This is a genomic window from Arthrobacter vasquezii (assembly GCF_029455255.1).
GTDB lineage: Bacteria > Actinomycetota > Actinomycetes > Actinomycetales > Micrococcaceae > Arthrobacter_D > Arthrobacter_D parietis.
Genome location: NZ_JAROKN010000020.1, coordinates 1 through 52,017 on the forward strand (window position 1 = coordinate 1; position 52,017 = coordinate 52,017).

General features: G+C 63.0%; 48 protein-coding genes, 2 tRNA genes and 1 pseudogene. 27 read left to right on the forward strand and 24 right to left on the reverse strand.

The window, feature by feature from the left end; all coding sequences use genetic code 11:
* The 5 genes from P4U43_RS09125 to P4U43_RS09145 form a co-directional block, all read right to left on the reverse strand.
* Positions 1 to 1,135: ABC transporter permease (locus P4U43_RS09125; protein WP_277358459.1), on the reverse strand; the 1,135-nt coding region annotated here is incomplete at its 3' end.
* Positions 1,136 to 1,137: 2 nt separating this feature from the next.
* Positions 1,138 to 1,905, reverse strand: a complete 768-nt coding sequence (locus tag P4U43_RS09130) for an ABC transporter ATP-binding protein (protein ID WP_277358460.1) — start codon at positions 1,903 to 1,905, stop codon at positions 1,138 to 1,140.
* Positions 1,906 to 2,016: 111 nt separating this feature from the next.
* Positions 2,017 to 2,709, reverse strand: coding sequence for a response regulator (locus P4U43_RS09135; protein WP_277358461.1), 693 nt, complete (start codon positions 2,707 to 2,709; stop codon positions 2,017 to 2,019).
* Positions 2,710 to 3,909 carry a sensor histidine kinase gene (locus P4U43_RS09140; RefSeq protein ID WP_277358462.1) on the reverse strand — a complete coding sequence of 400 codons (1,200 nt, stop codon included), beginning with the start codon at positions 3,907 to 3,909 and terminating at the stop codon, positions 2,710 to 2,712.
* Positions 3,910 to 3,962: 53 nt separating this feature from the next.
* Complete coding sequence (locus P4U43_RS09145) at positions 3,963 to 5,066, reverse strand: hypothetical protein (protein ID WP_277358463.1); 1,104 nt, start codon at positions 5,064 to 5,066, stop codon at positions 3,963 to 3,965.
* 195 nt (positions 5,067 to 5,261) lie between these two features.
* On the opposite strand from P4U43_RS09145, the gene P4U43_RS09150 reads away from it, so the two are divergent.
* Together P4U43_RS09150 and P4U43_RS09155 are read left to right on the forward strand one after the other, a co-directional pair.
* Positions 5,262 to 6,317, forward strand: a complete 1,056-nt coding sequence (locus tag P4U43_RS09150) for a 3-isopropylmalate dehydrogenase (RefSeq protein ID WP_056548199.1) — start codon at positions 5,262 to 5,264, stop codon at positions 6,315 to 6,317.
* Positions 6,318 to 6,434: 117 nt separating this feature from the next.
* Positions 6,435 to 7,541, forward strand: a complete 1,107-nt coding sequence (locus P4U43_RS09155; RefSeq protein ID WP_277358464.1) for a branched-chain amino acid aminotransferase — start codon at positions 6,435 to 6,437, stop codon at positions 7,539 to 7,541.
* Positions 7,542 to 7,601: 60 nt separating this feature from the next.
* Here the strand turns inward: P4U43_RS09155 and P4U43_RS09160 are convergent, their stop codons facing one another.
* From P4U43_RS09160 to P4U43_RS09170, 3 genes are read right to left on the reverse strand one after another with little or no spacing between them, the layout of a single operon-like run.
* Entirely contained in the window at positions 7,602 to 9,155 is a 1,554-nt protein-coding gene (locus P4U43_RS09160) for a putative bifunctional diguanylate cyclase/phosphodiesterase (RefSeq protein ID WP_277358465.1), read from the reverse strand.
* Positions 9,145 to 9,528: a DUF7793 family protein gene (locus P4U43_RS09165; RefSeq protein WP_277358466.1), complete on the reverse strand. Its 384-nt coding sequence runs from the start codon at positions 9,526 to 9,528 to the stop codon at positions 9,145 to 9,147. The genes P4U43_RS09160 and P4U43_RS09165 overlap by 11 nt, the downstream gene beginning before the upstream one ends.
* A 60-nt stretch (positions 9,529 to 9,588) precedes the next feature.
* Positions 9,589 to 11,913 carry a glycosyltransferase family 2 protein gene (locus P4U43_RS09170; protein ID WP_277358467.1) on the reverse strand — a complete coding sequence of 775 codons (2,325 nt, stop codon included), beginning with the start codon at positions 11,911 to 11,913 and terminating at the stop codon, positions 9,589 to 9,591.
* Positions 11,914 to 12,150: 237 nt separating this feature from the next.
* Here P4U43_RS09170 and P4U43_RS09175 point away from each other — a divergent pair, with 237 nt between their 5' ends.
* Complete coding sequence (locus tag P4U43_RS09175; RefSeq protein ID WP_277358468.1) at positions 12,151 to 13,710, forward strand: chitinase; 1,560 nt, start codon at positions 12,151 to 12,153, stop codon at positions 13,708 to 13,710.
* A gap of 64 nt (positions 13,711 to 13,774) precedes the next feature.
* Here P4U43_RS09175 and P4U43_RS09180 read toward each other — a convergent pair whose 3' ends face one another.
* On the reverse strand, positions 13,775 to 14,818 hold the full coding sequence (locus P4U43_RS09180) for a hypothetical protein (protein WP_277358469.1): 1,044 nt from the start codon (positions 14,816 to 14,818) through the stop codon (positions 13,775 to 13,777).
* 238 nt (positions 14,819 to 15,056) lie between these two features.
* On the opposite strand from P4U43_RS09180, the gene P4U43_RS09185 reads away from it, so the two are divergent.
* Positions 15,057 to 15,209, forward strand: coding sequence for a hypothetical protein (locus P4U43_RS09185; protein WP_277358470.1), 153 nt, complete (start codon positions 15,057 to 15,059; stop codon positions 15,207 to 15,209).
* Between the two features lie 79 nt (positions 15,210 to 15,288).
* Here the strand turns inward: P4U43_RS09185 and P4U43_RS09190 are convergent, their stop codons facing one another.
* On the reverse strand, positions 15,289 to 16,317 hold the full coding sequence (locus P4U43_RS09190; RefSeq protein WP_277358471.1) for a hypothetical protein: 1,029 nt from the start codon (positions 16,315 to 16,317) through the stop codon (positions 15,289 to 15,291).
* A gap of 457 nt (positions 16,318 to 16,774) precedes the next feature.
* Here P4U43_RS09190 and P4U43_RS09195 point away from each other — a divergent pair, with 457 nt between their 5' ends.
* The 7 genes from P4U43_RS09195 (at position 16,775) to P4U43_RS09225 (ending at position 23,719) form a co-directional block, all read left to right on the forward strand.
* The gene (locus tag P4U43_RS09195) at positions 16,775 to 17,548 is read left to right on the forward strand and encodes a fumarylacetoacetate hydrolase family protein (protein ID WP_277358472.1); all 774 of its coding nucleotides are present in this window, start codon (positions 16,775 to 16,777) and stop codon (positions 17,546 to 17,548) included.
* A gap of 47 nt (positions 17,549 to 17,595) precedes the next feature.
* Entirely contained in the window at positions 17,596 to 19,095 is a 1,500-nt protein-coding gene (gene gltX / locus P4U43_RS09200; RefSeq protein ID WP_277358473.1) for a glutamate--tRNA ligase, read from the forward strand.
* Complete coding sequence (locus tag P4U43_RS09205; protein ID WP_277358474.1) at positions 19,085 to 19,813, forward strand: HAD family hydrolase; 729 nt, start codon at positions 19,085 to 19,087, stop codon at positions 19,811 to 19,813. Before gltX ends, P4U43_RS09205 begins: the two co-directional genes overlap by 11 nt.
* A gap of 68 nt (positions 19,814 to 19,881) precedes the next feature.
* A tRNA-Gln gene (locus tag P4U43_RS09210) sits at positions 19,882 to 19,953 on the forward strand.
* Between the two features lie 130 nt (positions 19,954 to 20,083).
* Positions 20,084 to 20,156 (forward strand) — tRNA-Glu (locus tag P4U43_RS09215).
* A gap of 102 nt (positions 20,157 to 20,258) precedes the next feature.
* Complete coding sequence (locus tag P4U43_RS09220) at positions 20,259 to 22,064, forward strand: dynamin family protein (protein ID WP_277358475.1); 1,806 nt, start codon at positions 20,259 to 20,261, stop codon at positions 22,062 to 22,064.
* On the forward strand, positions 22,061 to 23,719 hold the full coding sequence (locus P4U43_RS09225) for a GTPase family protein (RefSeq protein ID WP_277358476.1): 1,659 nt from the start codon (positions 22,061 to 22,063) through the stop codon (positions 23,717 to 23,719). The genes P4U43_RS09220 and P4U43_RS09225 overlap by 4 nt, the downstream gene beginning before the upstream one ends.
* A gap of 1 nt (position 23,720) precedes the next feature.
* Here the strand turns inward: P4U43_RS09225 and P4U43_RS09230 are convergent, their stop codons facing one another.
* Together P4U43_RS09230 and P4U43_RS09235 are read right to left on the reverse strand one after the other, a co-directional pair.
* The gene (locus tag P4U43_RS09230) at positions 23,721 to 24,251 is read right to left on the reverse strand and encodes a DUF1697 domain-containing protein (protein ID WP_277358477.1); all 531 of its coding nucleotides are present in this window, start codon (positions 24,249 to 24,251) and stop codon (positions 23,721 to 23,723) included.
* 96 nt (positions 24,252 to 24,347) lie between these two features.
* Positions 24,348 to 25,067, reverse strand: a complete 720-nt coding sequence (locus tag P4U43_RS09235; RefSeq protein WP_056548220.1) for an IclR family transcriptional regulator — start codon at positions 25,065 to 25,067, stop codon at positions 24,348 to 24,350.
* Positions 25,068 to 25,181: 114 nt separating this feature from the next.
* Between P4U43_RS09235 and leuC the strand changes: the two genes are divergently transcribed.
* The 7 genes from leuC to P4U43_RS09270 all read left to right on the forward strand — a co-directional run bounded on the left by leuC (position 25,182) and on the right by P4U43_RS09270 (position 32,760).
* A complete protein-coding gene (gene leuC, locus P4U43_RS09240; RefSeq protein WP_277358478.1) occupies positions 25,182 to 26,654 on the forward strand; it encodes a 3-isopropylmalate dehydratase large subunit in 1,473 nt (490 codons plus the stop codon).
* A 23-nt stretch (positions 26,655 to 26,677) separates the two neighbouring features.
* A complete protein-coding gene (gene leuD, locus P4U43_RS09245) occupies positions 26,678 to 27,277 on the forward strand; it encodes a 3-isopropylmalate dehydratase small subunit (RefSeq protein ID WP_277358479.1) in 600 nt (199 codons plus the stop codon).
* Between the two features lie 196 nt (positions 27,278 to 27,473).
* Positions 27,474 to 28,817 carry a UDP-N-acetylglucosamine 1-carboxyvinyltransferase gene (murA, locus tag P4U43_RS09250; RefSeq protein ID WP_056548381.1) on the forward strand — a complete coding sequence of 448 codons (1,344 nt, stop codon included), beginning with the start codon at positions 27,474 to 27,476 and terminating at the stop codon, positions 28,815 to 28,817.
* 17 nt (positions 28,818 to 28,834) lie between these two features.
* Entirely contained in the window at positions 28,835 to 29,593 is a 759-nt protein-coding gene (locus P4U43_RS09255; protein WP_277358480.1) for a lysophospholipid acyltransferase family protein, read from the forward strand.
* Positions 29,590 to 30,615 carry an NAD(P)H-dependent glycerol-3-phosphate dehydrogenase gene (locus P4U43_RS09260; RefSeq protein ID WP_277358481.1) on the forward strand — a complete coding sequence of 342 codons (1,026 nt, stop codon included), beginning with the start codon at positions 29,590 to 29,592 and terminating at the stop codon, positions 30,613 to 30,615. Before P4U43_RS09255 ends, P4U43_RS09260 begins: the two co-directional genes overlap by 4 nt.
* Entirely contained in the window at positions 30,612 to 31,745 is a 1,134-nt protein-coding gene (locus P4U43_RS09265; protein WP_404800718.1) for a D-alanine--D-alanine ligase family protein, read from the forward strand. Before P4U43_RS09260 ends, P4U43_RS09265 begins: the two co-directional genes overlap by 4 nt.
* A 19-nt stretch (positions 31,746 to 31,764) precedes the next feature.
* Positions 31,765 to 32,760, forward strand: a complete 996-nt coding sequence (locus P4U43_RS09270) for a LacI family DNA-binding transcriptional regulator (protein WP_277358483.1) — start codon at positions 31,765 to 31,767, stop codon at positions 32,758 to 32,760.
* A gap of 11 nt (positions 32,761 to 32,771) precedes the next feature.
* Here the strand turns inward: P4U43_RS09270 and P4U43_RS09275 are convergent, their stop codons facing one another.
* The 8 genes and pseudogenes from P4U43_RS09275 to P4U43_RS09310 all read right to left on the reverse strand — a co-directional run bounded on the left by P4U43_RS09275 (position 32,772) and on the right by P4U43_RS09310 (position 39,926).
* Positions 32,772 to 33,698 carry an aldose 1-epimerase family protein gene (locus tag P4U43_RS09275; RefSeq protein WP_277358484.1) on the reverse strand — a complete coding sequence of 309 codons (927 nt, stop codon included), beginning with the start codon at positions 33,696 to 33,698 and terminating at the stop codon, positions 32,772 to 32,774.
* Between the two features lie 53 nt (positions 33,699 to 33,751).
* Positions 33,752 to 33,979, reverse strand: a pseudogene (locus P4U43_RS09280) (sortase domain-containing protein); the annotation flags it as partial.
* Positions 33,980 to 34,075: 96 nt separating this feature from the next.
* Complete coding sequence (locus P4U43_RS09285; protein WP_277358485.1) at positions 34,076 to 34,483, reverse strand: hypothetical protein; 408 nt, start codon at positions 34,481 to 34,483, stop codon at positions 34,076 to 34,078.
* Positions 34,484 to 34,505: 22 nt separating this feature from the next.
* A complete protein-coding gene (locus P4U43_RS09290) occupies positions 34,506 to 34,997 on the reverse strand; it encodes a DUF3515 domain-containing protein (RefSeq protein WP_277358486.1) in 492 nt (163 codons plus the stop codon).
* Positions 34,998 to 35,049: 52 nt separating this feature from the next.
* Entirely contained in the window at positions 35,050 to 35,274 is a 225-nt protein-coding gene (locus tag P4U43_RS09295; protein WP_277358487.1) for a hypothetical protein, read from the reverse strand.
* Positions 35,275 to 35,323: 49 nt separating this feature from the next.
* Entirely contained in the window at positions 35,324 to 37,666 is a 2,343-nt protein-coding gene (locus P4U43_RS09300; protein WP_277358488.1) for a glycoside hydrolase family 65 protein, read from the reverse strand.
* Positions 37,667 to 37,709: 43 nt separating this feature from the next.
* Positions 37,710 to 38,642, reverse strand: coding sequence for a PfkB family carbohydrate kinase (locus P4U43_RS09305; protein WP_277358489.1), 933 nt, complete (start codon positions 38,640 to 38,642; stop codon positions 37,710 to 37,712).
* A gap of 33 nt (positions 38,643 to 38,675) precedes the next feature.
* Entirely contained in the window at positions 38,676 to 39,926 is a 1,251-nt protein-coding gene (locus tag P4U43_RS09310) for an MFS transporter (protein WP_277358490.1), read from the reverse strand.
* A 118-nt stretch (positions 39,927 to 40,044) separates the two neighbouring features.
* Between P4U43_RS09310 and P4U43_RS09315 the strand changes: the two genes are divergently transcribed.
* The 5 genes from P4U43_RS09315 (at position 40,045) to P4U43_RS09335 (ending at position 45,098) form a co-directional block, all read left to right on the forward strand.
* Positions 40,045 to 41,073: an LCP family protein gene (locus tag P4U43_RS09315; protein WP_277358491.1), complete on the forward strand. Its 1,029-nt coding sequence runs from the start codon at positions 40,045 to 40,047 to the stop codon at positions 41,071 to 41,073.
* A complete protein-coding gene (locus tag P4U43_RS09320; RefSeq protein ID WP_277358492.1) occupies positions 41,048 to 41,701 on the forward strand; it encodes a DedA family protein in 654 nt (217 codons plus the stop codon). Before P4U43_RS09315 ends, P4U43_RS09320 begins: the two co-directional genes overlap by 26 nt.
* A gap of 85 nt (positions 41,702 to 41,786) precedes the next feature.
* Positions 41,787 to 42,791, forward strand: coding sequence for a thiamine-phosphate kinase (locus P4U43_RS09325; RefSeq protein WP_277358493.1), 1,005 nt, complete (start codon positions 41,787 to 41,789; stop codon positions 42,789 to 42,791).
* Positions 42,792 to 42,813: 22 nt separating this feature from the next.
* Positions 42,814 to 43,788, forward strand: coding sequence for a DAK2 domain-containing protein (locus tag P4U43_RS09330; RefSeq protein ID WP_277358503.1), 975 nt, complete (start codon positions 42,814 to 42,816; stop codon positions 43,786 to 43,788).
* A 107-nt stretch (positions 43,789 to 43,895) separates the two neighbouring features.
* Positions 43,896 to 45,098, forward strand: coding sequence for an MFS transporter (locus P4U43_RS09335; protein WP_277358494.1), 1,203 nt, complete (start codon positions 43,896 to 43,898; stop codon positions 45,096 to 45,098).
* 21 nt (positions 45,099 to 45,119) lie between these two features.
* Here the strand turns inward: P4U43_RS09335 and P4U43_RS09340 are convergent, their stop codons facing one another.
* Positions 45,120 to 45,581 carry a MarR family winged helix-turn-helix transcriptional regulator gene (locus tag P4U43_RS09340; protein WP_277358495.1) on the reverse strand — a complete coding sequence of 154 codons (462 nt, stop codon included), beginning with the start codon at positions 45,579 to 45,581 and terminating at the stop codon, positions 45,120 to 45,122.
* Between the two features lie 188 nt (positions 45,582 to 45,769).
* Here P4U43_RS09340 and P4U43_RS09345 point away from each other — a divergent pair, with 188 nt between their 5' ends.
* A complete protein-coding gene (locus P4U43_RS09345) occupies positions 45,770 to 46,567 on the forward strand; it encodes a GAF and ANTAR domain-containing protein (RefSeq protein ID WP_277358496.1) in 798 nt (265 codons plus the stop codon).
* An 84-nt stretch (positions 46,568 to 46,651) separates the two neighbouring features.
* Positions 46,652 to 48,865: an ATP-dependent DNA helicase RecG gene (locus tag P4U43_RS09350; protein ID WP_277358497.1), complete on the forward strand. Its 2,214-nt coding sequence runs from the start codon at positions 46,652 to 46,654 to the stop codon at positions 48,863 to 48,865.
* 14 nt (positions 48,866 to 48,879) lie between these two features.
* Here the strand turns inward: P4U43_RS09350 and P4U43_RS09355 are convergent, their stop codons facing one another.
* Both P4U43_RS09355 and P4U43_RS09360 read right to left on the reverse strand, forming a co-directional pair.
* On the reverse strand, positions 48,880 to 49,260 hold the full coding sequence (locus tag P4U43_RS09355) for a GNAT family N-acetyltransferase (protein ID WP_277358498.1): 381 nt from the start codon (positions 49,258 to 49,260) through the stop codon (positions 48,880 to 48,882).
* A 112-nt stretch (positions 49,261 to 49,372) separates the two neighbouring features.
* Positions 49,373 to 49,633, reverse strand: coding sequence for a hypothetical protein (locus P4U43_RS09360; protein WP_277358499.1), 261 nt, complete (start codon positions 49,631 to 49,633; stop codon positions 49,373 to 49,375).
* Between the two features lie 270 nt (positions 49,634 to 49,903).
* Between P4U43_RS09360 and P4U43_RS09365 the strand changes: the two genes are divergently transcribed.
* Both P4U43_RS09365 and P4U43_RS09370 read left to right on the forward strand, forming a co-directional pair.
* Complete coding sequence (locus P4U43_RS09365) at positions 49,904 to 50,770, forward strand: YsnF/AvaK domain-containing protein (RefSeq protein WP_277358500.1); 867 nt, start codon at positions 49,904 to 49,906, stop codon at positions 50,768 to 50,770.
* Positions 50,771 to 50,788: 18 nt separating this feature from the next.
* Complete coding sequence (locus P4U43_RS09370; protein ID WP_277358501.1) at positions 50,789 to 51,148, forward strand: hypothetical protein; 360 nt, start codon at positions 50,789 to 50,791, stop codon at positions 51,146 to 51,148.
* Here the strand turns inward: P4U43_RS09370 and P4U43_RS09375 are convergent.
* The gene (locus P4U43_RS09375; protein ID WP_277358502.1) at positions 51,145 to 51,846 is read right to left on the reverse strand and encodes a class F sortase; all 702 of its coding nucleotides are present in this window, start codon (positions 51,844 to 51,846) and stop codon (positions 51,145 to 51,147) included. The genes P4U43_RS09370 and P4U43_RS09375 overlap by 4 nt on opposite strands.
* Between the last annotated feature and the right edge of the window lie 171 nt (positions 51,847 to 52,017).

Genomic DNA, 52,017 nt, shown 5'->3' on the forward strand with positions numbered 1-52,017 from the left:
CTGCCCGTGCCGGCACGAGGGCGGCTGCGATGGTCATGAGGATTCCAACCACCATGCCGCCCACGACAGCCGATGCCGGCACGGCGAGGGTGGCGAATTCACTGCCTGGAACAGTGCGTGCAAGGGACACGAGCACCCACATCACACCTGCGGCGAGCAGTACCCCGAGCGCGGAGGACACCGTGCCGACCACCGCGGCTTCCAGGAGGACCGAGCGGCGGATCTGCCCGCGGCCCGCCCCGATACAGCGCAGCAGCGCGAGTTCCCGCGTGCGCTGGGCGACGAGCACCGAGAACGTGTTGGCGATCACGAGAGCCGTGACGATCACCGCGACAACGGCGAACGCCAGCAGCACGATGGTCAGTTGGTCCTGTCCGCCGGACAGGGCAGCGACGTCCTCGGTCGTCTGTTCGACTGCGGTGAGCACGCTGGCGTCAGCACCGGCGTCCGCCAACACCTGGCCGACGGCGGTTCCCACCTGTGCCGCCTCGGCTGAATCCGTGAGAGTGAGCTGCAATTGTGTCGTTACACCCTCCGGAACCAGTTCATCGACCTGGGACGGGACGGCATGGAGCGCGATGGCCCCGGAGAGGAAAGGGTGGGCGGACGGTTCGCTGAACCCGGTTACCGTCAGCCCGGTACCCGATGCTGCGAGGTTTTCCTCGAGGGTGCCCTCGCGAAGAGCCGCGCCCTGCACTGTGTCGCCGATTTCCACACCGAGTTGTTGAGCCGACGCAGCGTCAATCACTACCTGGCCGTCGGATTCGGGCAGGTTGCCTTCCTGCAGGACGAGGCCTTCCAGTACGGGCGGTGCCAGCGCGGAAAGATTCGCCATGTTTGTTGCGGTGCCGGCCCGGAGCACAAAATACCCCTGCTGTTCCGCATGCACCACATCGACTCCGGCTACTGAACGAACAGCGTCGGCCGTTGCCGGCGGCAAGGAGCCGTCAGCCGAGGTCACTACGAGGTCGGCTTTGGAGTACTCCGCACCGATGCTGTTCTGAAGAGTTGCAGTAGTGGTGGCGCCGACCATCAGGGTGGCGGCAAGGAAGCCGACGCCGAGCATGACAGCAAGCCCGACGGCGATGTAGCGGCGGGCATGCCGCGAAACCTGCGACAGGGCAACAGTCAGCACGGTCAGGCTCCCAGCTGTGAGAGGGCGGAGAGGATGGTGTCGGGGGTGCTTCGTTCCAGTTCCCCCACCAGGGCGCCGTCCTGCATCAGGATGACGCGGTCGGCGTAGGAAGCCGCAACCGGGTCGTGGGTCACCATGATGATGGTTTGTCCCATCTCCTGGCTACTGCGCCGCAGGAGGGCCAGCACCTCCGCTCCCGAACGGGAATCGAGGTTGCCGGTCGGCTCATCGCCGAAAATGACATCCGGGCGGGTGAGCAGCGCGCGTGCCACCGCCACCCGCTGCTGCTGCCCACCGGACAGTTCATGTGGACGGTGGCTGAGCCGGTCGGCCAGACCGAGGATGGTGCAGATCTGCTGCAGCCATTCGCGCTCCACCTGCCCGCCGGCCAACGCGACGGGAAGAGTGATGTTCTGTTCCGCAGTAAGGGTGGGGATCAGGTTGAAGGACTGGAACACGAATCCCACGCGATCGCGTCGCAGCCGCGTCAGCTCGGCGTCGTTCAGTCCGGTGATGTCCGTGCCGCCCAGCAGGATCCGGCCGGAATCGGCAGTGTCGAGGCCGGCGAGGCAGTGCATGAGCGTGGACTTCCCGGAGCCTGAGGGGCCCATGATGGCGGTGAATCGTCCGCTCGGAAAACTGACGGAGACATCGCGCAGAGCGTGCACTGTGGTGTTGTCCCGGCCGTAGGACTTGTTGATGGATTCGGCAGCAACCGCTGCAGCGGAAACGGAGGACGGCGCGGCGGCCGTCGAAAGATTCGGTGTCATGCCTCCACGCTATGAAATGCGTGGGTTACCGCGGATCGAACGGCGGGAGGTTCTTCGCCGCGCCGTTCTCCTACTGGAGGATGAGACCGGCGACGGTTCGGGATGAGTGGGTCAGGGCTGTACGACGCCGGCCTCATAGGCCAGCACCACTGCCTGCACGCGGTCCCTCGCGCCCAACTTGGCGAGAATGTGTCCCACGTGTGTTTTCACTGTCGCCTCCGAAAGGAACAGATCCGAGGCGATCTCGGTGTTCGACCTGCCCTGCGCTATCAGCGTGAACACTTCGCGCTCGCGGACCGTGAGGCTCCCCACCAGGGACTTCGCCCGTTCGTTGGCTCCGGACGGCGCCCTCAGCAGCGGTGCCACGTGTTCCAGCAGCCTGCGCGTGGTTGACGGAGCGATGACGGCATCCCCCCGGTGAACCGTCCGCACCGCCTCGAGCAGCTCTTCGGGCGGCGCGTCCTTCAGCAGGAAGCCGCTGGCCCCGGCCTGGATGGCTGCGAGTGCGTATTCGTCCAGGTCGAACGTGGTCAGGACGATGATGCGCGGCCCGGATCCCTGTGCCTGCGCGAGAATGCGCCTGGTTGCCTCAATTCCGTCCATGCCGGGCATGCGGACATCCATCAGCACGACGTCGGCTGCCGTGGACGCGAGCACGGAGACCGCCTCGGTGCCGGTGCCTGCCTGGCACACGACGTCGAGATCCGGTTGTGAGTTGATCAGCATCGAAAAACCGCTGCGGACCAGTTGCTGGTCATCGACCAGCCCAACGCGGATGGTTGCGGTGGAGGACGGGGTGCTCATTCAGGCCTCCGTATAGGGAATCAGTGCATGGACTTCGAAACCGCCGCCGTCACGCGGACCGGTTTCCACAGTCCCATCGTAGAGTTTCAGCCGCTCGGCCATGCCACGGATGCCCTGGCCGGGGTGAGCGTTGTTCCCGTCAAGGAACCCGCCGTCGGATGCTGCGCCGCGCCCGTCGTCGTCGACTGCCACTTCCAGGCCCCTTCCGGTCCAGGACAGCGAAACGGACGCTGATGCGCGCGGGCCGGCGTGCTTGAGGACGTTTGTCAGTGCTTCCTGAATCACCCGGTAGACAGTGAGTTCTGCGCCCGTTGCCAACTGCCGGCGAGGAGTACCCTGCCAGGTCAGCGCGACGTCAAGGCCCGCCTGCCGCACCGTTCCGATCAGATCAGGAACATCGGCAAGGGACGGCAGGGGGCGGGTGGGGGCGTCGTCGTCGTTTCTCAAGACACCGAGCAGCCTGCGCATCTCCCGCAGCGATGCCCTGCCGGTCTCCGCAATGGTGCCCAAAGTAGAGGTAGCGACGGCGGGGTCCGCGGCACCGGCGTAGCGCGCGCCGTCGGCCTGGGCGATCATGACCGAGAGCGAATGGGCAACGATGTCATGCATCTCACGGGCGATGTGACTGCGTTCATCTGCGGCCGCGAGGTCGCGTTCCTGTTGGCGCTCAATTTCCAGCCGGCGGGCGCGGTCCTGCAGCGCCTGCAGCGCGAGCCTGCGGTTCCGGGCAAGGTCACCGAAGGCCCAGCACAACAGCACCACGGCCACGGCGAAGAAGATGTACAGCGCGTACAGGGGAAGAGCAGCGATGCCGGTCTGGTACTGGTTCAGTCCAAACTGCGCAACGCCGGCCACCATCCCGAAGGCTGCAACACCCACACCGCCAAGGCTTGCCCATCGTGGGGCATAGGCAGCGAGCGCGTACACCATGACGAGGACGCTGAGCTGGGCCGCAACAGGCGGCTGGTTGATCAGGAGTTGGCCGATGGACACTGCCGCGACCGTCGAAGCAGCCGCGACGGTCCTACTGCGCCGCCAGGCCAGGGGGATGACCAGCGCCGCCGATACCATGAACTCGACGGGTGAACCCAGGAGCACGTACGGCAGCGCCAGGAGGACGAAGGCCGCTGCCGCCACAAGGCGGTCGACTTTCTCCTGGTTCTCCCGTAGCCAGCGGGCTAACCGGTGGTGCGCATCCATAACGTCCCACTCTAGGGCGGCTTACTGCAGTGAACATCGCCCCAGGGGTGGAGTTACCGTACGCGCGCCGTAGGAGCAGAGACGCGGGTAGCGGATGCGTAGCCTGCTTTCGAGCCGGTGACCGCCACCGTGAGCGCGCTGTGCCGGTCCGCCTTGAGGACCGTGTAGGTCTTGGCGGTTGCGCCCCGGATCGGGGTGCCGGCGCGGTACCACTGGTAGGTCAGTGCGGTGCCGGTGCTCCAGGAGCCCGGGTTCGCGGTCAGCCTCTGGCCTACTTTTGCGGTGCCCGTGATGGTCGGCGCCGGCGCAAGGGGAATGGCCGGCAGCGTCGGTTCGGCAGCCCGGGGTGTGAAGGAGAAGTCGCGGACCGTGACCTGCTCGGGCCGGACCTGGTTCGGATACCCGCCCCCGCCTCCGGTGACCCACAGGTTGAAGTGGACCGCCTCCCGTGCGGGAACGGGAACGGTGGCACCCTCCAGGACAGTGCGTTTGAGCAGGGTGCCGGAGTAGCCCTCGCCGGCGAAGGTCTCATAAGTCAGCCTGCCGGGTTCCCAGACCAGCCGGTGAGTGAGCACGGGGTCCGGCGTGACATCGAAATTCACAACGGTGCTGCCGGTTCCGGCCGGCTTGGTGGCGTCGAACCAGTAACCATGGCCCTGCCGAACCGGACGCGACTCGCCCCAGGCCGCGCCGCCGCCCCACGCGGACGCTTCGCAGACGTCGATTTCGTTGTGGCCCGGTGCGGAATCGGGGTCATAGGTGAACATGCATCCCCACACCACTTCCTTCTGTGGCGTCTGCAGGTTCCGTTCGACCACTGCGCTGTATGTGCCGTAGCCGAAGCCGCGGCGGGTGGACTGGAACTCTGCCGCCACGGGTGCATTTCCCGACGGATTGGTGAGAGCAAGGCTGACTTTCCCGTTCGCGTCCGGCCCACTGGCATTGGCTGGATCGAAACTGCCGTTGTAGTGCGGACCTCCGGTCCACGAACGCTTGAGCCAGTTATAGCCTTCCCACGTGAAATCGCCGGCTGGACCGGGATCTGTGGTCATCGTCGAATTGTCGGCTGCGGAAGCGCCCGGTACAGCACTCACGGCCAGAACGACGACGACGGCGGCCGCTGTGAGCGGGCGGATGCGGGGGTAATGAACTTTCATGAGACTCCTGGAAGGCTGCAGACTCGCTGCGCGGTGACAGCGCCAGGATCGATTATCCGGATGAACCTGACGGTTTTCCGCAGAGATGGCGCCTGCCGAAGCGCAACGTTGGCTCAGGTTTTCCTTCCATGCAGTATGTCTCACTATCCGGAACTGAATTGTCCGTGATGCGGGATGGTTGCCTAGGCTGATCCCATGACTTCATCCAGCATCAATGTGGCAGTAATTCCCGGTGACGGCATCGGACCGGAGGTCATTACCGAAGCGGTCAAAGTGCTGCGCGCAGCAACGGCTGCTGCGGATGCGGAACTGACCCTGACGGATTACAAGCTCGGTGCCGAGCACTGGCTGACTACGGGGGAGACCCTCTCGGAGGAGGTACTGGACCGCCTGCGCTCCCACGACGCCATCCTTTTCGGGGCCGTCGGTGCCGCCCCGGGAGATACCCGCATCCCTTCGGGCCTCATCGAGCGCGAAATGCTGCTCAAGCTCCGTTTCAGCCTCGACCACTACGTCAACCTCCGTCCCTCACGCCTCTACCCCGGGGTGCCAAGCCCCCTTGCCGATCCCGGCGAGATCGACTTCGTGGTTGTGCGGGAGGGAACCGAAGGACCGTACGTAGGCAACGGCGGAGCCCTGCGCACGGGCACTCCCCATGAGATAGCCACTGAGGTCTCCGTGAATACCGCACACGGCGTTGAACGCGTGGTCCGTGACGCCTTCCGCAGGGCGAGCGAGAGGCCCCGCAAGCACCTCACCCTGGTGCACAAGCACAATGTGCTGGTGCACGCGGGCCACCTGTGGAAGCGCACCGTGGAGGCCGTGGCAGGCGAATTTCCGCAGGTTACCCACGATTACCTGCACGTCGATGCAGCCATGATCTTCCTGGTGACGGACCCCTCGCGTTTTGACGTCATTGTGACCGACAACCTCTTCGGGGACATCATCACGGACCTGGCGGCAGCCGTCACCGGCGGTATCGGCCTGGCCGCGTCCGGCAACATCAATATGGACCGCACGGCGCCCTCGATGTTCGAGCCGGTGCACGGTTCGGCGCCGGACATCGCGGGGCAGCAGAAAGCAGACCCCACTGCAGCGATCCTTTCGGCAGCGCTGCTGCTGCGCCACCTCGGTTTCAGTGAGCAGGCAGAGCGGATCGAGGGGGCGGTGGAGAACGACGTCGCCACCCGGTCCGGCGCTCCGCGCACTACCGCTGAAATCGGCGATGCGATTGCGGCTGCAGTGTCCTAAGCTGGTTAGGAACCATTAACTCAAGTGATCGTCTGTGCGTATCCCGTTCGGGATCACCGCCAGGCATGATCGTGTCTTTCGTAGCGCTTGCGGAGGGCAGGTAACCGTGGAGGAACCATGACAGCTACGCAGCTGGAATTCGCCCAGTACCCGTCGGCCAGCCCGAGGTCGGAGGCGGACCGGGAAGCGATACTTGCAAACCCCGGGTTCGGTAACCATTTCACCGACCACACCGCGGTGGTGGATTTCGCTGTCGACACGGCAGGCGTCGGCGGGTGGAGGAATGCGCGACTGGAGGCGTATGGCCCTATCGCCATGGACCCGGCAGCGGCCGTGCTGCACTACGGGCAGGAGATCTTCGAAGGCATGAAGGCGTACCGTCACGCTGACGGTTCCATTTGGACCTTCCGGCCGGAGGCCAACGCGGCGCGGCTCAACCGTTCCGCTGCCCGGCTTGCACTCCCGCAGTTGCCCGAAGACGTGTTCCTGGAGTCCCTCCGCCAGTTGGTTGCCGCTGATCAGGAATGGGTGCCCACCCGCGAGGGCGAGAGCCTCTACCTGCGTCCGTTCATGATTGCCACCGAAGCGTTCCTGGGTGTTCGTCCGGCCCGTGAGGTCTCCTACCGGGTGATCGCCTCGCCCGCGGCGAACTACTTCGGCGGGGAACTGGCTCCAGTGTCAATCTGGGTCTCTCGCGAATACGCACGGGCAGGACGCGGCGGCACGGGCGCGGCCAAGTGCGGCGGCAACTACGCGGCCTCTCTCGCAGCACAGCTGGAGGCGGAGGCGCACGGCTGCAAGCAGGTGCTCTTCCTCGACCAGTTCAACAACAATGCCGTCGAGGAACTCGGTGGCATGAACGTCTTCTTCGTCTTCAAGGACGGCACTCTGGTCACACCCGCGTTGAGCGGCACCATCCTTGAAGGCATTACCCGTTCCTCGATCATCCAGCTGGCAAAGGACCGCGGCCTGGAGGTTCAGGAGCGCACTATCACGCTGGATGAGTGGCGCGACGGCGTGGGCAACGGTGATATCGCGGAGGTATTCGCGTGCGGCACCGCAGCAGTCATCACACCGATCGGCGAGCTGAAGGACGGCGACGAGGTCATCAGCGCGCCGAATCCTTCGGCAGGTGAGGTCACCATGAGCATCCGTGAACAGCTTCTGGGCATCCAGACAGGCAAGGTTGAGGACCCGCACGGCTGGATGACCCGCCTCGTGTAGCGGCTCCGCATCAGCATCAAGCCCGGCTTTCCCCGAGGAAGGCCGGGCTTCGGTGTTTCTTCAGCTCTGCACGGCCGGGCCGAGCGGGAGTGCGTTTCCTGAGTGCAGCAGCTCCGTGACCGCGGGCTCGGGAAGCGGCCTGCTGAAGTAGAAGCCCTGTCCGCTGATTTCTCCGAGGGATCTCAGGAAATCGGCCTGTTCCTGGGTTTCGATGCCCTCGAATACTGCCCCGAGGCCGGCAGCCCGGATGAGCTGGAAGACCGCTGCCACGAAGTCGGGCTGCCAGGAGCCTGTCGCGGGTTCCCGAAGGATGGATCGGTCCACCTTCACCATGTCGACCGGCAGATTGCGCAGGTAGCTGATCGAGGAGTAGCCCGTGCCGAAATCATCAATTTCAATGCACACGCCAAGCTGTTTGAGGCTTAGCAGCGAATAGGTTTCCACCTCGCCGCCGCTCACCAGCGCGGACTCGGTGATCTCAATGACAAGCGAGGGCGGCGGCACAGACATCCGTTTGAGAAGTCCGCGGACGAAGTCGACCATATCCAGCTGGCGCAGTTCGATTGCCGAGATATTGACGCGCACCTGAAAATTCTCGGGTACCAGGAGCGCCGCGCGCCAGATTGCATACTGTTGAAGGGCTGTCGCCATGACCCATCGGTCAACTTCGGAAATGGCGCCGATCTCCTCGGCAAGGGGAATGAACGAATCGGGAGGAATCATCCCGCGGGTCGGGTGGTTCCAGCGCACCAGGACTTCCACTCCATTGACCGAACCATCGCGCAGATTCACGATCGGCTGGTAGTGCACGCACAGCTGGTCCGTCCCAATCGCATCGCGCAGTTCGGATGCCATCAGCGTCCGGAGCTGCCGGTCGTAAAGCATGACCGGCTCGAAGGTCTTGATGATGCTGCGCCCCTCGTTTTTCGCCGCGTACATAGCTGTATCGGCTTCATACAGGAGGGACTCGGCGGTGTGCTCCGGGGTAGCGAGGCGCAGGCCTATGCTGGCGCGTGGATGCACACTGAACTCGTCCACGTCGATGCTCTTCGCGAGGACTTCCAGCGTACGGTTGGCAACTCCGAGCGCAATCTCCATGGTTGATTGCGTCACGAGGATCGCGAACTCGTCCCCGCCCAGGCGGGCCACAGTGTCAGTTGCCCGTACAACTCCACGGAGGCGCTCCGCCACTTCGCGCAGAACGTCGTCGCCGGCGTCGTGCCCGAAGCGGTCGTTGACATTCTTGAACGAATCAAGGTCCAGGAGCAGCAGCGCGGGAGGAGGATCGCCGTCGGCTTGGCCTGAGAGGGACTGCTCAATTTTCTCGACGAGATCCACTCGGTTGGACAACCCGGTCAGCGCGTCTGTCATTGCCATCCGCTTCATGTCCAGATGTGCCTGGTGCAGCATTGCCGTGCGGTTTTCCACGCGCATTTCGAACTGTCGGTAGACCAGTTCGAGTTCTTCAGCCAGAAGATTCACGCCGGTGATGACGGCGTCGACATCATCACGCACGGGGGAGGGCGTCATCCTGCTGCTGAGGTCTCCCCGGGAGAGCCGCACAATGCCGTCGACCAGCATCGCCAGGCGGGGGTCCCCGCCGTCAGCGGTCATCCGCACGCTCCAACAGCCAGGCAACGGCCGTATCCTCGTCCCCGAAGTAGCGGGTGGGGCACGGGGGAGGCTCGCCTCCCAGGAGGAAATTCGCGAGTACCCGGTCCACCGCGCTGGTTCCCAACACTGCAATAGCTGATGCTGAGCGGGAGCGGCTCAGAACGGCGCGCGCCTCGCGGCTGATCGACGCCACACCGGTGATGTCAAGAAGGATCGGTTTCAGGCCGCCGCCGGCTTCTGCACGGGCACGCTGCGCAAAAGCCTCAGCTATCTCTTCGGAGATGTGCTCGGCCTGCGGCAGAACCAGGCGGATGACGGATACCGGAGCCGTGGTGTCCGATACCTCGGTAGGTATCAGCCAGAGTGCATTCATGCCGAGCGTCACTTTCCTTGCTGGAGCGCCGGGGTACGGCGCTGCATCCGGTTCTTGAAACTACCGTACAGAAATACGACGGCGGCGGTCATTGCCCTGACGCATGTCGCGGTTCAGCCGTCGGTCGCCGTGGTAGAGGATCGCTTCCCAATCGGCCTCTTCGGGTGCCTTGTCGATGACGGGTGACACCTGCTGCCGTGGCTCCCGAGGCGCGACATGGAGCCAGTTCAGCACGCCCAGCACCATGTCCACGGCAGAGTTTTTCAGGCCGATGTAGGCACGGATGGCGTAGAAGGCCAGAAACGCGTTGAGCAGCGCAAAGGCCGCGTTGCCCCAATTTTCACTGACGACATCCCGCCAGACTGTGAAGAGGGAGTACGCGACAATCAGGAAAGGCACAACGACATAGAGCGCCGGCGCAGCTGTCCTGTCCTTGACCTTGGGTGTGCGGACGAAAGGGATCTTCTCGCCGGTGAACGCCTGTTGAACGGATTTCAGGACGCCGGCCAGATTCACGGGCAGGAGCACGATATTGAATCCGTAGATCCTGAAAATATCGCTGAAGCGGTGCCCGCAGTCCCGGAGGTCACTGCCCATTGCCAGGAAATAGGGAAGCGCAGTGATAAACACCAGCGGACTGAGTAAGCGGCTGTCGTAGGGGTAGCCGAGCAGGAACAGCAGACCGAAACTGGCCCAGGCGATGGAGGCCATGTAGTTCACCCGCAGCAGGATCTCCCGCGCGAGGATCCGTTCCCGGCGGTGTTTGCGCTCCCGCATCTGATTCCACAGCTTGGGAAGGATCAGCAGCCCGCCGTTGGCCCACCGGCGCCGCTGCACCACGAGTGAACCGAAGTCCGGCGGTGTGGCGCTGTAGCTGAGCCGCTCGGGGTAATTCACCAGGGTCCAGCCGTGAGTTCCGAGGTCAACACTCGACTCCGTGTCTTCGATGACTGTGCGGTCCTGGATGTAGGTTTTGATATCGAATCCGCCAACGCTCTCCACCTCGACAATGTCTTCGATCGCGCGCTTGCGGATGACTGCGTTGGCGCCGACCCAGAAGGTGGCGCCGTAGTAGGTCATGCCCTGGTGAAGGATGTGCTGGATGTCGGTCGTGGCGCCGGCAACGCGCTCAATACGAGTAGGCGCACCGCGGAACGAGGAGTAGGGAGTCTGCGTGACAGCCACCCGTTCATTACCGGGTGACTCCAGCAGGTGAACCAGGCGGAGACAGTAATCGCGCAGCAGGAGGGAATCGGCGTCGAGCGTGAGCAGGTAAGTCGAGTCTGGGATCTCCAGGTCATCGACGTGGTGTTCTGTGGCAGGACGAAGCACAACGCCGTTGGCCGCCTTCTCTTTGTGCCAACGCCCGCCCATGAGGGAAATGTAGGCGTTGAGGTTCATTGCCTTGTTCGCCTCGTGTGAGAGGGAGGCGTAGAGCTTGCGCTCGAACGTGTTCATGGAAGCGGTGAAGATGCGTGCCAGGCGCACGTAGAGCTCCACCATTCGGTCCGGGTCCGGCGCAGCGTGCTGGGCGTCGGCAGCGGTCAGAGCGAGAACGGTCAGGCGCAATTCACGCGCCAGGCCCATCAGCACCAGGTCAACGAAGAATTCATCGACGTGATCCCCGACGGTCTCATTCTCAGCCATCGTTTCCAGCCACACCGCGGCTGCCTCGTATTCGGCGATCAGGCGCGGCAGTTCATCGCTGGCCGGCGTGTCCGACGCCAGGCGCTCCTGGTATGCGGACAGTGCGCTGGTGAAGCGCATGGAGGGCTCGAGGAGCCGGCCTTCGATCTCGGCAGCGAGTGCACGCGTGGCCTCAAGCCGGGCCAGAACGCCCGGGTCTGTTGGAAACGGCGGGTCATCGAGCAGCAGCGTGACCCGCAGGTTGGGGAACTCCTGAAGCGCCGCGGACCAGAGCGTTGCGCGGACCACCTCGGGCTCTTCAGCGTAGGACGGCACCAGAACAGTGATGCTCTCGTCGTAGCGGGCGAAGTGCCGATCGAGTTCACCGCGCGGGACGCGGCGGTGGTCGCGGAAACGGTACAGCGCTCCCTGCCGGGCCAGCAGGTACATCAGTGCGGAGAATGTCAGGAAGGTGACCACCACGAGGTAGAAAACCGCTTCGAGCTGGAATCGGAAGCTGGCCGACGGGTTCTCTGCGAGCTCCCTCAGGATCGTCGAGACGACATACGCAACCCATCCGAGGATTGTGACCACGATCGCCAACCGGCCCAGCGCGACCTTCCGGCGCGAGGGTGCCGGATGGACAATCGAAAGCGGTTCGGACCGCTTCTCCGATCCCCACTGACGCCGCCGCGATACCGTGCCGGACGTCGAAGACGCACCGACAGCCGATTCCGGCACAGAGACTTGCTGGTTCATCCGCCCCCCAAATAATCTGATGGACATTCCTTACGGAGAGTCCTGTGAGTGTCGCTGCGGCAGGTGACGGGCCCGACGTTCAGCAGTGTCCATCCCGGTCCGGCTGAGGTGACGGCTCAGCGGCATCGGTGTGCGGGATGTGACGGACGAAACAGTACACCATTTTGATTCAGTGCTCTTCCACCGTTACGATACGCTCACCGTTCCCGTCCGAACGGTCTTGTATCTGGGGGACCCATGTCCAAACGTTTTCCCGGCCGCCGGCTTTCGCCTGTGCGCCTCACCGTCCTGGTTGCCATCGTCGGCACGCTGGTAGCGTCCACTGTTGTGGGTTGGAACCGGCTCGAGGATGTGCGCGCTGCCGCCAACGGCGGGTCGTGGTTCGCCGGGTATGTGGATGCCACCGCAACGCCTTTCTATCCTTTCGAGCAGCCCGCCTCGGAGCAGGGCAAGAGCGTCGTGTTGTCGTTCATTGTTGCTGATCCTGCCGAGGACTGCCGCCCATCGTGGGGTGCTGCGTACTCGCTGGACGAGGCGCAGTCGGAGCTGGATCTCGACCGCCGAATTGCGCGGCTGATCCAGGATGGCGGCGAGGTTGCTGTGTCGTTCGGCGGGCTGATCAACAATGAGCTGGCCCGGACCTGTACGGACGTCCGCCAACTCACAAGCGCTTACCGTGCCGTCGTTGAACGGTACAACCTGACAACAATCGACCTCGACATCGAGGGTGAGGACCTGGCCGATTCCGAAGCTGCGGCACGTAGGGCAGAAGCGGTGGCCGCGTTGCAGGAGGAACGGCGTGCGGATGGCAAGCCACTCAACGTCTGGCTGACGCTGCCTGTGGCCCCGTCGGGTTTGACCCTTCAGGGCACCGACGCGGTGACAACCATGCTTGAGGGCGGCGTGGATCTCGCGGGCGTGAATATCATGACCATGGATTACGGCGGAAGCAGGGAACCTGGGGTTTCCCAGCTGGACGCTTCAGTCGCGGCTGCTCGGGCAACTCACGCCCAACTCGGAATCCTTTATGACAGGGCGGGCACCAGCCTCGGTCCGCAGACGCTGTGGAAGAAGATCGGGCTGACGCCCATGATCGGTCAAAATGATGTCCCGGCGGAGGTGTTCGACCTGGAAGCAGCTGCCGCTTTCAACGCCTTCGCCCTGGAAACAGGCGTTGGGCGGATGTCAATGTGGTCGCTCAACCGTGATGCCACCTGCAGCGACAACTATGGCAACGCGAAGATCGTGTCGGACAGCTGCAGCGGCATTGAGCAGGACGGCACGCTGTTCGCGGACGTTCTGGGCGCAGGATTCGAGGGGCGCGCGGCGACCCTGAATTCGGCACCCACCACAGACGAACCCACACCCGAGCTGGTCGTTGATGATCCGGAGACCAGCCCGTACCCGATCTGGTCAGAGGAAGCGACCTACGTGTTGGATGACCGCGTCGTGTGGCGCGGCAAAGTGTATTCAGCGAAGTACTGGACCTCGGGTGACCTGCCGGACAACCCGGTGCTGCAGGCTGCCGAGACCCCGTGGACGCTGATCGGTCCGGTACTGCCCGGAGAAAAGCCGGTCCCTGTTGTGACTGCTCCGGCAGGAACTTACCCCGGCTGGGATGCCGAGAAGACGTATGAGAAGGGCGATCGGATCCTGTTCGACGGCCATGTCTTCGAAGCGAAGTGGTGGAATCGGAGCGACAGCCCGGAGGCAGCACTACAGACCTCCGATGCGTCCCCGTGGCGTAAGTTCTCCAATGATGAGGTTCAGGACGTACTCGAGGAACTGGAGCCTTGATTGGACGTTGGCGGGGAGAAGCTTTGACTGGCCGTTGGCGGGGAGAACGTCCGGGGGCCCAGGCCTAGGCTTCGGCCCGTCGGTGGACCTCGTCGATCAGCTTCCCGACCTGCGCCTCGCGGTCGGGGGCACCTGATTGCCTGAACAGTTCCTGGCTCTTTTCGAGCTGGAACAGCCCTTCCAGCGCATCGCCGGACCGCGCGAGCGCCTGCCCTAACAGCAGGTACGCTTCCGCGGCCGTCTGGCTGGCAATAAGGGAAGACGCGTCGCAGATAGGCCTCAATCGTTCTACGGCAGCATCGTACTGTGCAGTAAGGAACAGCCAGTGTGCACGGGTGAGGGACAGCTCAAGCTTGTCCCGCTCGCTTCCGCCCACAATGGAGGCAGCCAGCTCAGCCCTTTCGATACACTCAAGCGTCTCAGGCTCCACAACGCCGCCGGCCAGGCGAAGCGCGGCGGAAGCGCGATTGAACCGGGCCCACAGGTCAAGGTCGTTCGAGGGTGAAAGATTACTGGCCGCGCGCCGGTGGTAATCAGTTCCTGTAGCTGCATCCCGCCGAAGATAGGCCACATTCCCGATGACCCAGTAGGCCTTGCCGGCAGTTTGTGAGTTGACGTCAGGTGTGATGAGTTCAGCCAGGCGGAGGCACTCTTCCCATGCATCATCAAGCTGGTCGCTCTCCGCGAGGGCTGCAATGAGTGCGTGCTGCGCTCGTATCCGAAGATCAGGAGATCCGGAAGCCTGCTCAGATTCAGCAACCGCGTGGCGTGCTTCGATTACTGCCGACTCCAGATTTCCCATGCCTACGAGGGTGTCGGCGAGAAATGTCGAGACCCTGGCGGCCAGGTCCGGATAGTGCTGGGTCAAGGGTTGCATTCGAACCGTCTCCGCGGTCGCAGCCGCGTCCTCAAAAAAGCCTTCCTTCTTCAGGCATTCAACCTGCAGAAAGGCCATATTCCAAGATGCGTTTTCATCCCCGTTGGCATCGGCAGCACGTTGAGCCTCTCCGGCAATTTCCCGCGCTGCCCCATAGTCTCGCTGAGTCCACGCATCCCGGGCACGCAGTTCCAGGAAAACGTGCTGTCCGGGTTCCTGTGTATGCTCCATGGCCTCGCTCCAACGGTGTGCTGTGATGGGTCCCCGCGGATCATTCTGTCAGAATGACTAGCCAATATTCCCTCGGGCAAGTATCGAGTTTGCCATTTCTTCAGAGTGCAGGAAAAAACTGCGGAAAAGATGAGACAAAAGTCTCTGAATTATCGTGACTCGATCCATATACTGGGGATGCTGTGCAACGCAGAAGGCATATCGTTCTTCTGCGTCCATCAAGTGACAAGGAACAAGTATGAAGAAGGTCTCCGCAACTCTGTTGCTGACTGCGTTGCTTCTGGTTGGGGGCGGCACGGCTGCTCAAGCTGCCAAGAGTGGAAACTGGCCGGACACGGTCACAACGACGAAGAGCGGCAACTGGCCGGACAGCACATACCAGGCTGTTTAGTCGTCATTGTTCCAAAGGCCGTGGAGAGCAAGCTGATTAGCTGATCTTCACGGCCTTTTGCATGCCTACAGGAGTAACTTCAGCTTCGAATGTCGGCCACAATGTCGCGGACGTGCGCGGCCCTGTCCGGTGCACCGGCGTCGTCGAAGCACTGTTCACTGGTTTCGAAGTGAGCGAACGCCTCGAGCTCCTCCCCGCGGGCCGACAGCGACTGGGCTAGCAGCAGGTTTGCCTCTCCCTCTGTCTGCCGGGAGAGCGCCGAGCCCTCAGCGCAGATTGGCCGCAGGCGTTCGACTGCGGCGTTGAGTTGGCCTGTGAGGAAGAGCCAGTGAGCCCTGGTGAGAGAAAGCTGGAGTTGGTCCCGCTCCGTGCCGCCAACAATTGAGCTGGCGATCTCCGCCCGCTCAATGCACTCAAGCGTCTCCGCATCGACAACTCCGGCGGTGAGGCGTAGCGCAGCCGAGGCACGGTTGAAATGAGCCCACAACTCCAGGTCGTTGTTTGGAGTGAGCTGTTCGGCTGCGAGCCCGTGGAACCGGATGCCGTCGCCCACCTGGTGGCGCATGAACGCCACATTTCCAATGACCCAATGGGCCTTACCCGCGGTCTGCGTGTGGATGGCCGGCGTAATGTGGGTTGAAAGGTCCAGGCACGTGCTCCAGGCTTCATCCAACCGGTCGCTTTCGGCAAGCGCAGCGATCAGAGCGTGATGGGCCTCAATCTGAAGCTCAGGGGAGTCGGCTACCACTGAAGCGCTTTTCACCGCCATACTGGCGTTGTTCACAGCCTGCTCAAGATGTCCCAGACCCTGCTGACAGACGGCAGCCAGGGTATGGACTCGTGCGCTCAGAGCTTCCGATTCCAGGGTGAGGCTGCTTTCCTCTAAGGCCTCAGCGCATCGGAGGGATTCCTCCAGCGACCCTTCCTCCCGCAGACATTCAGCCTGAAGGAACGTCATGTTCCACCAGGCATGGTGGTCTTCCGTATGTGCACCAAGTTCTACCGCGGCAGCTGCGAGAAGCCGTGCTGTCCGGTAATCCCGCTGGCTCCAAGCTTCCCTCGCACGCAGCTCATACATCACGAGTTCGCCTGACTGCTGTGCTGCCACACTTCCCCCTCATTCAAAGGCTGCGTCGGACAGGCAGGGGACTCCCGGCGCACTCGACGTGACTGTCCTTGAGTTTATGCGCAAAGTTCCGGTTGAGACAGAGTCGGGCAAAGCTAAAGAGATCCGCTCGTTAGGGGTGTTGCATATCACAGATGCTTCGTATACTGAACTTATCTGGTGTCAGTGACGCTGTACTCCTACCGTTAAGGAATCCGTTATGAAACGACTTTCCGCAGTTCTCCTGATTACAGCAGCCCTGGCAGTGGGAGGGGGGGCCGCAGCTGTCGCCAACGACAGCGCGCCCGCACAGAGGACGGGTGTTGTCACCTATGGCACGCTCATTGACAATTGGCCTCACTGATCACCGCTGAAGTTTGACACTGGGACCGTTCAGAGGACCAATGTTCCCTGAACGGTTTCTAACGTTTACTGACCAGGTCTGTACTAGCCTGTGTTCATGCGTATAGCCCGATTTGTGCTCAATGATGATCCAGCGTTCGGCCTTGTTGAGGGCCTCGTTGGCGAAGAAGAGGTAGCCGTCATCAGCGGCGACCCATTCTACGGAGGGGTACAGCCGACGGGCGTGCGCCACAAACTGGAGGATGTCCGGCTGCTGGCGCCGGTGATTCCGCGCAGTAAGGTCATCGGTATCGGCCGCAACTATGCTGACCATGCCGCCGAGCTGGGGAACGAGGTGCCGCCGGCGCCGCTGATGTTCCTCAAGCCCAATACATCGGTTGTGGGTCCCGGAGATCCTGTCGTGCTTCCGTCTTTCTCTGACGAGATTTCCTACGAGTCCGAACTGGCCGTCATCATCGGCCGGATCTGCAAGGACGTGCCCATAGAGCGGGTGGATGACGTCGTATTCGGGTATACCTGCGCCAATGACCTCACGGCCCGCGATATCCAGAAGACTGACAACCAGTGGGCCCGGGCGAAGGGGTTTGACACATCCTGCCCGATCGGGCCCTGGATCGAAACGGAGCTTGATACCGAGAACCTTGCCGTCCGCGGATGGCTCGACGGAGAACTGATGCAGGACGGCACCACCAGCCAGATGATCTGGGGTGTGAAAGAGCTGGTTTCCTACGTCTCCCAGGCCTTCACTCTCCTGCCCGGCGACATCATTCTTACCGGAACCCCTGCCGGTGTGGGCCTGATCAACGAGGGGCAGAGGTATGACGTGGAGATCGAGGGGATCGGCAGGCTGTCCAACCCGGTGCGCCGCTGACAGGAATGCCCCGTGGCCAACAGCCAGGACAGTAGACTGAGCCCATCATGACTACTGCTGATCTCCCCACTGTCACGCCCGAAACTCCCGTACGGGTTCGCTTCTGCCCATCGCCTACCGGAGTCCCGCATGTCGGTTTGATCCGGACCGCCCTGTTCAACTGGGCATATGCGAGACATACCGGTGGAAAGATGATCTTCCGCATCGAGGACACGGACGCCGCGCGTGACAGCGAAGAGAGCTACGAGCAGCTCCTCGATGCGCTGAAGTGGCTGGGGATCGACTGGGATGAGGGCGTGGAGGTCGGAGGACCGCACGCTCCCTACCGTCAGTCGCAGCGGAGCGGGATCTACCAGGATGTCATCTCGCGGCTCGTCGCTGCCGGGCATCTGTACAAGTCTTATTCCACACCGGACGAGGTCGAGCAGCGGCACAGGTCCGCCGGCCGGGATGTGAAGCTCGGGTACGACAATTTTGACCGCAATCTTTCAGCGGATCAGCAGGCGTCCTACGAAGCGGAAGGTCGTCCTGCCGTTCTGCGTTTACGCATGCCGGACGAGGACATCACCTTCACCGACCTTGTGCGCGGAGACATCACGTTCGCAGCCGGGAGCGTGCCGGACTTTGCAGTAGTGCGGGCAAACGGCGCACCTCTCTATACGCTGGTAAACCCGGTCGATGACGCGCTGATGGGCATTACCCATGTGCTGCGCGGTGAGGACCTCCTTTCCTCGACGCCCCGCCAGGTTGCGCTGTACCGGGCCCTCATCGATATCGGCGTGGCCCGGTATATGCCGCTCTTCGGTCACCTGCCCTATGTCATGGGCCAGGGCAACAAGAAGCTGTCCAAGCGTGACCCCGAGTCGAACCTTTTCTTGCACCGGGAGCGCGGGTTCATCCGGGAAGGACTCCTTAACTACCTCTCATTGCTCGGCTGGTCCCTTAGCGCTGACGAGGATATCTTCACCGTGGACCAACTCGTTGAGAAGTTCGACATCCATGATGTCCTCGCCAACCCGGCACGCTTTGATGTCAAAAAGGCCGAAGCCATCAACGGTTCACACGTGCGTCTGCTGGACCCTGAGGACTTCCGGATGCGGCTGGTTCCATACCTGCAGTCGGCAGGTCTGGTCGGTCAGACTCTCAGCCCCGGCGAGCTGTCCATTCTCACTGAGGCAGCGCCGCTCATCCAGGAAAGGATCACCCTTTTGGGGGAGGCACCTGAGATGCTCGGCTTCCTGTTCCATCCGGACGGCGAGGTGGAGGTCGCTGCCGATGCCAGCAAAGGCCTGCCCGCCAACTACGAAGAGGTTCTCGATGCCGCGCTCGGAGCGCTCGAACCCATCGGGGACTGGACCGCTGACTCCATCCAGGCGGCTCTGCGCGCTGCCCTCGTCGACGAGCTTGGGCTCAAACCCAGGCTCGCCTTCGGGCCGGTGCGGACTGCGGTGTCGGGACGCAAAATCTCACCGCCGTTGTTCGAATCCATGGTGATTCTCGGCAAGGAGTCGTCGCTCGCCCGAATAAGGACTCTGCGTGGTCAGTGAGCTAACCGCGCATTCCATTCAGGGGGTCCTCTTCGATATCGATGACACCCTGGTGGACCTTGAGACTGCGATGGGGCGCACCCTGCACCACATCGGGGCTGAAACCCTGGCGCATCTCACCGAGGCCGAGTGGGCGGAATACAAGTCGTTGTACACCCGGGATCCTCACGGCTACTACGACCAGTTCCTGGCCGGAGAACTGAGCTTCACGGAGCAACGGATCCACCGCGCTCGGCACGCCCAGGCCGAGTTCCTCAGTGAACCGCTTGAAGGCGCTTCAGCGGCACGGTGGAACAAAGCATACGAGGCAACACTGCCGCTCCACTTCGAACCGTATGAGGACGTCGTTCCCGTCCTCGATGAGCTGGACCGGCTGGGAATCCCGTACGGTGCGGTCAGTAACAACGTGCACGATTACCAGCGTGCAAAGCTGGACAAAGCTGGCTTGCATCGGGTCGCCGCGCTCGTCGGAATCGACGCCGTCGGGGTCGCAAAGCCCAATGCAGCGATCTATCTCGAGGGTGCGCGGCTGCTCGGAACCGATCCTGCAAACACCCTTTATGTTGGGGACAACCCTGTTGTCGATGCACAGGGAGCGGATGCGGCGGGTCTCATCGGCATCTGGCTGGACCGTCGCGGTCGGCAAGACGAGGGCTTCAGCGGCCACCGGATCACCAGCCTGACCGACGTTTTGCGCATCGTGCAGGAGATCCGGTAAAGTTGTTTCTCGGCGCGGAGGGGGTTGGCCTGCTGCGAAGCAGGGTAAACATCACCCGAAAGTGCCATTGGGGTATGGTGTAATTGGCAACACACTGGTTTCTGGTACCAACATTCTAGGTTCGAGTCCTGGTACCCCAGCGCTGTAAAAGCACAAATTGAGCGAACAGATGCCTCGGCAGAACGGTCTGCTTCAATTTGGTTTCACAGCATCGGATGTGAAAGAATCGTCTAGCTCGTTTGCCGGGAGACCGGCAAACAACTCAGTACTGGCCCCATCGTATAGCGGCCTAGTACGCTGCCCTCTCACGGCGGTAACGCGGGTTCGAATCCCGCTGGGGTCACACAAGGGTCCGCCTCAACCATTCCGGTTGAGGCGGATTCCCATTTAAGCGGCCGACTCCTCAAATCCCGGACAACACGTGCAGAACTGGCATGATGGGACCATGAATGCCTCGCTGCCGGACGCTGATGTTGCGGGGCTTGCCGATCTGCTGGGCAGTGTCCGCGAAACGCTCAGCCGTCTCACCTTCCCCCTGGACACTCCCGGGGCTACTGCCGCCAAACTTCAAACGCGCACCGCGGCCGAGCAGCTCGACGACTACATCCTGCCCCGCATCAAGAGCCTGGACGCACCGCTCCTGGCGGTCGTAGGCGGCTCCACCGGAGCGGGCAAATCAACACTGGTGAACGCTCTGGTGGGACATCCGGTGACCCGCTCCGGACCGATCAGGCCCACTACCCGCCAACCGATCCTGCTGCACCACCCGGCGGAAGGGCACTGGTTCGCCGATGACCGCGTGCTGCCCTCGCTCACCAGACAGCGCGCCGTCGTCGTCACTGAGGAAGCGGAAACCGTGCCGGCGTCCCACATCCCTTCAACGCACGACGCCGGCAGCGCGGCCCAACTGCTGCTGCAACCGGACACGATGATCCCCCTCGGGCTTGCCCTGCTCGATGCACCGGATATCGATTCCATCGCAGACGAAAACCGCCGCCTCGCCTCACAGCTGTTGGCGGCAGCTGATCTGTGGCTGTTCGTCACTACAGCGAACCGCTATGCCGACGCCGTCCCCTGGAAGCTGCTGAGGGAAGCGGCGCAGCGTGACATTCTGCTCGCCATCGTTCTTGACCGGGTTCCGCACGGCGTGGAGGAGGAGGTGCGCGCTGATCTGCACACTCTGCTAGCCGCCGAGCAGCTGGGGCATGCTCCTATCTTCGTGGTTCCCGAAGAACAGCTTGACCCGCTCGGCATGCTCCCGCCGGAGAGCGTGGAGCCGCTGCAGCGCTGGCTGCGTACTATTTCGGCTGACGCGGAGGGTCGGCGGGAAATTGCCCGGCGCACTCTGGAGGGTGCGCTGAGGGCACTCGGGCACCGCGTGGAGAACGTTGCCGATGCCGTCGACGATCAGGCGGAAACCGCCGCACGGCTCGGGGAAGCGGCGCGTGAGTCATACGCCGCAGCGCTCGACGCCGTCCTTGAGTCGACCAAGGACGGCACCCTGCTTCGCGGTGAGGTGCTTGCCCGGTGGCAGGACTTCGTCGGTACCGGAGAGTTCATGCGCGGTCTGGAATCCACGGTTGGGCGCATCCGGGACCGGATCGGCGGATTCCTTATCGGCAAACCCCCGCGTGCGGTAACCGTCGAGGATGCAATTGAAAGCGGACTGCAGACCGTGATCGTCGAGGAAGCGGCGAAGGCTGCCGACCGCACCCAGCGGCAATGGCGAGCCGAACCTGCAGGGCGCGGGCTGCTGGATCCTGGAACCCCCGTCATGTCACCTGATTTCACCGGCACCGTCGCCCGCGAAATCCGTGCGTGGCAGAAAGATCTGTTGGACCTGGTGCGTTCCGAGGGTGCAGACAAGCGTTTCGCCGCCAGGATGCTCTCCTTCGGGGTCAACGGTGTTGCAGTGGCGCTCATGATCGTTGTATTCGCATCCACTGCCGGCCTCACGGGAGGTGAGGTCCTCATTGCAGGCGGCTCCGCCGTCGTCGGGCAGAAGCTGCTGGAGGCCATCTTCGGCGAAGAAGCGGTACGGCGGCTTACACGGACGGCGCGCATGCAGCTGCAGCAACGATGCGAGAAGCTGCTCGCAGAAGAGCGGAAGCGCTTCACCGACACGCTGCACGTACTGGCTGGGGAACCAACTTCGCAGGACCTCCGCGCACTGGCTGTGAATCTGACGCAGCGGCGCTCAGTGGCTGAGGATCTGCGGAACGACGGCGCCCTGCCGGAGGGTGGGCAGTGAGCCGGCACCGCGGAGAGGGATCATCCTCGCGACTGCAGGTTCGCCTCGAGTCGCTCAACGCAGCCCGGGAGCTGGCTGAGGGGCGGGTCGATGAGGATCAGCTCGGCGCCGTCTACGAGGTGTTGGACCGGGCGAGCTCGCGCAGGTCTCTGTCCTCAGCACACACTGTGGTGGGTATTTTCGGACCGACAGGCAGCGGCAAGTCTTCGCTGCTGAACGCGCTCACCGGAACCGATCTGGCGCGGGTTGCCGCACGCCGCCCAACGACCGCCGAACCTCTCGCAGTGATCTGGAACGAGGATGGAACCGAGGATCTGCTCGACTGGCTGCAGGTGCCCAACCGCCACGTCATGCCGGACGGCGCGCAACTGCTCGCCGTTTCCGGCGACCGCAGACGTGGCAGCAGTGACGGCGGCGTTGACGGCGGGTTGATCCTGCTCGACCTGCCGGACTTCGATTCGACGGAGCTAGGGCACCGCGTGATTGTGGAGCGTCTTGCAGGGCAGGTGGATGTCCTGCTGTGGATCACCGATCCGCAGAAATACGCGGACGCCGCCCTGCACCGGGAGTTTCTGGAACCGCTGGCAACCCACGAGTCCGTCATACTGGTTGCGTTGAATCAGTCCGACAGGCTCTCGGAATCCGACCTCACGCAGGTAACCGGATCGCTGAAACAGATTCTGGCCGCTGAAGGCCATGGCTCCGCCGTAGTCCACACGGTCTCCGCACTCACCGGAACAGGCTTGGGTGGCCTCGCCGAAGAGATCAGAACCATCGTGCGCCGGAAGGAGGCCGCGACCGGTCGGTTGTCAGCGGACGTCGACGTCGCCGTTGAATCGCTGCAGAAGTTCAGCGGCCCAGAACTTCCGCCTCCGTCGAAAGCGGCGCGTGCTGCGCTCTCGGACCGCCTCGCGGGGGCCACAGGTGCTGATGCGGTGATCGACGCCGTCGTCCGTTCCTACCGCCGGGACGCCCACGCTGTCACGGGGTGGCCGGTAACGCGCTGGCTCGGCAGACTCCGCTCGGATCCGCTGCGGCGCCTCAACCTCCGGCGTGGGGACGTGCAGGACTTCGTCGGCCGGACGTCCCTCCCGGAACCCGGCCCGGCGCAGCGGGCGTCCGTTGACCGGGCGTTGAGAACGTTCGGCGACGAGCTCTCAGCCGGTGCGGTGGAACCGTGGCGGACAGCCATTCGCGACGCAGCGAAGAGCCCTGAACCGGAGCTTCTGGAGCATCTGGATGAGGCTGTTGCCCGCACTGATTTCGCCTCCGGTTCACGCGCCTGGTGGTGGCCGGTGGCCGGGGTGCTGCAATGGTTCTTCCTGGCCGCGATGGTGGTGGGAATCGGTTGGCTGGCGCTGCTGGCAGCGCTGGCGTTCCTGCAGTTTCCTGTTCCGGAATCACCGACCGTAGAGGGGATTCCCGTTCCGACGCTGCTGGCCGTAGGGGGAGTGGCAGCAGGCATAGCGATCGGCATTCTGTGTGCCGGGCTGGCTCGCCTCGGAGCCCGGAGGCGGGGAAAGCGCGTACGACGGCGGCTGGTCGCCTCGATCAGCGAGACCACAGAGACGGTGGCGGTTGGGCCGGCGGCGGCGGAGATCGAACGCTACAACGGCTTCGTCCGCGCTGTGGCTGCAGCGGGTTCACGCCGGTAAGTCAGCCCTGCAGGGCGGCGAGCACCTTCTGCAGCGTGCGCAGGTTTCGCGTGGTCGTTGCCCTTTTGAAGGCAGCCCGGTTGGTGAAGGCGTTGAGCGGACTGTCCAGGGTTCCGCCCTTCGGCGTCTGCCAGGCAGCGGCGATGGTCCCGAGGGGCTGGACCGGTTCATTGATCGAGAAAGCGAACTCGACCATCCCGGTCAGCACGGCGGGGTCGGAGAAGAGCGTGAGGTAGGTGTGCGTGTCTGGATCGTCCGCTGGAAAGGGACAGTCCTCAACAATGCTTCCCACGGTGGCGGCGTCCAGCACAACCACCCAGGCTTCATACCCGAAGCGCTGCCGCAGCGATTGTTCGCTTTGGAATTTCAGCTCATCCGCTGTGAGGTCGCTGCTGCAGACGACGTTGCCGGACGCCAGCAAGGTTCTCACACCGGAGACAGGGAGCCCCTCAAAGGTTGCCCGGAGGTCTGCTGACTTGATGGTGACGCCGCCTACGTTGACGCCGCGCAGAAAGACCGCATATCTGGTCATGAGGTCAGCCTAGCGCGCTCCAGGTTCCAGGAAATTTCGGGCAGCTGCGGCGACGTGGTCAGCATCCGAAGCCGCCATAGATGCGCAAAAGTTCCGTTATTCCGCGGACTTGCCGATTGCGTTGGTCAGCTGGAGTGCGGCGGTCACAACAACCTCGGCATGGATCCTGCCGGGCTGGCGAGTGAGGCGTTCAATGGGTCCGGAGATCGACACGGCGGCGATGACGCGCCCGGAAGGGCCGCGCACCGGGGCCGAAACCGAGGCGACCCCGGCCTCACGTTCACCGAGGCTCTGAGCCCACCCCCGCCGTCGTACTCCTGCCAGCACGGTGGGCGTGAACCGTGCGTTCTGGAGGCCCTGGAGAAGGCGGTCGTGATCTTCCCAGGCGAGGAGGCACTGGGCGGCTGATCCGGCTCTCATCGATAATTGGGTACCTACCGGAATGGTGTCGCGCAGGCCGATCGGGCGTTCGGCAGAGGCGACGCAGACCCGTGCGTCTCCCTGGCGCCGGAAGAGCTGGGCGCTCTCGCCGGTTGCATCGCGCAACTGGAGGAGGACGGGACCGGCGGAGGCAATCAGCCGATCCTCTCCTGCGGCGGAGGCTAGCTCCACAAGGCGGCTACCCAGCACAAACCTGCCCTGGATATCCCTGCTGACCAGTCGGTGGTGAACCAGCGCGAGGGCGAGCCGGTGAACTGTCGGACGTGCCAGGCCGGTGGACGTAACCAGTTGGGCGAGCGTAGTTGGGCCGGCTTCCAACGCGTCCAGAACAAGAGCCGCTTTATCAATGACGCCGACACCACTAGAATTGTCCATAGACTGATATTGCCGTCTCATTATCTGAGACGCAAGTGTTCGGAGTGGCGCGCATGGACACGCTCCTGCTTCAGTTATTGAAAGATCTGATCAAGGCACGCGGAGGAACCGGCCATGGGCAAGACGCTCGCAGAAAAAGTCTGGGAATCGCATATTGTGCGCAAGGGTGAGGTTGTCAATGGACAGGCCGAGCCGGACCTGCTGTACGTTGACCTGCACCTCGTCCATGAGGTCACCTCCCCGCAGGCGTTCGAGGGCCTCCGCTTGGCCGGCCGGAAGCTGCGCCGGCCGGATCTGACAATTGCCACCGAGGACCACAACACTCCGACGATCGACATTGACAAGCCGATCGCGGACGTGACGAGCCGCACGCAAATAGAGACCCTGCGCGCCAACTGCAAGGAGTTCGGTGTCCGGCTGCACTCGCTGGGGGACGCGCAGCAGGGCATCGTTCACATCATCGGTCCGCAGCTCGGCCTCACCCAGCCCGGACTCACCGTGGTGTGTGGAGACTCGCATACCTCCACGCACGGCGCCTTCGGAGCGCTGGCCATGGGCATTGGAACCTCCGAGGTCGAGCACGTCATGGCCACCCAGTCCCTTTCCCTGAACCCGTTCAAGACCATGGCGATCAACGTCGAGGGGACGCTCAAGCCGGGCGTTACGTCCAAGGACATCATCCTGGCTGTCATCGCCAAGATCGGAACCGGCGGCGGGCAGGGTTATGTCCTGGAGTACCGGGGCTCCGCTATCCGTGCCCTGTCCATGGACGCCCGCATGACCATCTGCAACATGTCGATCGAGGCCGGAGCCCGGGCCGGCATGGTTGCACCGGATGACACCACCTTCAAGTACCTCAAGGGTCGTCCCCACGCACCGCAGGGTGAGGACTGGGACGCCGCCGTCGAGAACTGGCGCACGCTTCGAACCGACGATGACGCGGTGTTCGACGCGGAGGTCTTCCTGGACGCGGATGAGCTCGAACCATTCGTCACGTGGGGAACCAACCCCGGTCAGGGCGTCTCGCTCAGCCAGGCAGTCCCGTCTCCGGATGACTTCGCCGACGAAAATGAGAAGGCGGCCTGCAGCCGGGCGCTGGAGTACATGGCCCTTGAAGCCGGTACGCCAATGAAGGACATCCGGGTGGACACCGTCTTCCTGGGTTCGTGCACCAACAGCCGCGTTGAGGACCTGCGGCTGGCAGCGGACATCATTCGTGGACGGCAGAAAGATCCGGACATCCGCATGATGGTGGTGCCCGGTTCCGCCCGCGTGCGCCTTGAGGCTGAGGCAGAGGGACTGGATAAGGTTTTCAAGGAATTCGGTGCGGAATGGCGCTTCGCCGGGTGCTCGATGTGTCTGGGCATGAACCCGGACCAGCTGGCGCCGGGGGAGAGGTGCGCGTCGACATCGAACCGCAACTTCGAAGGCCGTCAGGGCAAGGGCGGGCGGACGCACCTGGTTTCTCCCGTCGTCGCGGCAGCCACTGCCGTGCGCGGAACGCTGAGTTCGCCTTCCGATCTGGACCCCGTACCGCCCGCCGCGGCGGTGCAGGCCGGAAACAGCTCCACCATCCACGCTGCCTGAGACCGGGGCAAGAGGAGAAGACCATGGAAAAGATCACTACACACACCGGGATCGGCGTTCCCCTGCGGCAGAGCAACGTGGACACTGACCAAATCATCCCGGCCGTCTACCTGAAACGGATCACCCGAACCGGGTTCGAAGACGCGCTGTTCGCCGCATGGCGGAAGGACGAGAACTTCATCCTCAACCGGGAGCCGTTCAACCACGGTTCGGTGCTGGTTGCAGGACCTGACTTCGGTACCGGGTCCTCCCGGGAGCACGCCGTCTGGGCCTTGAAGGATTTCGGTTTCAGGGCTGTGCTCGCGTCGCGGTTCGCCGATATCTTCCGCGGTAACTCCGGCAAGCAGGGGCTCGTAGCCGCTCAGGTGGCCCAGGACGACATCGAGCTGATCTGGAAAGAGCTCGAGAACCATCCGGGCACCGAGATTACAGTCGACCTCGAGTCACGTCTGGTTACCTGCGGGGCGATCATCGCCGGGTTCCAGATCGATGACTACACACGCTGGCGTCTCCTGGAAGGGCTCGATGACATTGGACTGACGCTGCGCCATGAAGAGGCCATCACCGCTTATGAAGCCGTGCGCCCGAGCTTCAAGCCCACAACCCTGCCTGCCCGAACCTGACCTGGTTCACCGGTGCAAGGAAAATCACGTCCCGCACCGGAATTTCGGACTGAGCCGGGCTGTTTGCACTCCGTGAAGGGACCAACACGGTCCCGCTGACAAGCCGTCGGTATTTCAGTCTGGTAACAGTAGCTCCTATGCTTAGCAGGAGTCTTATCTGCTGTTGGGGCTTACACGTTGAAGGAAATAGGTGTTCATGGGTAGCGTTCTGACAATCCGTGGTGGTGTCCCTCTCGCAGGCAAGGTCACCGTCCGCGGTGCCAAGAATCTGGTACCGAAAGCGATGGTCGCCGCGCTTCTGGGGAACTCTCCGTCGGTTCTCAGGAACGTCCCTGAGATCAAGGACGTCGAGGTCGTCACCAGCCTTTTGAAGCTGCATGGCGTCGAGGTGAGCAAGGATCCGGTCACCGGAGACCTCACTATGGATCCCGCCAACGCCAAAATGGCAGCGTCGAAGGACATCGACGCGCACGCCGGCGATTCCCGCATTCCCATTCTCTTTTGTGGTCCGCTCATGCACAGCATCGGTGAGGCATTCATCCCCGACCTGGGTGGATGCAAAATTGGCGACCGGCCCATTGACTACCACCTTCAGGTGTTGCGGAATTTCGGTGCCGTGGTCGACAAGCGTCCCGGCGGGATCTCGATCTCCGCGCCCAAGGGTCTCCACGGAGCAAAGCTCGAGCTGCCGTACCCGAGTGTCGGTGCCACCGAGCAGGTGCTGCTGACCGCCACCCGCGCAGAGGGCATCACCGAGCTCAAGGGCGCAGCCGTTGAGCCGGAGATCATGGATCTCATCGCCGTGCTGCAGAAGATGGGCGCCATCATCACCGTGCAGACGGACCGGACAATCCGGATCGAGGGAGTGGCCGAGTTGGGCGGCTTCAACCACAAGGCCATCTCCGATCGCAATGAGACGGCGTCGTGGGCTTCTGCTGCTCTGGTAACGCGCGGCGACATCTATGTTGAAGGTGCACGCCAGCTGGACCTCACCGCCTTCCTGAACACATACCGCAAAATCGGCGGTGCCTTCGATGTGAATGACGACGGCATCCGTTTCTACCACCCGGGCGGCAAGCTCTCGCCTCTGGTTCTGGAGACGGACGTCCACCCCGGTTTCATGACTGACTGGCAGCAACCGCTGGTGGTTGCGCTTACGCAGGCGGAGGGCGTCTCGATCGTGCACGAGACCGTGTATGAGAACCGCTTCGGCTTCACTGACGCCCTCGTGCGCATGGGCGCCAACATTCAGGTGCACCGCGAATGCCTCGGCAGCGTCCCCTGCCGATTCGGCCAGCGGAACTTCCTGCATTCAGCCGTCATCTCCGGGCCTGTGCAACTGCACGGAACCGATATCGACGTGCCGGATCTTCGCGGCGGATTCAGCCACCTCATTGCCGCATTGGCGGCGAACGGAACTTCCCGCGTCACCGGTATCGAGCTCATCAACCGCGGTTACGAGCGGTTCCAGGACAAGCTTGAAGGACTCGGCGCTGATTTTGACGTCGCCGAAACGGCAGACGCGGGAATCGGCCGCTGAACGCGGCCGCACACAGCATGACCGAACCCGCTTCGTCCCGCGCAACCTTCGCGATTCTAGCCACCATTCTCCGGCCCCTCATGAATGCAATGATGGCCAAGGAATGGAAAGGCGCCGAGAACCTCCCACGCGACACCGGCTTCATCGTGTGCCCCAACCACGTCACGGAGATCGACCCAATTGTGATCGGGCATTTCCTCTACAACAACAAGGTGCTGCCGCACTTCCTCGCGAAAGCATCGCTGTTCAAGGTTCCGGTATTCGGCGCCGCGTTGCGTGCCACACTGCAGGTGCCGGTGGAACGGACGACGGCGGGAGCCAACCACTCGCTCGATGTCGCCAGAGAGGCGATCGACGGCGGCGGAGGAATCATCATCTACCCCGAAGGGACGCTGACGAGGGATCCTGACATGTGGCCCATGAAGGGCCGCACCGGTGCTGCGCGCCTGGCCCTTCAGACGGGTGCGCCGGTTGTTCCCATTGCACACTGGGGCGCGCAGGAGGTTTTTCCGCGCTACGCGAAGCGCCTCTACCTGTTTCCGCGCAAGAAGTCCCGCGTCCTCGTGGGGAAGCCTGTGGACCTCTCTGAGTTCCACGGCGGCCCCATTACCCGTACCACGCTGGATGCGGCAACTACCCGCATCATGGATGCGCTGACCGAGCTCGTTGCCGAGCTGCGCGGCGAAACACCGCCGGCCCAGCGGTGGGACCCTGCGTCAAAGAACCAGAAGCAGACGGGTCGAAACTTCCGGTCGCCTGCGGGTGAGGCTCAGTGACCCGTCGGCCTCCCGCCGTCGTTGCCGTTCTGGGCTCCGGTAGCTGGGGGACCACGTTCGCGAAGGTGCTGGCTGACGCCGGTGAGAGTGCTGACACACAGGTGCGCCTGTGGGCGCGTCGCGGGGAGATCGCCGATGAAATCAACACCCACCACACAAACAGCCGCTACCTTGCCGAGACGGTATTACCTGACAACATCAGCTGCTCCACTGATACTGCTGCCGTCCTTGACGGCGTGGAGCTCGTGGTCATTGCGGTGCCGGCTCAGTCCCTTCGCTCGCAGCTTTCAGCCTGGAAGCCGTTGATCTCACCGGATGCAGTGGTCGTTTCGCTGATGAAGGGCCTGGAAGTCGGCACCGACGCGCGCATGAGCCAGGTTCTTGCCGAAGAACTCGGCCTTCCCGAGGACCGCATCGCCGTTGTCTCCGGTCCCAATCTGGCCATGGAGATCGCCCGCTGTGAGCCGACCGCCTCTGTGGTGGCCTGCCCGGATGCCGAAGTGGCCACGTGGATTGCCGCAGCCTGCACGGCAACATATTTCCGGCCGTATACCAACACCGATGTGGTCGGGGTGGAAATCGGCGGCATCGTGAAGAACGTCATCGCACTGGCGGTCGGCATTTGCGAGGGCAAGCAGATGGGGGATAACACCAAGGCCTCGGTCATCACGCGTGGTCTCACCGAGACAACGCGGCTCGCCGTTGCGCTGGGTGGGGAACCGGAGACAATGTCCGGGCTTGCCGGTATGGGAGACCTCATCGCCACGTGTTCATCCGCGCTCTCACGTAACCACACGGCTGGCAGGCTGCTGGGCCAGGGGCTCAGCCTTGATGAAGTAACAGCGCACATGAACCAGACGGCCGAGGGCATCAAATCCGCACAGGCGGTGCTTGATCTCGCGCACCAACTCAAGGTCTATATGCCCATTACGGATAGTGTTGTTGCGGTACTTCAGGGCAACCTGTCCGTACATGATCTCGGCCCGCGACTGCTGGCCCGCGAACTGAAATCCGAAGGCTGATTGTGACCCTATCTGCGAAGCCCCGCGTCCTTGTGCTCTTCGGCGGGCGCTCGAGTGAACATGCAGTGAGCTGCGTGACTGCCGCAGGCGTGCTGGAAGCGATTGACCGCAGCAAGTATGAGGTCGTTCCGGTGGGTATTGCGAAGAACGGTCAGTGGTCATTGGTGTCCCTGGATCCGTCCCAGTGGTCGCTGCGCTCGACAGTGCTTCCGGAGGTTCCGGTGTCGCCGGAGTCCGTGGTGCTGGCAACAGCTTCCGACGGCGGTGCAGCACAGGAACTCGTGGCAACCGCAACGGAACGGATGCCACGCAGCCTTGGCGCAGTGGATGTCGTGCTGCCGCTGCTGCACGGCCCCTTCGGCGAGGACGGCACCCTCCAGGGAATGCTCGAGATGGCCGACATCCGTTACGTCGGCGCAGGCGTTCTGGCGTCCGCCGTGGGGATGGACAAGCATTATATGAAGGTCGTATTTGCCTCCGCGGGACTTAGCGTCGGTCCGTACGAGGTGCTCACCGACCGGGAATGGTCACGCAACCGTTCAGGATGCCTTGAACGTGCCGGGAAGCTCGAATTCCCGGTCTTCGTCAAGCCGGCCCGCGCGGGTTCGTCGATGGGCATCTCGCGGGCGGCCTCTCCGGCGGAACTTGAGGCAGCCGTGGAAACCGCGCGCCAGTTCGACCCGAAGGTGATCGTCGAGGCCGGGATCACTGGCCGGGAGATCGAGGTCGCGGTCCTGCAGGGTCGGGGCCTGGATGAGCCGCGCACCAGCCTGCCTGGGGAGGTTGCAGTCCAGCCCGGGGAGCACGAGTGGTATGACTTCGAGGCAAAATACGTTGACGGTGCCGCAGCGGAGCTGAGCTGCCCGGCTGACCTCCCGCCGGATGTCACGGATCGTGTTCGGGCGCTGGCTGCCCATGCATTCGACGCACTTGGCACCGAGGGGCTTGCCCGGGTTGACTTCTTCTACACTCCTGCCGGCGAGCTCATCATCAACGAGATCAACACGATGCCCGGCTTCACCCCGATCAGCATGTACCCGCAAATGTGGGCAAAGTCGGGGCTGACCTACACTGAACTGATCGACGAACTCATCGAGCTGGCGCTCGAACGCAAGACGGGCCTGCGCTAGGCGCAGCCGGGACCAGTTCATGGACGAGCCAAGGCGGCCTACCCTCCGTGATATCGCCCTCGCGGCGGGTCTTTCCAAAGCAGCCACGTCCTACGCGCTGCGGGGGATTCGTGGCTCTGAGAAAACCATTGCCCGGGTACAGGGCATCGCCCGGGACATGGGTTGGACTGCGGATCCGGTAGCCCGCGCCCTCGCGGGAGGCCGCAGCGGAAACGTGGCAATCATCGGATCGCTGGGAGACCTCTGGCGTCAGGGCCTTGCGGTGATGCTGTCTGAGGCGCTGCACGAGCAAGGGATGTTTTCGGCAATCTCCGACGTCGATACATCCCCTGAACGCGAGCGGAACGCGCTGCGCGCCCTCACGCTTCGCCGGGTGGATGCAGCAATAGTGCTACCGGTGGATCCATCCGCGCTCTACTGGGCTGAGGTTCCCGAGCGAATTCAACTGGTATCGATCGGGGACGCGCTCCTGCACCGGCCGGTTGCACACACCGTACTGTTCGACAATGAGTACGGGATCAGCACCGCACTCGGACACCTCGCCGAACTGGGGCATCAGTCCATCGGGCTTCTTGCGCCGTCGTTGCCGTCGACGCCCGGCCGCCCGGCGCAACTGCTGGTGCAGCAACTGGGCCAGGAGAGGGGAATGAGCGTTGCCGTTGCGTCGTCGGCGTCCTCAGTTGCCGGTGCAGCGGAAGCGGCAACGGCCCTCCTTGCCCGTAAAGCGCGTCCGACGGCGTTGCTGTGCCTGAGTGATTCGCTCGCCTTCGGCGCGTACCGGGCCGCCAGGTCCCTTAATCTGGACATCCCCCGAGACGTCTCGATTCTGGGCTTCGACGATAGCGAGTTGGCTCCCCTCATCAGCCCCGCCCTCACCACCTTTGGCTGGGACGAAGCCGCGATTGTGGCCGCCGGAATTGAGTCAGTGGTGAACGACGATGCTCCGGCCTCTGTCTCGTTCCGCCCCGAGTTCCTCGTGCGAAGCTCAACCGGGCGCTGCACTTCTGCGCCTTAGCCGGCAGATGCCTACAGTGCGTGAATGCGCCAGCCGACCGAGTGGGATGCGCCGGGTTCGAGCACGATCAGGTCCGTCCCCGAGTTGAACGCGTCCGGCGGGCAGGTCATAGGCTCAGCGGCCAGGCCGAGCCGCGAGACCGCTGGATCCGGCTTGTCCGCTGTGTGAATCTGTACCCAGGGGCAGCCACGGTCGAAGGTGATGGCCGTTCCCTTGCCGTCTGAAGCGCGCACCGAGACGGTGGCGGTGGCGTCGTCGTCGTAGTTGATGCCCGTGTAGGCGTGGTCCACGAATGTGTCCCCGATGAGGCGAGGCTCGCGGAAATCAAAGTGCGACGACGCGACGTCGGTCAGTTCCATCGGGATCAGCCGGTCTTCGGTCACCTGGAGGACCGATGACGCCGGCACCTCCAGCGTCCAGTCGTCCACCAGTCCTTCGCCGGCTACCAGGTAAGGATGCGCCGACGCCCCATAGGGTGCTGCTGACGGGCCTGGATTCGCGGCGGTGATCGTAGTGGTGAGGCCGCTGTCGTCGAGGGAGTAGAGCACTTCGACCTCAAGCCGGAACGGGTATCCCTTCTGCGGGATAACGGATGCGCTCAGGCGGACCGAGGCCGGCGCCTGGCCTGCGAGCGTCCAGTCCACCCACCCGAGGAGGCCGTGAATGGCGTGGGAGCGCTGAGGCTCGGTGAGGGCGAGCTGATGTGCCGCGCCGTTGAATGAGTACTTGCCGTCCACCACCCGGTTGGGCCAGGGCGCCAGCACCGCGCCGCGGAAGGAGGGACGGATCTCCTCGGCATCATAGGGGACCACGAGGTCGCGGTCGTTCCGGCGTAGGTACCGCAGGGTTGCTCCGACGCTGGCGATCGACGCCGTGTACGCGCCGTGCTGGAGGGTGTACTGGGTACCGGACAGTGGAGTGGAATCGGTGGTCTTCATCGAACCCAAGTCTAGGGCGTGGCCTCTCCGACGTGGCATTTTCAGGACACAGGTCAGGCCGTGTCCACCAGTTTCGCGTACACCACCAGGTTGTCCTCAAACTCGCCCGACGACGCCGCGAAGCCATCACAGGTGATGAGCCGCAGTTCCGCCTGGTCCACCGGGAAGTAGGCGGCTTTCGTAGGGAACTCGTTCTTGGAACAAACCTCGCTCTGATAGACCTCGAAGATAGCGGTTGAGCCGTCTTCACGATCCACCGTGATCCGGTCTCCCGGTCTCCCGGTTTCAAGGCTTCGAGGTTGTAGAACACCGGTTTCGAGGCGTCCATCGCCAGCTCCATCTCTGGCGGCGCATCGGCAGCGGACGACGACGGCACCTCAGAAGGTGTGGACGGCGGTGTCGGCGCCACCGGGGAGGGCGACGATGAGGCGGTGTGCGCGTTCCCGGACGGTTCCCCGCCCGTACCGCAGGAGGTCAAAGGCAGGAAGAGGAGCGCCGCCCCCGCGGCAAGGCGGAGGCGGCGATCCCGAGCACTGTTGTTCATGAGTGCTCAGCGGTCGGCAACCATGCGCCGGCGAACTGCGTACGACCGTTCCGGCAGCAAGGGCGTCCTGGGTTTCCCGGTTCAGCTCAAACGTCCGCTCGTAGGTGTAGCTGCTGCCCGAAGGGGCAACGGTTACATCCGTGCCGGCAGCAGGTCCGGTGCTGCCCTCGAGGGACAGGGTGGTACCGATTGAGCCGTAGGCGCCGGTCGCGTGATCGGCCATTGCAGGTGCTGCTGCCATGGTGGTGAGCCGACGACGGCCGCTAACCTTCCGAGGGCAGGTCCACCGTGTCATTCAGGCTCAGGCACTGCTCGGTCTGCTCGACCTGAGAAACTGCGCCGCCGAGGTCAACCAGAACCGTACTGGAAGCGACCTGGTTCGGATCGAAGAGAACTTCCACGGCCGGGTCGCGGCCATACGTGGTGGCTGTCCAGATGTCATTTTCCGTGGATTCCTGGATGATCCAATCCACATCGTTCACCGACGCGCAGGCATCGGTGGTGGGTCCCGGAATCTGGACACCGCAGCGCAGGACAACCTGCGACGGGTCACCCCATGCTGCTGTTGCCTGGCTGTTGGTTTCACGCAGTTCGTTGCCTGCGACCTGCTCGGGCAGCGCGATCATCACGCTCGCGCAGGCCGGGTTGACCGCATCCGGAGCAGCATCGACATCGACAATGGGGGAGCATGCGCTCAGCGACGCCGCGAGGAGTAAAGCGGCGACCGGCATGAAGGAACGCGGTTTCAGAGGCATTGACCCAGTTTATGGGTGTTTCAGGCGGCAAGGACCCGAGGGCACTGGACTGTCAGTCCTCGTAGGAATCGGCAAGCTTCCTGCGTTCGTGTTGGCGTCTGCTGTAGGTGGCCTCGCGAATCGCCTCGTCGCTGTCGAAGTTCGAGCCGAGAGCTCCTGCGATGGTGCCCAGGGATGCCGCCAGCCACGACAGTTTCGCGCAGTGGACGAGACCGACAGGGCGCTCCAGCGCTGTCCCGCCGGGGTCGGCAACCAGCCCAAGCGTTACTTTCCTCATCGGCGCATCCATTCCGAGTATCGCCCTACGGCGAGGGGCAGCGAGGTGTTCAGGTTCGTGGTTCCCTCCCCGGCGGTTGGCGCGGCGTCGTCGTTATTGGTCTTGGCTCGACCAGCGGTACTGTTACCGGTTGCGCTGCTGTAAGACGCAAGAGGCGACCGTCGATCCACACCTGCTGATCCGTCTCATCCTCATCAAGCATCCGCACTGTGGTCCCCGAGCGGAGGATCTCGACAGCGATCCGGCTGCCCTGCCACCTCAGCCGGAAAGCAATTCGGTTCAACCGTGCAGGTAGGCGGGGAGCAAGGCGCAGTTGCACATCATCCATTGTCAGACCACCGAAACCACTGACCAGCGCGAGCCACGCTCCGGCCATCGCCGCGAGGTGCACGCCGCGGTGGCTGTCGCCCCGCACATCCCGCAAGTCCGCCAGCGCAGATTCACGCAGGTAGGCGAGGGCGAGGTCGAGATGCCCTGTCCGTGCACAGACAACCGACTGAACGGCGGCGGACAGCGATGAATCACGGACGGTGCGCTGCTCGTAGTACTCAAGATTGCGGGCGCTCTGGTCCTCGGTGAAGGACTCCGAACACCACCACAAAGCAAGTACCAGGTCCGCCTGCTTCACAACCTGCCGTCGGTAGATCTTGGCGTAGTGCGAGTGCTCCTGCACCGGATAAGCGTCGCGGCGGCCCTCAAAGTCCCATTCCCGGTAGGTCGTGAAGCCGTCATTGGCCGGGTGGACCTGGCGGAGGTCGTCGTACGGCACGTACATGGCACCGGCCACTGCGCGCCACTGATCCACCTCGGACTGGTTCACGCCGAGCCGTGCGGCGGGTTCGGTATAGGCAAGACAAGCGTCAGCCGCCGCGGTGAGATTGCGCTGTGCCATGAGATTCGTGAAGACGTTGTCGTCCACCACCCCTGTGTACTCATCAGGCCCGGTCACACCGCGCAGGTGGAAGCGCCCGTCGTCGTCCTGATGAACAGTCGACGCCCACATGCGGGCTGTTTCAATAAGGACATCCACGCCGGCAATTTCGGTGAGCGGCCGTCCCGTTGCGTTGGCATGCAGGGTATAGGCACGGGAGATGCCGGCATTGAGGTGCATGGCCGCAGTGCTCGCTGGCCAGTATGCCGAGACCTCGTTCCCATCGATCGTGCGCCAGGCGAATGAAGCTCCCTTCACGCCCAGGACGTCGGCGCGCTCGCGGGCGGCATCCAGGGTTGATGCCCTCCAGCGAAGGAGCCGCGCAGCGCCGTCAGGATTGAGCAGCGTCAGCGTGGGTGCGACGAACCCTTCGATGTCCCAGAACGTGTGCCCGCTGTATCCCGGTCCGGTGAGCGCTTTGGCTCCGATCGGGGCGTTACTGAGGCAAACCGATGCCTGGAGAATATGAAACAGATCGAAGCGGAGAGCCAGCTGAAGGTCCGTCTCGGGGTCCACTTCCACGTCCGAGTCGTCCCAGAACCCATTGAGGAAAGCGCGTTGGTCAGCGGCGAGGCCTTCCCAACCGCGGCTCCGCGCATCACTCATCGCCGCGAGCGCTTGGGCGGCGAGGTCGGTAGGGGAGTCATCGGCTGACCGTGTATGGGTCAGGTATTTGACGAACGCCACCTTTTCGCCCGGCTCGAGGTCAGCAACCACGGTTGTGAGCACCTCGTCCTGGCTGCCGGAGGTGGAAACGTGGGCGCCCGCAGGAAGCTGAACGTCGTGTTGAGCCATCGCGGCTACACCGATCCGGCTGCCGCGTGTCCTATGTACGAGCAGCCCGCCGGCTTCGTAGACCCGGTGGAAGCAAGGAGCGAAGGGCTGCGTGAGCGCTTCGCCGACCCGGGGATCGGGGTTATCCACCTGCCGGGCGGTCCGGTTGACAGCCAGGTCCGAACGAACAACTACTTGGACCGCTGAGTCCACCGCTTCCACTTCATAACGGATTGCTGTGGCTGAGCGTTGCGTCAATGAAACCAGCCGGGTGGAGCGCAACCGCATGCGGCGGCCACCGGCTGTAGTCCACTCCGTCTCGCGATCCAGCGTTCCCGCGCGCAGGTCGAGAGTGCGCGCATGCCGTTCGAGGGGTGCGTGCCGGATGTCGAGCGGCTCGCCGTCGACCTCCACCGTGATCAGAGTGCCGTCTGCAACGCCCACTATTGCCTGGCCCCGGTCTGGATGCCCGTATCCGTCCTCCGGGTAGGAGAGCGGATGGAACTCGAACACGCCTGACATGAATGTTCCGGGGAAAACGCCCGGTTCTCCTTCGTCCAAGGTGCCGCGCGTCCCGATGTATCCATTGGACAGTGCAAAGACGGATTCTGCGACTTCAGGCTCATCCCAAGCGAATGCGGACTCTGTAATCCGCCAGAAGTCTGTCTCGATCGGAAGGTCGGCCACACAGTAATGCTAACCGTACTGATGATTGGCCCGCACGGCAGGCCTACCCGTGTACGTCCCGCGCCCGGCGCGCTGCGGCACGCAGTTCACCGAGGTTGAGTTGGGGTCTGCCGCCGGACTTACCAACTACCTCCGCGGAGGCTGCTGCTGCCAGCCATGCGGCGGACCGCGGGTCATCGTCCTGCAGGAGGCTGATAGCCAGGGCGGCGACAAACGCGTCACCGGCGCCGGTGGGGTCCTCTGGATCTTCATCTAGCAGTGGCAGCACCACGAGCCCTTCCGCCCACGCCACCACGTTTCCGCCGGTGGGGCAAGCGAGGGCGGCGATGCGCGGACCGGCCTCGACGAGGGACTGCGCAGCTTTGATGGTGTGAGCCAGATCGCGGGGTTTCCATCCAAGCAGTGCTTCGGTTTCCTCCGCATCGGCGCGCACGACGGCGGCGCAGCGCAGTACCAGCTCACGCGTCTCCCTATCCGGCGGGGCGCCGTCCGTCACTACCATTGCGCCGCCGGATGCAGCGACGTCGAGCGCCATCGAGACGGCCTGAGCGGGCTGCTGCAGTTGAACGAGCACGGCGTCCGCCGCACCCAGCACCTCTTTGCTCGCGCGGAGGTCTTCCGCCGTCAGCAGCACCCGTTCATCGACATCTTCAAAGAGGCGTCGAACTCCACCGGACTCGACGATGTCCACGAGCAGGGCGGTTGGGGCACCCTTCCGCCGAATGACACCGCCAACGCCGATACCGTCCGCTGCGGCTTGACCCGTAACGGTGCGGCCGGGCTCGTCATCCCCGACGACGCCGACAAGTTCCACTTCTGCCTTCAGCTGACGGCACGCGACCGCCTGATTAGCTCCCTTCCCGCCGAGCAGCTCGGAACGCTCCTGCACGGGAACCGAGCGTCCTTCTGCCGGCATCCCTTCGATCCTCAGCACGAGATCCCTCGCCACCTGACCCACAACCACGACACTCGGCATCGCTTTCCTCCTTGCTTGGTTCCGCAGAAACAGTCAGGATTCGACGTCGGCTGCGTCTATTGCCTTGTCGGTGACAATCGGCATCAGAACCAGCAGGGCCAGCGTCAGCACTCCCATGATTCCGAACATTGCCTGAAGTCCAAGCCACGTCGCAAGAAGACCGCCTGCCGCTGCGCCCAGCGGCATGGTGCCCCAAGCGAGGAGACGGTAGGCGCTGTTGACGCGCCCCAGCAGGCGATTGGGCGTGATGCGCTGCCGGAGGGAGACGGTGATGACATTCCATAGCATGACCAGCACCCCGCCCCCGAAGAACACGAAGCCAAGGATGTAGGGGTTGTCCGTGAGCGCAGGCGCGCCCACAAAAAACGATCCGCCGAAGATCGTCAGCGCCAGCGACTTTGACCGGCCCAGTTTCCGCTCCGCCCATTCCGAGATGAAAGAGCCGAGAAGTGCGCCGATCGCCGAGGTTGTGAGGAGCACTCCAAAGCCGACCTCTGAAAGTTGCATCGCTGACGACGGTCCGACGGCAAAGAGCACGAACAGGGCAAAGGCCGCACTCGAGGCAAAGTTGAAGGTGCCGGTCATGACGGCGAGCGTGCGCAGGATCTTCTGGTGCCAGAGGAAGCGTAAGCCCTCGGCGATGTCGTGCCGCAGCGTCGTTTTTTGTTCCCGTTCGATCCGGAAGTTTCCTCGCACCAGGAACAGTGAACCCACGGCTGCGAGCCACAGGACGGCTGGAACTGCGAACCCGCCGATTACTCCGGCTGCCACGAGCAGCCCGCCCAACGGCGGACCAATGAACTGGTTGGTCGTCAGTTCAACGGCGTACAGCCGCCCGTTGGCCCGTGAAAGCTGATCGCGGTGCACCAGCTGCGGCATGATGGACTGCGCGGACGTGTCATACAACGTTTCAGCGACCCCCACCAGCAGTGCGATGACATAAAGGGCCCAGATCGAGCCGAGATCGAGCAGGATCACCGCAATGAGCATGGCCGGTAAGGCTGCCCGGGTGAGATTGGCGACGAGCATCAGCCGACGGCGGTCCAGGCGGTCCGCAAGGGCGCCGGCTGTCAGCGCAAAGAGAAGCCATGGCAGGGTAGCGACGAACGACACCCCGGCGATCAGGGTGGGCGACTGCGTGAACTGGATGGCAAGCAGTGGCAGCGCAATCTTGAACACACCGTCGGCGAGGTTTGAGAGACCGGATGATGTCCATAGCTTCCAGTAGGAAGCGCCGAGCGGCGCACGAGCCTGTTCATTGACCTGCACTGATTCGCTAACCATGGGTGAACAGTCCCACAGCGATTGGGAAAACTCAAGGACAAGGGGAGGGAGTTGCTCAGGGAGCTCTCCTGCCCGCTCGGTAGCATAGGGCCAGCAACTATGGCAGGGAGTGTCCGTATTGACCACGCATGACTACACTGATCCCGTTCCGCAACGCGCCACGAAGAAAAAGCGGCCGCTGCGCACTGCCGTGCTGGTGCTGCTCGGCGTCGTTCTCGCACTTGCGGCACTTCTTGCCGGCTACCTGATCAGCCTCGCCATAGCATTCGAGACCAAAACGAACACCATCGAACCAGCGTTTCCGGACTCGTCAACGCGGCCCGAGCGTACAGCGGCCGCAGAAGGCGCCATGAACATCCTGCTGATGGGCAGTGACGCGAGGCCGGAGGCATCCGAAGACGGATTTACCGATTCCCGATCCGACACCATGATGCTTGTGCACATCCCTGCGGACCGGGAGAACGTTTATGTCATGTCAATCCTGCGCGATACCTGGACCGATATCCCCGGGCACGGCGAGAACAAGATCAACGCTGCGATCTCGCTCGGAGGAGTGCCGCTGGTTGTCCAGACCGTCGAGAACATGTTTGATGCGCCCGTTGATCACGTGATGATTGTCGACTTCGAGGGTTTCAAAGGCCTCACGGACGCTCTGGGAGGAGTGACGGTCGACAATCCCATTGCTTTCGAGTCCGAGGGAACAGAGGGGGAGTTCTTCGAACAGGGTCCGGTCACGCTCGACGGCGAGTCGGCGTTGAAGTTCGTGCGTGAACGCAAGGCGTTCAGCGACGGTGACTTTCAGCGGGTACAGAACCAGCAGCTCTTCATTAAGGGCATTATGTCCGAACTGTTGAGTGCCGAGACCTTCACCAACCCCGTGAAGCTCAGCCGGGTCGTGAATGAAATATCCCCCTACCTGAGTGTCGATGCGGACTTCGGCGCGCTGACTGCCGGTTCCCTCGCGCTCGGTATGTGGCAGGTCCGGTCCGAGGACGTCGTCTTCTTCACGCTGCCGAATCTAGGAGTCGGAACTTCGCCGGACGGCCAGTCCATTGTCGTGAAGGATGAAGAAGCAATAGCCCGCATCGCTGAGGCACTCGATCAGGGAACACTGGGGGAGTATGTGGACAACACCAGCGCAGGCTAGTACGGGCGGAGCCCAGGATCAGTCAGGGCTGACCGGAGTCATCACGGATGTCATGAGTGCGCTCGGCGAAATTGGTGTCGGCGTACTCGTGCTCCTGGAAACGGTATTTCCTCCGATCCCGAGTGAAGTCGTCCTGCCGCTGGCCGGCTTCCTGTCCCAGCAAGGCGAGATGAACGCGGTGCTTGTACTCGCGCTTGCCACCCTTGGTAGCTTCATCGGCGCTCTGCTCCTGTACCTACTCGGTGCGAAGCTGGGCGAGGAACGGGTGGTGCGCGGGCTCTCCAGGCTGCCGCTGGTGGACCGCGACGACTTCGAGCAGGCGGCGCGCTGGTTTCACCGCCATGGTCGCTCGGCGGTCTTCTTCGGCCGGTTGATACCGGGTGTCAGGAGCCTGATTTCGCTGCCGGCGGGTGCCGAACACATGCCGCTGGCCACGTTCACTCTCTTCACCGTCGCAGGAAGTCTGCTGTGGAACGTGCTGCTCATCGGCCTGGGCTATTTCCTCGGAACCCAGTACCACCTTGTTGACCAGTACTCCCAGTACTTTGACCTTCTTCTTTATGCGGCTCTCGCCGCTTTTCTCGGTTGGCTCATCTTCCGACGGGTACGACGACGGAGGGCAGGCTAGTCCCGCGGCTCCCTTCCTGTGGGTGCTGACTGCCCTTGTCCACAGGCGACACCGGAATGTGCGGGGTGCAAAGTACGGTGGAAGTATGCCACTTACCGTCAGCCAGCTGAGCGAATCGGCCCTGCTCGAACGCATTCTGCCGCGTCTTCACAGCCCTGTTGGCAGCCCCCCAAGTGTGCTTCTCGGCCCGGGGGATGACGCCGCCATCGTTGCCGCTGCGGACGCACGGGTGCTCATCTCCATCGATACCCAGGTCCAGGACATGGATTTTCGGCTGCACTGGCCCAATGGGTACAGCACCACCGGGTTTGACGTCGGGTGGAAGGCCGCCGCGCAGAACCTGAGTGACATCAACGCGATGGGTGGTCGTGCCACCTCCCTCGTCGTCAGTCTCACACTGCCCGGGAACACAACGGTCGAGTGGGTTGAGGACCTAGCGGACGGCCTCACGGCGGCAATTCATGAGCTGAGGGCTTCCACCTGTGCAGTAGTCGGGGGTGACCTGGGGCGTGGAACCGAAATTTCGGTCACTGCGGCGGTTACGGGTTCGCTGGACGGGCGCCCTCCGGTGCTGCGGTCAGGAGCGCAGCCGGGAGGCGTCGTCGTACTGGCCGGAACGGTCGGGCGCGCCGCGGCAGGATTGGCGCTGCTGGAGTCCGTACATGAATACGGTTCGCTGGAAGAGAAACTACGTGGGTTCATTCGTGCGCAGTGCCGGCCGCGTCCGCCGCTGGAGTCGGGACCAGCGGCCGCAGCGGCCGGTGCAACCGCAATGATGGATGTTTCCGATGGCCTGGTGCGTGATGCAGGAAGGATCGCCGCGGCCAGCTCCGTACACATTGACCTGGATCCCGAGGCCCTGCGGTATCTCGGCGAACCGCTTCGCGGAGTCGCGAGCCTGCTGGGAATGGACCCGCTGGAATGGGTTCTGGGCGGGGGCGAAGACCATGGGCTGCTGGCCACCGTTAACCCAAACGTTATGCCGCTGGCAGGATTCACTGCGGTAGGCTCGGTAAAGGCCGGACATGCCGAAGTGACCGTCGGGTCACAGTCTCCAGCCAACGTGGGATGGGATCACTTTGCAGACTAAAATCACCGCAAACGCGACTGCGATGAAGCGATGGTTGAGCAAGGCTGAAGTCTCCCTTGGCAACCACAGCGACCGCCTCAATGCCATCAACATTTTTCCTGTAGCTGACGGGGACACCGGCACCAACCTCTACCTGACCGTTCGGGCAGCAGCGCAGGCTGCAGCGGATCATGACACCCATGACCTCGGCGACCTGCTGAAGGTTGCCGGACAGGCCGCCATGGAAGATGCGCGTGGCAACTCCGGGACGCTCTTCGCCGTCTTCCTGTCAGCAATAGCAGAGCCGCTGCACGGCGCGTCCCGTCTCTCGGGGCCGTTGTTGGCCACCGCACTGAACCGCGCCCAGATCCGCAGTTGGTCGGCACTCAGTGACCCTGTTCCCGGCACCATGCTTTCGGTGCTTGAGGCCGCATCGGTCGGAGCTGCCACCGTGGACCAGGCCAACGAGGGAGATGACAGTAACCACGCCCTCGCCATGACTCTGCAAGGAGCAGTGGAGGCGGCACTTGAGGCTGTCGTGCAGACTGAGAGCCAGCTTGGCGCACTCACTGAAGCGAAAGTGGTTGATGCCGGTGGTGTGGGGTTCCTGCTCATCATGGATGCGCTCCGCGCGGCCTCACTCGGTGAAGAATTGCTGGACGAACTGCTTGACGGCCTTCATGGCTATGACGTCCAGGCGCCGCACATCCACAACGGGATGCCGGCCGAGGGCGTCGAGGTTATGTGTACCATCAACCTCAGCCCGCTGGAGGCTGCAACTCTTCGGCTTCACCTCGATGAGGTGGGGGATTCCGTCATTATGAGCGCAGTAACGGAGGTCGAGGAGGGCTATCGCTGGCGCGTGCACGTCCACGTTCCCGAAGCTGCCCTGGCACTCAGATACATCGAAGAAGCGGGGCAGCCCAGTCACATCGCCGTGACCCAGCTCGCCGGTGCCGGTGCTGTCAGCCCCCAGGAACCGGGGTACTTCGAGCAACAGGAACGTTACGGGTCCTGACGTCGGTCCGCGGTCATCCGCCGCAGGTACCGCTTGTTCGGCGCTAGGCTGGAACCGGAAGCGCGTCGCAGGCGCTCCGCCTGCCACCGAAGGACGGAAACCGCACGATGCCCACTGCCACCCGAAAAGCGACAGAACGATCCTCCCGTTTCGGGTTCGCCTTCATCGGCGTTCTGCTCATCGCCGTCAACCTTCGGGTATCTTTTGTCAGCGTTGGGCCGGTTCTCGGGAATATCAGCAGCGACCTTCAACTCTCGAGTGCCGCAGCAGGACTCCTCACTGGTTTGCCGCTTATCGCATTCGCGGTCTTTTCACCCGTAGCTCCGGCGTTCGCTTCCCGGCTCGGACTTGATCGGGCGCTTTGGCTGTCCCTGCTGATCCTCGCGTCAGGCATAGTGCTCCGTTCCATACCGGTGTCGGGCCTGATTTGGGTTGGCACCGCCTTGATCGGCCTCGCCATCGCGTTTCTCAACGTCCTTGTCCCTTCCCTCGTGAAGCGGGACTTTCCAACCAGGGTCAGCCAGATCACCGGCAGTTACACGGCAACACAAGCCGCGTTCGCCGCGATCGGGGCCGCCGTTGTCGTGCCGGTGGCACAGACGTCGCCCGCCGGATGGCGGCTGGCGCTCGGAATTTGGGTGGGACTGGCGTTGATTGCGATGGCAGTCCTCCTGCCCTGGCTGCGCAGACACGCCTCTGACACCGTGCGCGTTTCAAAACCCGAGGCGACTTACCGGTCGCCGTGGTCTTCGGCGTTGGGTTGGCAGGTGACGCTGTTCATGGGACTGCAGTCAATCGCCTTCTACGTTCTGATGGCCTGGTTGCCGACCATCGAGCAAAGCCGCGGCGTTTCGGCGACAACGGCGGGGCTGCACCTGTCCGTGTTCCTTCTTGTCAGCGTATTCGCCAGCCTTGCTGCCGGCGGAATCCTTCATCGGGGTGCAGACCAGCGACTGATGTCCTTCACCAGCGGTGCACTCACTTTCGTGACGTTTGTCGGGCTGCCGGTTGCGCCGGACCTCACATTGCTGTGGGTGCTCCTGGGAGCGATTGGATGCGGAAGCCTCATTGTCATCGCTCTGTCACTCTTCAGCCTGCGGACGGTCAACTATCCGCAGGCCGCAGCCTTATCCGGCATGGCGCAGTCCGTCGGTTATGGCCTCGGCGCGGTTGGACCGGTCATGTTCGGTGGCCTGCGTGATCTCAGTGGCGACTGGACGCTTCCGCTGCTCGTGACTGCAGCCATCATGGCAATGTTGGCCCTGACGGGCGTGCTCGCTGGGCGGGACCGGGTGATCAGCGGCCCTTGAGCACGCGGGTCTGAGGTTAACCTACGCTGAAGCGACCAGTTGCGGCTCGGGCATCGGTCCCGGAGCGAGCAGGTTGTCACGGGTGGCATTGATCACGCTGATCAGTGCAGCGCGCAAATCTTCTTCCGCGTAGCCTGCACCGCCAAGAGGTACACCTTCACCCTGCTGCACCTCATCGAGGATTGTGCGGCCCGCGGGAGTGAGGGCGACGAAAGTCACCCGGCGGTCTGACTCACTCTTCTGCCGCGTGACCAGCGCGCGCATCTCCAGCCGTTCCAGAGCTTTACCGACTGTCTGCGCCTGAACCCGCACGATCTGCGCCAACTTCACTTGGCTCATCGATCCCGCAGAGGCCAGCACTTTCAGGATTGTCACACCGGAATGTGTAACGCCGATGCTGCGCAACCGCTCGTTGTCACGGTTTTCATTGAGCCGGGCCGCTGTGCTCAGCAGGCGGCTTGTTGACCAATACGACGTGTCCATGCCTTGACCTTCTAACCCCGAAAGAACGACTGCACCGGCGAAGTGCTGCGCTCTGTAACTTGACCCGGTGGGACGGCACCGGCGACGCCAGACGCTGCGGGGTACGAGACCCGTGGAGATGCGAAGGGCGCTTAGTGAAGTATCCTATGCGATGAAAGTTGAGGTTTGAACCATTGAAAGGTGGAACCGTGGGCGAACTCGTCTCCTTCGAGCCTGATGAGGAGTTCGATGCACCCGGTCGGCTGACGGCGCAGACAGCGGGGACGGGTGAACGTTCGCTTCTTGAGGAGTTGCAGGATCTTGTGCTGTCCACCACGGATATGCAGGAGTTCCTCAACGAACTTGCCGTCCTTTCAGCGCGCAGCGTCAGCGGGCACGAGGAGACCGTGCTGTGCGGCATCACACTGTTGCGCCGCCGTCGGGCGGCGACTGTGGCCTACAACTCGGAGACTGCGAAGTCCATGGATGAACTGCAGTACGCCTTCAAGGAGGGTCCGTGCCTCACAGCAGCCAAGGAGCAGCGCACCATCGTCGTGGAGGACTTTGCTAGCGAGAGCAGGTGGCCCGAATATTCAGAGGCGGTCTCCGGATACGGGCTGCGCTCCATTCTTTCTGCCCCTTTCACCATCGGCGCGGGAGCACATGCGGCGATGAACCTGTATTCCTACCGTCCCAGTTCTTTCAGGAGCGAGGAGGTCGCTTTCGCCGAGTCATACGCGCGTCAGGCGTCAAAAGGTCTGCAGCTGGCGTTGCGGATGGCACACTACAGCGAGGAAGCGGACAACCGCAGCCGAGCCATGGAGTCCCGAACCCATATCGACGTCGCAGTTGGGATCGTCATGGCGCAAAACCGCTGCTCGCAGGATGAAGCTTTCGCGATCCTGCAACGGGCCTCGAACGCACGCAACGTGAAGCTGCGCGTGATCGCCGCGGAGATTGCCCAACGGGTTTCCGGGGCCTTGCCTGCAACCCACTTCGACGGGTAACGGGATCGTCAGAGCACGGCGCTAAGCTCGACACTACGTCTCGCTGGTTCCTGCTGCTCAGGAAAAAGGCTTTCAGGAAGGTATATGAAGAACAGGCGCCCGCCCGAGCTTTCCGCACCATTGGACCCCAAGTTGCTTGGCACCAAAGTGGTTAAGGTTTTTGGGGAGAGCCTTGAAATTCACTCCGTCGGAGCGCTTCTGAACCACTTTCCCCGTACTTACCTTCCGCCTGGGGAGCTGACGGGGTTGTCCGGCGTCCCGCTCGATGAAGACGTCACCCTGGTCGCCCGGGTCCAATCGGCAAACTCGCGGTGGATGCGGACGCGCAAGGGCAAACTGTTGGATGTTGTCATCACCGACGACGACGCCGGAAGTCTCGGAACCATGCATGTCACCTTCTTCAACGCTCATGTTGCTGAACGACAGCTCACCGTGGGTACTCGTGCCGTCTTCTCCGGAAAAACGGGCAGTTACCGGGGACAGTTGACCCTCACCAATCCGCGATTTTCGCTGCTCGACGAAGACGACGCCGGCATGGACAAGCACCTCGCGCCTATCCCCGTATATCCGGCGTCTGAGCACATCAGCAGTGATCAGATCAAGAAGTCCATCGAGAAGGTTCTTGACACCCTCGTTCATTCACAGCTGAATGACCCGGTTCCCGCGCACATCGCCCGCCGTGACCGGCTGATGAACATCACCCAGGCCTATGAGTTGATCCACCGGCCTGCCGAGGTTGAGGATGCCTACCGTGCCCAACACCGTTTCCGTTACCAGGAAGCGTTGGTCCTGCAGACTGCCTTGGCACGGCGACGGGCTGAAGTCCTCGCGGAGGAGGCAACGTCACGCCCGCTGATCCAAGATGGGTTGCGCGATCAATTTGATGCTTCGCTGCCGTTCACGTTGACCTCGGGCCAACAGCAGGTGGGGGAGGAGCTTGCAAAGGACCTTGCCGGTGCCCATCCAATGAATCGGCTGCTTCAGGGCGAGGTTGGGTCAGGAAAAACGCTTGTTGCCTTGCGGGCGATGCTGCAGGTCATTGACGCAGGGGGACAGGCGGCCCTTCTGGCACCTACTGAAGTGCTTGCGGCGCAGCACCATCAATCCATTACTCGTACCCTCGGCCCGCTGGCTGAGGGAGGAATGCTCGGCGGGGCGGTGGACGGGACACGGGTTGTGCTCCTGACAGGGTCCATGTCAACGGCGCAAAGGCGGGAGGCGCTGCTTGCAGCCGCATCGGGTGACGCCGGCATTGTCATCGGCACACGCGCCCTGTTGTCGGAAAACGTTCAGTTCTTTGATCTCGGGTTGATTGTTGTCGATGAGCAGCACCGTTTCGGTGTGGAGCAGAGGGACGCACTCCGGGCGAAGGCCGCCGCTGCGCCGCACATGCTTGTCATGACGGCTACCCCCATTCCCAGGACCGTTGCGATGACTGTTTTCGGTGACCTGGATGTATCCACCTTGACGGAACTTCCCGCCGGCCGTGCCCCCATTGCGACCCACGTCGTAGGGCTTTTCGAGAATCCCAACTGGGTAAATCGCGCCTGGGCCCGGACGCGGGAGGAGATTGACGCCGGCCGGCAGGTTTACGTTGTGTGCCCAAAGATCGGGAACTCGCAAGCGGAACCTGACAGTGCCGACGCAATGGAACTCTACGAAGGTGCGCCTCCAAACAAGCAGGAACTGACGTCCGTTGTGGAACTGTTCGAGTCTCTGCAGGAAGTGCCGGCCCTTGCCGGAGTGAGGATGGGCCTGCTGCACGGGCGCCTTGATCCGGCAGAGAAATCCGCCACCATGGCCGGATTCAATGACGGCGTCATCAGTCTCCTGATCTCCACTACCGTGATTGAGGTAGGAGTTGACGTTCCCAATGCCACTCTCATGGTGATCATGGATGCGGACCGCTTCGGTATCTCACAACTCCATCAGCTGCGGGGAAGGATCGGTCGCGGTGGGCACCCGGGTACCTGCCTGCTTGTCACGCAACTCGAACCGGCACACCCCAGCCGGGAGCGGCTGGACGCTGTCGCTTCAACGTCCGACGGCTTCGAACTGTCCCAAAAGGACCTGGAGCTCCGCCGCGAAGGAGACATCCTGGGCGCATCACAGTCGGGAGGAAGATCGGCACTGCGCTTCCTCAAAGTAATTCAGCATGCCAAGGTGATCGAAAAAGCCCGTAAGGACGCACAGGAACTGATCGATGCTGACCCAACACTTGCGGAGCACCCTGAGCTCGAAGAAGCGCTGGATCTCTATCTGAACGCCGAGAAAGAAGCCTTCCTCGAACGGGGATAAGCGGAACCACTGGATCAGGAAGCGCGGGATGCCGTCTTTCGCGATCTGGAAGCAGGAGTGAGGCGGAAGCGGGAGCGCTCGGAGGCCGGTATCAGCGAGGCCCACTCGGGGTGACCTCCCAGGTATCCACGGACGGTAGGACAGAACGGCATGACCGCCAACCGCCGCCGGTGCAGGTTTTCGAGCACGTTCCCTACGAAGTAGGTATCCAGGCGTGCGCGCTTGAAACGCTGCTCGATGGTCGTGTGCAGCAGCCAGATCTGGCCCTGCCGGTTCTCGTATTGAAGGTAGCCGACGTTGTCTCCGTCAACGTACAGCTCGAACCGGCTCAGCTTCATATTGTCGCGGACTGCCGTCCGCAGGCTTGTTGAGCGGTTGGGATAACGCAGGTCCATGTGAACTCCCACAGTCGAGAGGCTGGTGAGGCTCGCTGCTGAACCGTACAAACAACTATAGCGACAATCAGTAGGCTGACAAAGCAGCCCGCAGGTTCAGGCAATGGCGCGTTCAGGCGATGCCCGAGATGCTTTGACGGAAGGCGAGTTCGTCACAGGCGGCCTGGTAGCGCTCCAGGGCTCGGAGATCCGGCATCTCGGAATCCAACTCAAGAAAGAGGGCGTCGCACAACTCGGCAAGCCGGTGTTCCGGAACTGAAGAGAGATCAACGGGGAAATCGTCGTCGGTTTCGGTCCAGGCGGGAGCGTTATCCCCGGGTTCGCGGATGGATAGTAGAGGTGGCTCAATGAATGAGCGCGACTGAGCGTCCATGAGGTGGCACTCCCACAAGTAGGTCTTACTGTGGCTCGCTGCTGAACCTGTTGCCAGTCTAATCGGCTGCTATTTTGTGGCAACCCCGGGACCGGTTCACACGCTGCATCTCTGCCCGGATGCCTGTCAGGCCGGGGTTTCAGCCCGATTTCGTAAGCCGACTTTCAATAAAAGTAATAAGCATGCTTCCAATTAAGCGACTGATGTGTCTACCCTTGTGCAACCGGATACTTCGGACAAGCCCTCTGCAATCAATCTCGAGGAGATAAAATGATCACGCAGGAACATATCGACCGCATTCTTGATGGCAACGGGAACGTTGTGGACCAGGATGGCAACAAGGTTGGATCCGCGGGCCAGGTGTACGTGGATGACCACACAGGAGAGCCCAACTGGGTCACGGTGAAGACGGGCCTCTTCGGTACGTCTGAATCGTTCGCGCCGCTGCAGGGCGCTTCCATGGACGGCGATGATGTGCGCATTGCCTACACCAAGGACCAGGTCAAGGACGCACCTAAGGTTGACCCGGACCAGAATTTGAGCGAGGCGGAGGAAGAGGAACTCTACCGCCACTACTCCCTGAGCCGGCCAGGTGGAGGTTACGACGCCGCCGAACACGGTACGTACTCGGGCACCACCACTGGGTCGGACGATTTCGGCGATTCCAATCCGGGCATCGCAAGCGCCGGCGAGAGGGACCGCTACGACGCGGACCGCGGTGATCGAACAGTTGGACATGACACTTCCGGGCCCACCACGGATGATGCCATGACCCGTTCCGAGGAACGGCTCCATGTCGGCACGGAGAAGCAGGAGACCGGGCGTGCCCGCCTCCGCAAATACGTAGTGACGGAGAACGTCACCAAGACCGTGCCGGTCCAGCGTGAGGAAGTGCGGGTTGAGCGTGAGCCGATCACCGACGCCAACCGCGGCGCCGCTCATGACGGTCCCGCCATCAGCGAGGAGGAGCACGAGGTGACCCTTCACGAGGAACGACCCGTTGTGGAGAAGGAAGCTGTGCCGGTTGAGCGGGTGCGCCTTGACAAGGAAGTTGTCACGGACGAGCAGACCGTGAGTGAGGAAGTGCGCAAGGAAGAAATCGAGACAGACGGCGACGATTCCCGCCGCGGACTCTGACCGGGGCGGCGTCCGGCAATGAACGAAAGCTGGCTTCGCCGCGTGTTCCGGTGGGTAGGTGTTGGACGCTCGGAAGCTACGCTTCCGGGCGTCCAACACCATGTGGAGGGCGCTGACATCAACGAGCGGGTGAGGCACCTCAACTCCGCACAGCTGTGCCGGGCATGGCGAATCAGTTTCCTGGCTGTCATCAGCGCCAAGACAGCGGCAGAACTGGAGGAGCTCGCTCGGAAGCGGCGGCTGTACCTTGAGGAAATGGAATCGCGAAATCCCGCCGGCTTTGCGTGCTGGCTGGCAAGTTCGCCTGCAGCATCAAGTGACCCGGAGCCTTACCTGCTCCACCAGGATGCAGGGCGGCGCCGGTTCGGCTCGCTCTAGGGTGAGTCCTTAGGGCTTGCGGTCACTACAACGTTCTTGCCCCAGGGATCTTCGGTGTAACAGCTGATGAGAACAAGCCTGTTCGGCGTGATATCCCAGATATTGCTGTCCTTGAGGGTGTCCTTGTCACGAGTGACAATCGAATCGACTAAATAGTGCTGCACACCGGAGCCGGTGTGCAGCACTATTTCGTGCCCCACCTCCACATCGGTGCTTATGCGGTTGAACGGAGCCTCACGATCCTCCCAGCTGTGTCCGGTGATGTACGTGGTGTCGTTCGATCCGCGCCCGGGCATGCCGAATGAGGTAAGCCAGTAGCCGTCCATGGTGAACGGTGGGACGAGGGATTGTGACGCCTCGTCTGCCGAGGTGGGAGTGAGAGGTAAAACTGCTACATCGATGCCGGCGGATTCCACGATCAGCCGCTCCGGAGCGGCGGCACGAGGTTTCGGAGCGGCTGCTTGGGTGGTGGCTGCCTGGGTGGTGGGACTGGGGCTGGCTTCCGGGGCGGGCGTGGGCGTGGCACTGGCAGCCATGGTTGCGGGGCGCGCCGTCTCCTCCGGGGCTGCCTGTGGTGCAAATGCACCGCTGAGCGCTGTGGTGGAAACGAGCGCGCCCAACACTGCTGCCCCCGCAACCCATAGCCGCATTCGCGGCCGGGGAGCGGGGGCAGCAGCGTCACGCTGTGTAGCTGTCATCGAGTGGGTTAGGCCCGGCCTGCGCTTCGACGACGAACGACGACGACGGCACCGGCCGCTGTTACCGCACCGAATCCTGCCAGCCCGGCCAGGAGGGCGAGGTTCGCGGGATCTGTGGGTCCGGCGTCGTCCGCTGCGGTCTGAATGTTCAGGCCACGCTGCTGCCCGAAC

What these genes read in the sequence shown, in the direction of transcription:
- P4U43_RS09130 (WP_277358460.1), bottom strand. Translation starts at nt 1,905, where the DNA reads ATGACACCGAATCTTTCGACGGCCGCCGCGCCGTCCTCCGTTTCCGCT.
- P4U43_RS09135 (WP_277358461.1), bottom strand. Translation starts at nt 2,709, where the DNA reads ATGAGCACCCCGTCCTCCACCGCAACCATCCGCGTTGGGCTGGTCGAT.
- P4U43_RS09140 (WP_277358462.1), bottom strand. Translation starts at nt 3,909, where the DNA reads ATGGATGCGCACCACCGGTTAGCCCGCTGGCTACGGGAGAACCAGGAG.
- P4U43_RS09145 (WP_277358463.1), bottom strand. Translation starts at nt 5,066, where the DNA reads ATGAAAGTTCATTACCCCCGCATCCGCCCGCTCACAGCGGCCGCCGTC.
- P4U43_RS09150 (WP_056548199.1), top strand. Translation starts at nt 5,262, where the DNA reads ATGACTTCATCCAGCATCAATGTGGCAGTAATTCCCGGTGACGGCATC.
- P4U43_RS09155 (WP_277358464.1), top strand. Translation starts at nt 6,435, where the DNA reads ATGACAGCTACGCAGCTGGAATTCGCCCAGTACCCGTCGGCCAGCCCG.
- P4U43_RS09160 (WP_277358465.1), bottom strand. Translation starts at nt 9,155, where the DNA reads ATGACCGCTGACGGCGGGGACCCCCGCCTGGCGATGCTGGTCGACGGC.
- P4U43_RS09165 (WP_277358466.1), bottom strand. Translation starts at nt 9,528, where the DNA reads ATGAATGCACTCTGGCTGATACCTACCGAGGTATCGGACACCACGGCT.
- P4U43_RS09170 (WP_277358467.1), bottom strand. Translation starts at nt 11,913, where the DNA reads ATGAACCAGCAAGTCTCTGTGCCGGAATCGGCTGTCGGTGCGTCTTCG.
- P4U43_RS09175 (WP_277358468.1), top strand. Translation starts at nt 12,151, where the DNA reads ATGTCCAAACGTTTTCCCGGCCGCCGGCTTTCGCCTGTGCGCCTCACC.
- P4U43_RS09180 (WP_277358469.1), bottom strand. Translation starts at nt 14,818, where the DNA reads ATGGAGCATACACAGGAACCCGGACAGCACGTTTTCCTGGAACTGCGT.
- P4U43_RS09185 (WP_277358470.1), top strand. Translation starts at nt 15,057, where the DNA reads ATGAAGAAGGTCTCCGCAACTCTGTTGCTGACTGCGTTGCTTCTGGTT.
- P4U43_RS09195 (WP_277358472.1), top strand. Translation starts at nt 16,775, where the DNA reads ATGCGTATAGCCCGATTTGTGCTCAATGATGATCCAGCGTTCGGCCTT.
- gltX (WP_277358473.1), top strand. Translation starts at nt 17,596, where the DNA reads ATGACTACTGCTGATCTCCCCACTGTCACGCCCGAAACTCCCGTACGG.
- P4U43_RS09220 (WP_277358475.1), top strand. Translation starts at nt 20,259, where the DNA reads ATGAATGCCTCGCTGCCGGACGCTGATGTTGCGGGGCTTGCCGATCTG.
- P4U43_RS09230 (WP_277358477.1), bottom strand. Translation starts at nt 24,251, where the DNA reads ATGACCAGATATGCGGTCTTTCTGCGCGGCGTCAACGTAGGCGGCGTC.
- P4U43_RS09235 (WP_056548220.1), bottom strand. Translation starts at nt 25,067, where the DNA reads ATGGACAATTCTAGTGGTGTCGGCGTCATTGATAAAGCGGCTCTTGTT.
- leuC (WP_277358478.1), top strand. Translation starts at nt 25,182, where the DNA reads ATGGGCAAGACGCTCGCAGAAAAAGTCTGGGAATCGCATATTGTGCGC.
- leuD (WP_277358479.1), top strand. Translation starts at nt 26,678, where the DNA reads ATGGAAAAGATCACTACACACACCGGGATCGGCGTTCCCCTGCGGCAG.
- murA (WP_056548381.1), top strand. Translation starts at nt 27,474, where the DNA reads ATGGGTAGCGTTCTGACAATCCGTGGTGGTGTCCCTCTCGCAGGCAAG.
- P4U43_RS09255 (WP_277358480.1), top strand. Translation starts at nt 28,835, where the DNA reads ATGACCGAACCCGCTTCGTCCCGCGCAACCTTCGCGATTCTAGCCACC.
- P4U43_RS09270 (WP_277358483.1), top strand. Translation starts at nt 31,765, where the DNA reads ATGGACGAGCCAAGGCGGCCTACCCTCCGTGATATCGCCCTCGCGGCG.
- P4U43_RS09275 (WP_277358484.1), bottom strand. Translation starts at nt 33,698, where the DNA reads ATGAAGACCACCGATTCCACTCCACTGTCCGGTACCCAGTACACCCTC.
- P4U43_RS09285 (WP_277358485.1), bottom strand. Translation starts at nt 34,483, where the DNA reads ATGGCAGCAGCACCTGCAATGGCCGATCACGCGACCGGCGCCTACGGC.
- P4U43_RS09290 (WP_277358486.1), bottom strand. Translation starts at nt 34,997, where the DNA reads ATGCCTCTGAAACCGCGTTCCTTCATGCCGGTCGCCGCTTTACTCCTC.
- P4U43_RS09295 (WP_277358487.1), bottom strand. Translation starts at nt 35,274, where the DNA reads ATGAGGAAAGTAACGCTTGGGCTGGTTGCCGACCCCGGCGGGACAGCG.
- P4U43_RS09305 (WP_277358489.1), bottom strand. Translation starts at nt 38,642, where the DNA reads ATGCCGAGTGTCGTGGTTGTGGGTCAGGTGGCGAGGGATCTCGTGCTG.
- P4U43_RS09310 (WP_277358490.1), bottom strand. Translation starts at nt 39,926, where the DNA reads ATGGTTAGCGAATCAGTGCAGGTCAATGAACAGGCTCGTGCGCCGCTC.
- P4U43_RS09320 (WP_277358492.1), top strand. Translation starts at nt 41,048, where the DNA reads ATGTGGACAACACCAGCGCAGGCTAGTACGGGCGGAGCCCAGGATCAG.
- P4U43_RS09325 (WP_277358493.1), top strand. Translation starts at nt 41,787, where the DNA reads ATGCCACTTACCGTCAGCCAGCTGAGCGAATCGGCCCTGCTCGAACGC.
- P4U43_RS09330 (WP_277358503.1), top strand. Translation starts at nt 42,814, where the DNA reads ATGAAGCGATGGTTGAGCAAGGCTGAAGTCTCCCTTGGCAACCACAGC.
- P4U43_RS09335 (WP_277358494.1), top strand. Translation starts at nt 43,896, where the DNA reads ATGCCCACTGCCACCCGAAAAGCGACAGAACGATCCTCCCGTTTCGGG.
- P4U43_RS09340 (WP_277358495.1), bottom strand. Translation starts at nt 45,581, where the DNA reads ATGGACACGTCGTATTGGTCAACAAGCCGCCTGCTGAGCACAGCGGCC.
- P4U43_RS09350 (WP_277358497.1), top strand. Translation starts at nt 46,652, where the DNA reads ATGAAGAACAGGCGCCCGCCCGAGCTTTCCGCACCATTGGACCCCAAG.
- P4U43_RS09355 (WP_277358498.1), bottom strand. Translation starts at nt 49,260, where the DNA reads ATGGACCTGCGTTATCCCAACCGCTCAACAAGCCTGCGGACGGCAGTC.
- P4U43_RS09360 (WP_277358499.1), bottom strand. Translation starts at nt 49,633, where the DNA reads ATGGACGCTCAGTCGCGCTCATTCATTGAGCCACCTCTACTATCCATC.
- P4U43_RS09365 (WP_277358500.1), top strand. Translation starts at nt 49,904, where the DNA reads ATGATCACGCAGGAACATATCGACCGCATTCTTGATGGCAACGGGAAC.
- P4U43_RS09370 (WP_277358501.1), top strand. Translation starts at nt 50,789, where the DNA reads ATGAACGAAAGCTGGCTTCGCCGCGTGTTCCGGTGGGTAGGTGTTGGA.
- P4U43_RS09375 (WP_277358502.1), bottom strand. Translation starts at nt 51,846, where the DNA reads ATGACAGCTACACAGCGTGACGCTGCTGCCCCCGCTCCCCGGCCGCGA.